At 61.3% G+C, this 56,658-nt stretch carries 46 protein-coding genes, 1 tRNA gene and 4 pseudogenes (2 of these 51 running past the window's edge); 31 read left to right on the top strand and 20 right to left on the bottom strand.

What is annotated here, in order from left to right:
• Positions 1 to 460, bottom strand: the 5' portion of a protein-coding gene (locus OSC50_RS07470; protein ID WP_266246228.1) for a Tc toxin subunit A-related protein. It extends 4,370 nt beyond the left edge of the window; only the first 460 of its 4,830 coding nucleotides appear in the window; it begins with the start codon at positions 458 to 460; its stop codon lies beyond the left edge, outside the window.
• A gap of 27 nt (positions 461 to 487) precedes the next feature.
• Positions 488 to 3,226 (bottom strand): Tc toxin subunit A, encoded by a 2,739-nt coding sequence (locus OSC50_RS07475; protein WP_266246227.1) that lies wholly within the window; start codon positions 3,224 to 3,226, stop codon positions 488 to 490.
• A 235-nt stretch (positions 3,227 to 3,461) separates the two neighbouring features.
• Here OSC50_RS07475 and trhO point away from each other — a divergent pair, with 235 nt between their 5' ends.
• The 5 genes from trhO (at position 3,462) to OSC50_RS07500 (ending at position 10,243) form a co-directional block, all read left to right on the top strand.
• Entirely contained in the window at positions 3,462 to 4,403 is a 942-nt protein-coding gene (trhO, locus tag OSC50_RS07480; protein ID WP_181075653.1) for an oxygen-dependent tRNA uridine(34) hydroxylase TrhO, read from the top strand.
• Between the two features lie 3 nt (positions 4,404 to 4,406).
• Positions 4,407 to 5,042, top strand: coding sequence for a DsbA family protein (locus OSC50_RS07485; RefSeq protein ID WP_181075651.1), 636 nt, complete (start codon positions 4,407 to 4,409; stop codon positions 5,040 to 5,042).
• A complete protein-coding gene (locus tag OSC50_RS07490; protein ID WP_253508658.1) occupies positions 5,035 to 6,852 on the top strand; it encodes an ABC transporter ATP-binding protein in 1,818 nt (605 codons plus the stop codon). The genes OSC50_RS07485 and OSC50_RS07490 overlap by 8 nt, the downstream gene beginning before the upstream one ends.
• Before the next feature lie 71 nt (positions 6,853 to 6,923).
• The gene (locus OSC50_RS07495; protein ID WP_266246226.1) at positions 6,924 to 9,386 is read left to right on the top strand and encodes an EAL domain-containing protein; all 2,463 of its coding nucleotides are present in this window, start codon (positions 6,924 to 6,926) and stop codon (positions 9,384 to 9,386) included.
• A gap of 77 nt (positions 9,387 to 9,463) precedes the next feature.
• Positions 9,464 to 10,243, top strand: a complete 780-nt coding sequence (locus OSC50_RS07500) for an iron-containing redox enzyme family protein (protein WP_286670958.1) — start codon at positions 9,464 to 9,466, stop codon at positions 10,241 to 10,243.
• Between the two features lie 21 nt (positions 10,244 to 10,264).
• Here the strand turns inward: OSC50_RS07500 and OSC50_RS07505 are convergent, their stop codons facing one another.
• Together OSC50_RS07505 and lldD are read right to left on the bottom strand one after the other, a co-directional pair.
• Positions 10,265 to 11,191 (bottom strand): GGDEF domain-containing protein, encoded by a 927-nt coding sequence (locus OSC50_RS07505; RefSeq protein ID WP_181075644.1) that lies wholly within the window; start codon positions 11,189 to 11,191, stop codon positions 10,265 to 10,267.
• Positions 11,192 to 11,464: 273 nt separating this feature from the next.
• Positions 11,465 to 12,607, bottom strand: coding sequence for an FMN-dependent L-lactate dehydrogenase LldD (lldD, locus tag OSC50_RS07510; RefSeq protein WP_266246224.1), 1,143 nt, complete (start codon positions 12,605 to 12,607; stop codon positions 11,465 to 11,467).
• 101 nt (positions 12,608 to 12,708) lie between these two features.
• On the opposite strand from lldD, the gene OSC50_RS07515 reads away from it, so the two are divergent.
• Entirely contained in the window at positions 12,709 to 13,605 is an 897-nt protein-coding gene (locus tag OSC50_RS07515) for a LysR family transcriptional regulator (protein WP_181075640.1), read from the top strand.
• A gap of 60 nt (positions 13,606 to 13,665) precedes the next feature.
• Positions 13,666 to 13,741, top strand: a tRNA-Asn gene (locus tag OSC50_RS07520).
• A gap of 112 nt (positions 13,742 to 13,853) precedes the next feature.
• Here OSC50_RS07520 and OSC50_RS07525 read toward each other — a convergent pair.
• Positions 13,854 to 14,666, bottom strand: coding sequence for a DUF1206 domain-containing protein (locus OSC50_RS07525; RefSeq protein ID WP_181075638.1), 813 nt, complete (start codon positions 14,664 to 14,666; stop codon positions 13,854 to 13,856).
• A 126-nt stretch (positions 14,667 to 14,792) separates the two neighbouring features.
• Between OSC50_RS07525 and OSC50_RS07530 the strand changes: the two genes are divergently transcribed.
• A complete protein-coding gene (locus tag OSC50_RS07530) occupies positions 14,793 to 16,646 on the top strand; it encodes an ABC transporter ATP-binding protein (RefSeq protein WP_253508653.1) in 1,854 nt (617 codons plus the stop codon).
• Between the two features lie 169 nt (positions 16,647 to 16,815).
• Positions 16,816 to 17,274, top strand: a complete 459-nt coding sequence (locus OSC50_RS07535) for an Hsp20 family protein (RefSeq protein ID WP_181075634.1) — start codon at positions 16,816 to 16,818, stop codon at positions 17,272 to 17,274.
• A gap of 35 nt (positions 17,275 to 17,309) precedes the next feature.
• Here OSC50_RS07535 and OSC50_RS07540 read toward each other — a convergent pair whose 3' ends face one another.
• Positions 17,310 to 17,960 carry a TetR/AcrR family transcriptional regulator gene (locus tag OSC50_RS07540; RefSeq protein ID WP_266246223.1) on the bottom strand — a complete coding sequence of 217 codons (651 nt, stop codon included), beginning with the start codon at positions 17,958 to 17,960 and terminating at the stop codon, positions 17,310 to 17,312.
• Between the two features lie 123 nt (positions 17,961 to 18,083).
• Between OSC50_RS07540 and OSC50_RS07545 the strand changes: the two genes are divergently transcribed.
• Both OSC50_RS07545 and OSC50_RS07550 read left to right on the top strand, forming a co-directional pair.
• Positions 18,084 to 19,301: an MFS transporter gene (locus OSC50_RS07545; RefSeq protein WP_266246222.1), complete on the top strand. Its 1,218-nt coding sequence runs from the start codon at positions 18,084 to 18,086 to the stop codon at positions 19,299 to 19,301.
• A 93-nt stretch (positions 19,302 to 19,394) separates the two neighbouring features.
• The gene (locus tag OSC50_RS07550) at positions 19,395 to 20,192 is read left to right on the top strand and encodes a DNA/RNA non-specific endonuclease (protein WP_266246221.1); all 798 of its coding nucleotides are present in this window, start codon (positions 19,395 to 19,397) and stop codon (positions 20,190 to 20,192) included.
• Between the two features lie 9 nt (positions 20,193 to 20,201).
• Here the strand turns inward: OSC50_RS07550 and OSC50_RS07555 are convergent, their stop codons facing one another.
• Positions 20,202 to 20,381 (bottom strand): DUF1289 domain-containing protein, encoded by a 180-nt coding sequence (locus tag OSC50_RS07555; protein ID WP_027604002.1) that lies wholly within the window; start codon positions 20,379 to 20,381, stop codon positions 20,202 to 20,204.
• 130 nt (positions 20,382 to 20,511) lie between these two features.
• Between OSC50_RS07555 and OSC50_RS07560 the strand changes: the two genes are divergently transcribed.
• Positions 20,512 to 21,723: a YeeE/YedE family protein gene (locus OSC50_RS07560; RefSeq protein ID WP_181075627.1), complete on the top strand. Its 1,212-nt coding sequence runs from the start codon at positions 20,512 to 20,514 to the stop codon at positions 21,721 to 21,723.
• 1 nt (position 21,724) lies between these two features.
• Here the strand turns inward: OSC50_RS07560 and OSC50_RS07565 are convergent, their stop codons facing one another.
• Entirely contained in the window at positions 21,725 to 21,886 is a 162-nt protein-coding gene (locus OSC50_RS07565) for a DUF2986 domain-containing protein (protein ID WP_181075625.1), read from the bottom strand.
• A gap of 164 nt (positions 21,887 to 22,050) precedes the next feature.
• On the opposite strand from OSC50_RS07565, the gene panB reads away from it, so the two are divergent.
• Complete coding sequence (gene panB, locus OSC50_RS07570) at positions 22,051 to 22,866, top strand: 3-methyl-2-oxobutanoate hydroxymethyltransferase (RefSeq protein ID WP_181075623.1); 816 nt, start codon at positions 22,051 to 22,053, stop codon at positions 22,864 to 22,866.
• Here panB and OSC50_RS07575 read toward each other — a convergent pair.
• The 3 genes and pseudogenes from OSC50_RS07575 to OSC50_RS07585 form a co-directional block, all read right to left on the bottom strand.
• Positions 22,854 to 24,242 carry an aminotransferase-like domain-containing protein gene (locus OSC50_RS07575; RefSeq protein WP_266246217.1) on the bottom strand — a complete coding sequence of 463 codons (1,389 nt, stop codon included), beginning with the start codon at positions 24,240 to 24,242 and terminating at the stop codon, positions 22,854 to 22,856. The genes panB and OSC50_RS07575 overlap by 13 nt on opposite strands.
• 11 nt (positions 24,243 to 24,253) lie before the next feature.
• Positions 24,254 to 25,480: an MFS transporter gene (locus OSC50_RS07580; RefSeq protein WP_253508639.1), complete on the bottom strand. Its 1,227-nt coding sequence runs from the start codon at positions 25,478 to 25,480 to the stop codon at positions 24,254 to 24,256.
• A 290-nt stretch (positions 25,481 to 25,770) separates the two neighbouring features.
• A pseudogene (locus OSC50_RS07585) lies at positions 25,771 to 26,193 on the bottom strand (alpha/beta hydrolase family protein); the annotation flags it as partial.
• Between the two features lie 245 nt (positions 26,194 to 26,438).
• Between OSC50_RS07585 and OSC50_RS07590 the strand changes: the two are divergent.
• Positions 26,439 to 26,936 carry a hypothetical protein gene (locus tag OSC50_RS07590; RefSeq protein WP_266246215.1) on the top strand — a complete coding sequence of 166 codons (498 nt, stop codon included), beginning with the start codon at positions 26,439 to 26,441 and terminating at the stop codon, positions 26,934 to 26,936.
• Between the two features lie 102 nt (positions 26,937 to 27,038).
• Positions 27,039 to 28,394: a hypothetical protein gene (locus OSC50_RS07595; RefSeq protein WP_266246213.1), complete on the top strand. Its 1,356-nt coding sequence runs from the start codon at positions 27,039 to 27,041 to the stop codon at positions 28,392 to 28,394.
• Between the two features lie 73 nt (positions 28,395 to 28,467).
• Here the strand turns inward: OSC50_RS07595 and OSC50_RS07600 are convergent, their stop codons facing one another.
• Entirely contained in the window at positions 28,468 to 30,489 is a 2,022-nt protein-coding gene (locus tag OSC50_RS07600; RefSeq protein WP_266246212.1) for an FIST N-terminal domain-containing protein, read from the bottom strand.
• 477 nt (positions 30,490 to 30,966) lie between these two features.
• Between OSC50_RS07600 and OSC50_RS07605 the strand changes: the two genes are divergently transcribed.
• Positions 30,967 to 31,332, top strand: coding sequence for a hypothetical protein (locus OSC50_RS07605; protein WP_266246210.1), 366 nt, complete (start codon positions 30,967 to 30,969; stop codon positions 31,330 to 31,332).
• A gap of 586 nt (positions 31,333 to 31,918) precedes the next feature.
• Here the strand turns inward: OSC50_RS07605 and OSC50_RS07610 are convergent.
• Together OSC50_RS07610 and OSC50_RS07615 are read right to left on the bottom strand one after the other, a co-directional pair.
• On the bottom strand, positions 31,919 to 32,263 hold the full coding sequence (locus tag OSC50_RS07610) for a DUF6124 family protein (protein ID WP_266246209.1): 345 nt from the start codon (positions 32,261 to 32,263) through the stop codon (positions 31,919 to 31,921).
• Between the two features lie 433 nt (positions 32,264 to 32,696).
• A pseudogene (locus tag OSC50_RS07615) lies at positions 32,697 to 32,945 on the bottom strand (helix-turn-helix domain-containing protein); the annotation flags it as partial.
• On the opposite strand from OSC50_RS07615, the pseudogene OSC50_RS07620 reads away from it, so the two are divergent.
• The 4 genes and pseudogenes from OSC50_RS07620 to msrA form a co-directional block, all read left to right on the top strand.
• A pseudogene (locus OSC50_RS07620) lies at positions 32,937 to 33,014 on the top strand (oxidoreductase); the annotation flags it as partial. The pseudogenes OSC50_RS07615 and OSC50_RS07620 overlap by 9 nt on opposite strands.
• Before the next feature lie 192 nt (positions 33,015 to 33,206).
• Positions 33,207 to 33,821: a LysE family translocator gene (locus OSC50_RS07625; RefSeq protein ID WP_181081920.1), complete on the top strand. Its 615-nt coding sequence runs from the start codon at positions 33,207 to 33,209 to the stop codon at positions 33,819 to 33,821.
• 873 nt (positions 33,822 to 34,694) lie between these two features.
• Positions 34,695 to 36,038 (top strand): hypothetical protein, encoded by a 1,344-nt coding sequence (locus OSC50_RS07630; RefSeq protein WP_181081921.1) that lies wholly within the window; start codon positions 34,695 to 34,697, stop codon positions 36,036 to 36,038.
• 355 nt (positions 36,039 to 36,393) lie between these two features.
• Positions 36,394 to 36,900 (top strand): peptide-methionine (S)-S-oxide reductase MsrA, encoded by a 507-nt coding sequence (msrA, locus tag OSC50_RS07635; protein ID WP_253508621.1) that lies wholly within the window; start codon positions 36,394 to 36,396, stop codon positions 36,898 to 36,900.
• Positions 36,901 to 37,207: 307 nt separating this feature from the next.
• On the opposite strand, the gene gudD is transcribed toward msrA, so the two are convergent.
• The gene (gene gudD / locus OSC50_RS07640) at positions 37,208 to 38,533 is read right to left on the bottom strand and encodes a glucarate dehydratase (RefSeq protein WP_266246206.1); all 1,326 of its coding nucleotides are present in this window, start codon (positions 38,531 to 38,533) and stop codon (positions 37,208 to 37,210) included.
• 19 nt (positions 38,534 to 38,552) lie between these two features.
• Positions 38,553 to 39,914, bottom strand: a complete 1,362-nt coding sequence (locus OSC50_RS07645; protein ID WP_266246204.1) for an MFS transporter — start codon at positions 39,912 to 39,914, stop codon at positions 38,553 to 38,555.
• Positions 39,915 to 40,231: 317 nt separating this feature from the next.
• Here OSC50_RS07645 and OSC50_RS07650 point away from each other — a divergent pair, with 317 nt between their 5' ends.
• The 3 genes from OSC50_RS07650 (at position 40,232) to OSC50_RS07660 (ending at position 44,058) form a co-directional block, all read left to right on the top strand.
• The gene (locus OSC50_RS07650) at positions 40,232 to 40,942 is read left to right on the top strand and encodes a FadR/GntR family transcriptional regulator (RefSeq protein ID WP_181081474.1); all 711 of its coding nucleotides are present in this window, start codon (positions 40,232 to 40,234) and stop codon (positions 40,940 to 40,942) included.
• A gap of 31 nt (positions 40,943 to 40,973) precedes the next feature.
• Complete coding sequence (locus OSC50_RS07655; protein WP_266246202.1) at positions 40,974 to 41,669, top strand: tRNA (adenine(22)-N(1))-methyltransferase; 696 nt, start codon at positions 40,974 to 40,976, stop codon at positions 41,667 to 41,669.
• A 331-nt stretch (positions 41,670 to 42,000) separates the two neighbouring features.
• Complete coding sequence (locus OSC50_RS07660; protein WP_253508614.1) at positions 42,001 to 44,058, top strand: methyl-accepting chemotaxis protein; 2,058 nt, start codon at positions 42,001 to 42,003, stop codon at positions 44,056 to 44,058.
• A 55-nt stretch (positions 44,059 to 44,113) separates the two neighbouring features.
• Here OSC50_RS07660 and OSC50_RS07665 read toward each other — a convergent pair whose 3' ends face one another.
• The gene (locus OSC50_RS07665; RefSeq protein ID WP_409567595.1) at positions 44,114 to 45,235 is read right to left on the bottom strand and encodes a lactonase family protein; all 1,122 of its coding nucleotides are present in this window, start codon (positions 45,233 to 45,235) and stop codon (positions 44,114 to 44,116) included.
• Positions 45,236 to 45,362: 127 nt separating this feature from the next.
• Here OSC50_RS07665 and OSC50_RS07670 point away from each other — a divergent pair, with 127 nt between their 5' ends.
• The 4 genes from OSC50_RS07670 to OSC50_RS07685 all read left to right on the top strand — a co-directional run bounded on the left by OSC50_RS07670 (position 45,363) and on the right by OSC50_RS07685 (position 49,983).
• Entirely contained in the window at positions 45,363 to 46,253 is an 891-nt protein-coding gene (locus OSC50_RS07670; protein WP_266246200.1) for a hypothetical protein, read from the top strand.
• Positions 46,254 to 46,646: 393 nt separating this feature from the next.
• Entirely contained in the window at positions 46,647 to 47,105 is a 459-nt protein-coding gene (locus tag OSC50_RS07675) for an REP-associated tyrosine transposase (protein ID WP_181081478.1), read from the top strand.
• Positions 47,106 to 47,507: 402 nt separating this feature from the next.
• On the top strand, positions 47,508 to 49,247 hold the full coding sequence (locus OSC50_RS07680) for an OPT family oligopeptide transporter (RefSeq protein WP_266246199.1): 1,740 nt from the start codon (positions 47,508 to 47,510) through the stop codon (positions 49,245 to 49,247).
• Positions 49,248 to 49,356: 109 nt separating this feature from the next.
• Positions 49,357 to 49,983: a glutathione S-transferase family protein gene (locus tag OSC50_RS07685; RefSeq protein ID WP_266246198.1), complete on the top strand. Its 627-nt coding sequence runs from the start codon at positions 49,357 to 49,359 to the stop codon at positions 49,981 to 49,983.
• A gap of 76 nt (positions 49,984 to 50,059) precedes the next feature.
• On the opposite strand, the gene OSC50_RS07690 is transcribed toward OSC50_RS07685, so the two are convergent.
• Complete coding sequence (locus OSC50_RS07690) at positions 50,060 to 51,823, bottom strand: S8/S53 family peptidase (protein WP_266246196.1); 1,764 nt, start codon at positions 51,821 to 51,823, stop codon at positions 50,060 to 50,062.
• A 124-nt stretch (positions 51,824 to 51,947) separates the two neighbouring features.
• Here OSC50_RS07690 and OSC50_RS07695 point away from each other — a divergent pair, with 124 nt between their 5' ends.
• On the top strand, positions 51,948 to 53,408 hold the full coding sequence (locus OSC50_RS07695; RefSeq protein WP_266246195.1) for an MFS transporter: 1,461 nt from the start codon (positions 51,948 to 51,950) through the stop codon (positions 53,406 to 53,408).
• Between the two features lie 36 nt (positions 53,409 to 53,444).
• Here the strand turns inward: OSC50_RS07695 and OSC50_RS07700 are convergent, their stop codons facing one another.
• Positions 53,445 to 53,888: a hypothetical protein gene (locus OSC50_RS07700; RefSeq protein WP_266246193.1), complete on the bottom strand. Its 444-nt coding sequence runs from the start codon at positions 53,886 to 53,888 to the stop codon at positions 53,445 to 53,447.
• A gap of 217 nt (positions 53,889 to 54,105) precedes the next feature.
• Here OSC50_RS07700 and OSC50_RS07705 point away from each other — a divergent pair, with 217 nt between their 5' ends.
• Together OSC50_RS07705 and OSC50_RS07710 are read left to right on the top strand one after the other, a co-directional pair.
• Positions 54,106 to 54,471 (top strand): hypothetical protein, encoded by a 366-nt coding sequence (locus OSC50_RS07705; protein ID WP_253508599.1) that lies wholly within the window; start codon positions 54,106 to 54,108, stop codon positions 54,469 to 54,471.
• Positions 54,472 to 54,580: 109 nt separating this feature from the next.
• Positions 54,581 to 55,319 (top strand): annotated as a pseudogene (locus tag OSC50_RS07710) (BPL-N domain-containing protein).
• A gap of 12 nt (positions 55,320 to 55,331) precedes the next feature.
• Here OSC50_RS07710 and OSC50_RS07715 read toward each other — a convergent pair.
• Entirely contained in the window at positions 55,332 to 56,279 is a 948-nt protein-coding gene (locus tag OSC50_RS07715; RefSeq protein ID WP_266246191.1) for a helix-turn-helix transcriptional regulator, read from the bottom strand.
• A 173-nt stretch (positions 56,280 to 56,452) separates the two neighbouring features.
• On the opposite strand from OSC50_RS07715, the gene OSC50_RS07720 reads away from it, so the two are divergent.
• Positions 56,453 to 56,658, top strand: partial view of a hypothetical protein gene (locus OSC50_RS07720; RefSeq protein ID WP_181081486.1) — the 5' portion only. It continues 223 nt past the right edge of the window; the window shows 206 of its 429 coding nt (coding positions 1-206); the start codon lies at positions 56,453 to 56,455; the stop codon falls past the right edge of the window.

Raw genomic sequence — 56,658 nt, forward strand, 5'->3', positions numbered from 1 at the left:
GCACGGCGTTGTGCACCGTGGCCGGCTGCAGGCGGTGCTGGTTGAGGTCGGCTTCCAGTTGTTCGAAGCTGGCGCTCTTGTCTTCGCGCAGCGCCGGGTCGAGGAAGTTGTGCGGTTGATAGCGCAACTGCTGGGTGGCGCGCCACAACGGGTAAGTGCGCAGGCTGTCGTGCCAGGCCTGGCTTTCATCCGCTGACGGGCCCTGGGTTTCGTAGCCGGGTTCCAGGCCGCCGTGGATACGGTTGATGTAATGCTGCAGGCTGGTTATCGCACTGGCCACCGGGCTGCTGGGCACGGCCTGGCTGACTTGTACGTCCAGCAGCCAGTAGTCGTACAGGTCGTTGGGGGTGCGCAGCGCGGCTTTCAATGGCGCGCTGACGCAGTGCGCCAGGTAGAAGCCCAGCATGGCATCGCGGTGGGCTTGGTTGAGGGTGCTGTCGAGGGTCTCTGACATCGTCATTCCTTGAGTCCTGGGTGGGTGCGGCCGTCAGTGACGCGCGGCGATAACCGCTTCGCCCACCGCTTTCCATTGGTTGAAATCGCTGGCACTGGTCAGCTCGCTCGCGTCCAGCAGGGTCTGGCTGGACAGGCGGGTAACCGCGCACGCCTGTCGGCAGCGCATCACCCAGTCCAATTGGTCCATGGTCGTCACGCGGCCGGCGGGCAGGGTGTCGGTGAGCACCCGCAGCTCCGTTTCGCTCCAGCCCAGCCAGTGACTGAGCCGCTCGTCGGCGGCTTGAGCGTCGTGGTGGTTGGCGGCCTGGAAGAACGCCAGCAGGCGCTCCTGGGTCAGGCCGCAGGTATCGCAGCAGTCTTTGAAGCGCTGCAGCAGATAGAGCGTGCCCAGGTTCAGTTCCAGCGGCGTTGAGGGCGTCAGGTGGCTGTCCAGCCAATGCGGGTTAAGCAACCACTGCCGCAGGCTCGCGCCGTTCACTGGCAGCGCCAGCAGCGTGGTGATATCCGGGGCCAGCAGGATCAGGTGCTTGAGCACAACCGGCTGTTTCAGCGTGTTGAGGTGTTGGTTGTAGTACAGCGTCAGCTCGCGGCTATAAGGGGCCGGCACCGGGTTGTCCAACAGCCGTTGAATGCACAGGCGCAGGCTTTGGTCAGCGAGGCGCTGCAGCCACGGCACCAGGATTTCACTGGCTTGGCGTTTCAATGCGGCGTCCTCGGTCGGCGTGCGGCTCAGGGTCAGGGCGTCGATCGCGTGGGCCAGCGCAAGCGTCGGCTGCCAGGGTAGGGAAAGGTCCGGCGCCGGGCCGAGCGCCTGGGCCAGCACCCCGGCCCATTCGATGGCGGCCAGGTTGTCCGCGGCGCCAGGTTGCGGCAGCGACAGCGCCGCCAGTTGGCGGGTGGACGGCAGCTCGTAAGGCGGGCGCTGCAGCAACTCGACCCAACGTGCCAGGGCCGGGTTATCGGTGTCCGCCTCCAGCAGCAGGCGTTGGCGCAGTTGGGGCACGCTGGTGTGACTGTCGTTGAGCCAGGTGACGGCCCAGTCCAGTTGCATCAGCACATCGAGGAAATCCGCCGAGCCGTGGCCTTCGACGTGCAGGGTGGGGCGCGTGAGGGTGGTCCAGGTTGAGGGGCCCAGCAGGTCGGCCAATTGTTTGCAGTGCCACACCGACAGGCCGAAGGTGCGCGCGATATGCGCCTGCCGGTACAGCGCGGTATAGGTCGCCAGGTTGCGCAGCACTGGAGTCGGACTGGCGTCGATCAGCAGTTGCAGCGTCTGGGGCGTATCGTTCAGTTGCAGCGCGGCGCACAGCTGTTGTCGGGTGGCTGCGTCGAAGGGTTGCTCGTCCAATGCCAGGGCGTGCGCGCCCACCGTGGTGCGGTTGAACACCTGGTCGAACAACGGCTGGGCCGGGGCGCTGGCCTGCAGCGGCAGGCGGTCCAGCCACGCACCGAATTCCAGCGGCGTCAGCGTGTAGCGTCGCGCCAGGTAGCGATACACCCCGAGGGCGCGCAGGGTGGCGTGGCGGATGCGCAGTTGGGTGTTGGCCGGCTGTTCACACGCCATGGCACTGACGAGCAAGGTGTCGAGTTCGGCAAATGGCAGGTCGAACCCTTGTTGCAGGCGGATCATGCGCTGCAGGCGGTCGAAGTGTTCGTCTGAAGCGTTGAGCAACTGCGCGGCGTTGCCCGTCAACGTCAGCGGCCGTTGGCCGCCACCGTTGATATAGCGCGCGCCGTAAGTGGGCAGCGACCCGTGCCGGGCCGAGGGCGAGGCATATGGAGCGAAGCGTTCCTGTGCCAGCAGTGCCTGCAGCCGGGCGGTGTCCATTGCGGTGGCGTCGAGCAGCGCCTGCAGAGTCGGCGGCGGGCCTGCCTGTCGGGTGACCGGGTCCACCGCCTGGCCGAAACAGGTTTCAAACAACGTGCTGCCGCCCATCGGTGGCTGCAGCAGGAGCGTGTGTTGACCGGGATTCAGTTCGTTCATCAGGCAGTGCACATCGGCGTTGCGCGCGCGCACCGTGGCGTAACCTGCAATGCCGGCGGCGTCGAAGGGCAGGCGCCGGCTGATCCGGTAGTTCAATTCGCCAAGGCTGTACCCGGTGCCCGCCAGCCCCAGGCGAACCTGGGCGTGGTGATGGTGATACGGCAGCGCCAGCGGATAGTGCCGGGTGCTGAGCAGGCGATTGAGGTGCTGGCCGGGATGATGAAGCGTGATCTGCCGGCGCAGCAGCTCATCGACCAACGTGAGCAAGGGCCGTTCGGTGAAGGTGCTGTCGTGGTCGATCAGCAGGGTTTCCAGGTCCGGGCGCCGCTGGCCCAGGGGGATTTTGTCCTGGGTGCCCGTGCCGTTTTTCTCAAGTTGCAGGGCGAATAGAAACAGCGTGCGCAGGTAGGCCACCGGCGAGTCGAGCGCGGCCAGGGCGTCGGGGGCGCAGGCGTTGGCCCAGTCTGTCTCAGGCTGGCCGGTAATGCCGGACGCCAGCGCGCGTTTGTCGCGTGCCGGGGCTGACACTGAATGGTCCGGCTGCAGGTCGTGCAGCCATTGCAGCTGAGTGGCGTAGGCCAGCGCGGTGTCGTAGGCCTGGGCGCCATCGTCATCGTTGCAGCGGCCCAGTCGGCCGATGAAGTCGGCGCGGGGCAGACGCACAATGTCAAAGACGCTGGTGATGCCGAGTTGATGCAGGGCCGTGCAGAAGTCGACCTTTCCCTCGCCGGGAGGGACGGGCCGTTCTACCAGTCTGGCCAGTAGCGGACTGCTTGAAGTGAGCATGAAGACGGTCTTCCAGTGCGCCCACAGGTGGATCCAATGGGCAACGCCAGACGCTATCACGCAGGTTTCGGTGCTGAGGTCGGCCAATGCCGCGCGGGTGTCGAGGAAATATCGGCGACTGAGTGTCGATGCGGCGTCGCCAGGGTTTTGCTAGAATGCGCGCCGCGCGCCCCGGCCCGCTTTTTTATGTATCCGGTTCACCCTTTACGAGGGTAGCCACCTGGAGAAAACACCCATGACTCAACCGATTGTCGTGGCGGCACTGTATAAGTTCGTCACCCTCGAAGATTACGTCGCCCTGCGCGAGCCCCTGCTGCAGGCAATGGTCGACAACGGCATCAAAGGCACCCTGCTGATCGCCGAAGAAGGCATCAACGGCACCGTGTCCGGCAGTCGCGAAGGCATCGACGGCCTGATCGCCTGGCTGAAGACCGACCCGCGCATGGTCGACCTCGACCACAAAGAGTCGTACTGCGACGAGCAGCCGTTCTACCGCACCAAGGTCAAGCTCAAGAAAGAAATCGTGACCCTGGGCGTCGAAGGCGTCGACCCTAACAAGCAGGTCGGCACCTATGTCGATCCCAAGGACTGGAACGCGTTGATCAGCGATCCGGACGTGCTGTTGATCGACACCCGCAACGACTATGAAGTGTCCATCGGCACCTTCGAAGGCGCGATCGACCCGAAGACCACCAGCTTTCGCGAGTTTCCCGACTACATCAAAGCCCACTTCGACCCGGCCAAGCATAAGAAGGTCGCGATGTTCTGCACAGGCGGCATTCGCTGCGAGAAGGCTTCAAGCTTCATGCTCAGCGAAGGCTTCGATGAGGTGTATCACCTCAAGGGCGGCATCCTCAAATACCTCGAAGAGGTGCCCCAGGCAGAAACCAAATGGCAGGGCGACTGCTTTGTGTTCGACAACCGCGTGACCGTGCGCCACGACTTGAGCGAAGGCGACTACGATCAATGTCATGCCTGCCGCACACCGGTGAGCGTGGAAGACCGTGCATCCGAACACTATGTGGCCGGCATCAGTTGCCCGCATTGCTGGGATAAGCTGCCGGAGAAAACCCGTCGCAGCGCCATCGACCGGCAAAAGCAGATTGAATTGGCCAAGGCCCGCAATATGCCGCACCCGATTGGCTACAACTACAAGCAAACCCCTTCCGAGGCCTGAGCCATGTCCGCGCGCCTGCTCTATGTAATGGACCCGATGTGTTCCTGGTGCTGGGGCTTTGCCCCGGTGGCGCAGGCACTGGTAGAGCAGGCCCAGGCGGCCGGCGTCGACGTGCACCTGGTGGTGGGCGGCCTGCGGACCGGCAGTGGCGCGGCGCTGGAGCCGACCACGCGGCGCTATATCCTTGAACATTGGCAGGCGGTCACCGAGGCCACCGGGCAGCCGTTCAAGCGCGAAGGGGCGTTGCCCGACGGTTTTGTGTATGACACCGAGCCTGCGTGCCGCGCCATCGTTACCGCCCGCAGCCTGGCGCCGGATTGCGCGTGGACATTGCTGGGGCTGATCCAGCGGGCCTTTTATGTCCAGGGGCGCGACGTGACCCTGGCCAAGGTGCTGGTGGAACTGGCCGAACAAGCCGGCATCCCGCGAATCGAGTTTGCCGGCGAGTTCGACCGTGCCGAGCAGCATGCCGCCACGGCCGCCGATTTCACCTGGGTGCAGGATCTGGGCATCGCCGGGTTCCCGACGCTGCTGGCCGAGCGCGACGGCCAGCTGGCGCTGTTGACCAATGGCTACCAGCCGCTGTCCGAGTTGTCGCCGTTACTGGGTCGATGGCTGGAGCGAGCAGCCTGTGCATGATCAACCCGATAAAGAACCCGGCAAGCGCACCGATCGACTGACCTGGGCGGAAATTCGCCGCCTGGCCCTGCGTCACAGGAAATCCCTGTGGATCGCCAATGGCGTCGCCGTGCTGGCGACCCTGTGCAGCGTGCCCATTCCTTTGCTGTTGCCGTTGCTGGTGGACGAAGTGCTGCTGGGCCGTGGCGACGCCGCGCTCAAGGTGATGAACCACGCGCTGCCTCTGGGTTGGCAGAAAGCCGCCGGCTATATCGGCCTGATGCTGCTGGTGACCCTGTTGCTGCGCTGCGGCGCGCTGCTGTTCAACGTGGTGCAGGCGCGGCTGTTCGCCCGGTTGGCCAAGGACATCGTGTACCGCATCCGCGTGCGTCTGATCGAGCGGCTCAAGCGCATCTCCCTGGGCGAATACGAAAGCCTGGGCAGCGGCACGGTGACCACGCACCTGGTCACCGACCTGGATACGCTGGACAAATTCGTCGGTGAAACCCTCAGCCGCTTTCTGGTGGCGATGCTGACGCTGTTCGGCACCTCGGCGATCCTGGTGTGGATGCATTGGCAACTGGCGCTGCTGATCCTGTTGTTCAACCCGCTGGTGATCTACGCCACGGTGCAATTGGGCAAGCGCGTCAAACACCTCAAGAAGCTGGAAAACGACAGCACCTCGCGCTTTACCCAGGCGCTGACCGAAACCCTGGACGCCATCCAGGAAGTGCGCGCCGGCAACCGCCAAGGCTTCTTTCTCGGCCGGCTCGGCCAGCGCGCCCAGGAAGTGCGTGACTACGCGATCCATTCGCAGTGGAAAACCGACGCGTCCAGCCGTGCCAGCGGGCTGCTGTTCCAGTTCGGTATCGACATCTTCCGCGCGGCGGCGATGCTCACCGTGCTGTTTTCCGACCTTTCCATCGGCCAGATGCTCGCGGTGTTCAGCTACCTGTGGTTCATGATCGGCCCGGTGGAACAGTTGCTGAACCTGCAATACGCCTATTACGCGGCGGGCGGTGCGCTGACGCGAATCAACGAACTGCTGGCGCGCGCCGATGAGCCGCAATACCCCGGCGGTGAAGATCCGTTCAGCGGGCACGATACCGTCGGCATCGACGTGCGCGGGCTGGATTTCGGCTACGGCGAAGACCTGGTGCTCGACCAGTTGAACCTGAGCATCGCTCCCGGTGAGAAAGTCGCGATTGTCGGCGCCAGCGGTGGCGGCAAAAGTACCCTGGTGCAACTGCTCCTGGGGCTTTATACGCCCCAGGCCGGCAGCATCCGTTTTGGTGGCGCCACCCAGCAGGCGATTGGCCTGGAGATGATTCGCGAGCATGTCGCGGTGGTGCTGCAGCACCCGGCGCTGTTCAACGACACGGTACGCGCCAACCTGACCATGGGCCGTGATCGCAGCGACCAGGCCTGCTGGCAGGCGCTGGAAATCGCCCAATTGGACGCGACCGTCAAGGCTTTGCCTCTGGGCCTGGACAGCGTGGTGGGGCGTTCCGGTGTACGGTTTTCCGGCGGCCAGCGCCAGCGCCTGGCGATTGCGCGGATGGTGCTGGCCGAGCCGAAAGTGGTGATCCTCGATGAGGCCACCTCGGCCCTGGACGCCGCCACCGAGTACAACCTGCACCAGGCGCTGGCGCGGTTTCTCAGTGGTCGTACTACACTGATCATCGCTCACCGTCTGTCGGCGGTAAAACAGGCGGACCGCGTATTAGTGTTTGATGGCGGGCATATTGCCGAAGATGGCGACCACCAGCAGCTGATCGCCGATGGCGGCCTATACGCCAAGCTTTATGGACACTTGCAACAAGTGCGTTGATTCAGCTTAGGCTGTGCGACATGAAAGTGGTTTTAGCGTGCGTAGTCAGTGGTGCATATGCAAGGGACTTCATGAAGCGAAAGCGGACTCTCGGAACGCCTCGGCTGTTGGGCATTGTGTGGCCCTTTATCGCGGTTGTGCTGTTCCAGGCACTGCTGGGCTGCGTCAGCCTGTACATGCTTTCGGCGGTGCGCGGTTATGTGGGCGGCGAAAGCCTGTGGTCCAAAGGCCAGAAGGATGCCATCTATTATCTGACGCTGTACGCCGATAACCGCGACGAAAGCACCTACCTCAAATACCAGCAGGCCATTGCGGTGCCCCAGGGCGGCCACGAGCTGCGCATCGCCCTGGATCGTCCCACGCCCGACCTGAACGCCGCGCGCCTGGGCATCCTCAAGGGCGGCAATCACCCGGACGACGTCTCCAGCCTGATCTGGCTGTACCTGAACTTTCGCCTTTTCAGCTACCTGGAAAAGGCCATCGAGCTATGGACAGTGGGCGATGGCTACCTGGTCCAGCTGGACAACCTGGCCCGCGAGATGCACGCCGCGATCAGTGCCGACCGGGTCAACGCCAACGATGTGCGTCAATGGAAGGCGCATATCATCGCGATCAACGACGGTGTGACGCCGGCCGCCAAAGCCTTCAGCGACGCCTTGGGCGAAGGTTCGCGGGTGATCCTGCGGCTGTTACTGATCACCAACCTGGCCACCGCCCTGGGGTTGATCGTGCTGGCGCTGTTGCGCACCCATAAGTTGCTGGCCCAGCGTCATGCCTTTGCCAATGCTTTGCAGGTAGAGAAGGAGCGGGCGCAGATCACCCTGGAGTCGATTGGCGACGGTGTGATTACGACCAATGTCGATGGCGCCATTACTTACATGAACCCGGCGGCCGAGGCGCTCACCCATTGGAAGTCGAGCCAGGCCCAGGGCCTGCCCCTGGCGGCGCTGTTCAACCTGCTGGATGACAATGCCCAGCCCGATGCCTTTACCCTGATCGAGCACATCGTCAAGGGCCAGCTCAGGGGCGGCAGCGAGCATGCCAAGACCATCCAGCGCCTGGATGGCAGCACGGTGTCGGTCACCCTGGTGGGCGCGCCCATCCGCAGCGGCGGCCAGGTCAGCGGCGCGGTGCTGGTGTTGCATGATATGACCCAGGAGCGTCAATACATTGCCAACCTGTCATGGCAGGCAACCCACGACGCCCTGACCGGCCTGGCCAACCGCCGCGAATTCGAATTCCGCCTGGAGCAGGTGCTGCATCCTGCGGCCAGTCAGCCAGGCGCGCGGCACGCGTTGATGTTTCTGGACCTGGACCAGTTCAAGCTGGTCAACGATACCTGTGGCCATGCGGCGGGCGATGAACTGTTGCGGCATATCTGCGCGTTGTTGCAGTCGGACCTGCGTGAAGGCGATACCCTGGCCCGCCTGGGCGGCGATGAGTTCGGCATTTTGTTGGAAAACTGCCCGGCGCACGCGGCGGAAAAAATCGCCGAGAGCCTGCGCCATACCGTGCAGAGCCTGCATTTTGTGTGGAAGGGCCGGCCGTTCGTGACCACCGTGAGCATCGGCCTGGTGCATATCGCCCATACCCCGACCAGCCTGGAAGCGTCGCTGCGCGCCGCGGACATGGCGTGCTACATGGCCAAGGAAAAGGGCCGCAACCGCGTGCAGGTGTATCACCCCGACGATTCCGAGCTGTCCATGCGTTTTGGCGAGATGGCCTGGGTGCAGCGCCTGCACATGGCGCTGGAAGAAAACCGCTTCTGCCTGTATGCCCAGGAAATCGCGGCCCTCGGCCCCACCGAGGGTGGCAGCGGGCACATCGAAATCCTGTTGCGCCTGCACGACGAAGCCGGCCGCATCATCCTGCCCGACAGTTTTATCCCGGCGGCCGAGCGTTATGGCCTGATGACATCCCTGGATCGTTGGGTGGTCGAGAACGTGTTCAAGATCATAGCCCGTTGCCAGCAGGAGCGTCCGGGCCGTTCTATGGCCATGTGTGCGATTAATCTGTCAGGCATCACCATCGGAGATGACGACTTTTTAGGATTTTTACGTGAGAAATTCGAGACTTATCGCATTGCGCCGGAAATGATTTGTTTTGAAATAACCGAGACCAGCGCTATTGCCAATTTGGGCAGCGCCATTCGTTTTATTAATGAACTCAAAGCGTTAGGTTGCCACTTTTCGCTGGACGATTTTTGCGCCGGAATGTCCTCGTTCGCGTATCTGAAACATTTACCTGTAGACTTCCTGAAGATCGATGGAAGTTTCGTAAAGGATATGCTGGACGACCCGATTAACCGCGCCATGGTCGAAGTGATCAACCACATCGGCCACGTCATGGGTAAGCGCACAATTGCCGAGTTTGTTGAAACACCGCAGATCGAACAGGCACTGCTCGACATAGGTGTGGATTACGCTCAGGGCTACCTGATCGAACAGCCGCAATTGTTTACCTTTGACAGCCTGCAGTGTCGACCCGAGCGGCCGCAGCCTTTGTTGCTCAAGGCGCCCGGCACATTCCGCTGAAACAACCGCCGGTCTGTAAATCACACTTAAAAAGGAGCCTTATAGTGATCGACACATTCAACAGAACCGGCCCGCTGATGGAAGCCTCAAGTTACCCCGCCTGGGCACAGCAACTGATCCAGGACTGTAGCGAGAGCAAGCGCCGGGTGGTCGAACACGAACTGTACCAGCGCATGCGCGATAACACGTTGAGCGCACGTACCCTGCGCCACTACCTCATCGGTGGCTGGCCTGTGGTGGAACAGTTTGCCTTATACATGGCACAGAACCTCACCAAGACCAAGTTTGCCCGCCATCCTGGGGAGGATATGGCGCGCCGGTGGCTGATGCGCAATATTCGCGTGGAACTCAACCACGCCGATTATTGGGTGAATTGGGCCGCGGCCCATGGCGTCAGCCTGGAAGAGCTGCAGGCCCAGAACGTACCGCCTGAGTTGCACGCGTTGAGTCATTGGTGCTGGCACACCAGTTCGGCCGACTCGCTGATCGTGGCCATTGCCGCCACCAACTACGCGATCGAGGGCGCGACCGGGGAGTGGTCGGCCGTGGTGTGCTCCACCGGCGTGTACGCGGCGGCCTTCCCCGAGGAGGAGCGCAAGCGGGCGATGAAGTGGTTGAAGATGCACGCCCAGTACGACGATGCGCACCCATGGGAAGCCCTGGAAATCATCTGCACCCTGGCCGGGATGAACCCCAGCAAGGCCCTGCAGGTGGAGCTGCGCCAGGCCGTGTGCAAAAGCTACGACTATATGTACCTGTTCCTGGAAAGCTGCATGCGTCTGGAAAAAGACAAGCCTGCCGGCATCGCGAGCGCCACCGTGCGCGAGCGCCCGGCACGCATCGCCAGCGAGGCCTGACAGGATGCGATGGCGGGGTGCCTACCCCGCCATTGCCAGGCGGTTGCGGCCTTCGCGCTTGGCCACATACAGGGCGTTGTCGGCCCGGCGCAGCACGCTTTCGACCGACTCGGCGGCCAGCAGAGTCGAACAACCCAGGCTTACCGTCAATTCGATCCGTTTGCCGTCCGCCCAATAGTCCTGGGCCTGCACTGCCTTGCGCAGGCGTTCACCGACCATTGCCGCCGCTTCCCGGCTGGTGTTGGACAGCAGGATCAGAAACTCTTCCCCGCCGAAGCGAAATACCATGTCCACATTGCGCAATTGCGCTTTGATGGTCGCCGCGACGCTGCGCAGCACGTCATCGCCGGCGGCGTGGCCGTGGGTGTCGTTGATCGTCTTGAAATGATCGATATCCAGCATCAGCAAGGACAGCGGGCTCATATGCCGACGGGCCATGTCGATTTCTCGTTGCAGCGTCTGGTCCATGGCGATGCGGTTGCCGGTCTCGGTCAGCGGATCACGCAGGGCACTGCGGGTCGCCGCACGGTAGAGCAGGGCGTTGCGCATCGGGTAGAGCAGGGTGGCCAGCAGCGATTCGAGCTGGCCCAGCTCTTCCTCTGTCAGGCGCTGGTTGCGCCGAAAGATCAATTCGCCGAGGTGTTCACCTTCGTGGCTCAGGCTGTAGCTCACGGAGTGGTGGCCGCGCTGGCCGAATTCCAGGCGCAGGTCGCTGGTTTCGTGACGGTAATGCAGGGCGTCCAGCGGAACCAGGCGTTGCACCTCACGAAAGAACACGCCGAGGATGCGCTCGGGTTCCAGGCTGGTCTGCAGTTGCAGGGTCAGTTGCTGGCGCAGTTGAGTAATGGTCGTAGGGCGTCGAGGAGGCAGAGACGGCTGGCCGAAACCCAGACGTTGCAATTTGGCGCGGTCGAAATCAATTGCGTTGGTCTGGGTAGGAGCTTTCATAAGCGTAGGGCCTCTAAGTGTCTTACAGGCCCGATGAGTGTGGCGAGTGCGAGGGGTCTTGCTGTTCCGTCAGTTACGTAAAACAGGGGAACAGTCTAAACCGCTTTGCAGAGGGTTTTAACCCCTGGGCACCGCCGCACGTCGTGTCATCGCTCGACCTGCTTGGAAGAGGTTAGAGCGAGATTCATGCCACTTTGTTTAAATAAATAAATATCCTTTTAAATCAATGACGCTTCCCTACCGCCCGAGCTGGCGCGCAGCGGGCCACGTCAGTTATTTGGCTGCCTGCACGAGCGTATCGTGGTTGATCTGCGCGACGGACGTCACGCCAGTCAAGGTCATGGCTACGCGCATTTCCTTAGCGAAGATATCCAGCAGGTTCTCTACTCCATGCTGCCCGTCGGCGGCCAACGCATAGGAGGGCGCGCGGCCCAGCAGGCACGCCTTGGCGCCGAGGGCGAGCATGCGTACCACGTCGAGGCCGGAGCGGATGCCGGAGTCCACCAGTACCGTCAGGTCATCGCCCACGGCATCGGCAATGGTCGGCAACGCTTTGGCGGTGGACAGCACGCCGTCGAGTTGGCGGCCGCCGTGGTTGGATACCACGATGCCATCGGCACCGAAGCTCACCGCGTCCCGGGCATCCTGGGGGTCGAGGATGCCCTTGATGATCATCGGGCCTTTCCAGAACTCGCGGATCCATTCCAGGTCGCTCCAGCTGATCGATGGGTCGAAATTGCTGGCCAGCCAGCCGATGTAGTCTTCCAGGTGGGTGGGTTTGCCCAGGTACTTGGAGATATTGCCCAGGTCATGGGGGCGGCCCATCAGCCCCACATCGAAGGCCCATTGTGGCTTGGTGACGGCCTGCAGCATGCGCCGCGATGCCGCGAACGGCCCGGACATGCCCGAGTGGGCATCGCGATAACGCGCGCCCGGCGTGGGCATATCCACAGTAAATACCAGCGTGGTGACCCCGGCTGCCTGTGCGCGTTCCAGCGCATTGCGCATAAAACCGCGATCCTTGAGCACATACAGCTGAAACCAGATCGCCTGCGGACTTTGCGAGGCGACTTCTTCAATCGAACACACCGACACCGTCGACAGGCAGAACGGGATGCCCTTGTTGGCCGCTGCCTTGGCCGCCTGCACCTCGCCTCGACGGGCGTACATGCCGGTCAGGCCCACCGGGCTCAGGATCACCGGCATCGCCAGGGTCTGGCCGAGTACGGTGGTGCTGAGGCTGAGGTTGTCCACATTGCGCAGGATGCGCTGGCGCAGGCTGATGTCGGCCAGGTCCGCGCTGTTGGCTCGCAGCGTGTGTTCGGCATAGGCACCGCCGTCTATATAGTCGAATAGAAAACGCGGCAATTTGCGCTGCGCGGCGGCGCGGTAGTCGGAGGCGGACGAAATGATCATCAACAGTCAATCCACAGGGCAAGGTGGCTCCACCATAAGCCAACTTCTGGCATGATAAAAACAACTTTTATTACTGGCTGCCAGTCGCCAAGGGAATACCGATGAACCTCAGAACGTTGCGCGCCTTTGTCGAAGTGGTGCGCCAGGGCGGCTTCTCCCAGGCCGCCGAGGTGGTGTCCCTGACCCAATCCACCGTAAGCAAGGCGGTCAGGACCCTGGAGGAGGAGCTGGGCATGCCGCTGCTCAATCGCCTCGGCCATCGTAACCAACTGACAGCTGCCGGCGAAATTGCCTACCGCCGCGCCCAGGTACTGCTGGCCGAACACAGCGACCTGGTCAGCGAGATCAACGACCTGCGCGGCCTCAAGCGTGGCAGGTTGCGCATCGGCCTTCCCCCGGTGGGCTGCGGCGTGCTGTTTGCAACCATGTTCGCCACCTACCGCAGCCGCTACCCGGACATCGACATCGAACTGACCGAATACGGCAGCAAAAAACTGCGCGAATGCCTGGAAGCGGGGGAGGTGGACCTGGCCGCCTTGCTGCTGCCGGTCGATGACGTGTTCGACTACCAACCAGTGCGTAATGAACCGCTGATCGCGGTGCTGCCGCTCAATCACCCCTTGGCCGGGCGCGAACGCATTGACTTCACCGACCTGGCCGACTCGCCCTTCATTTTGTTCGAAGCTGGCTTCGCCCTGAACGCCAAGATCCTCGCCGCCTGTGAACGCAAAGGCGTTAACCCTCGAGTGACCGCACGCAGCGGGCAGATCGACTTCATCGTCGACCTGGTCGCCGCCGGCCTGGGCGTGGCCTTTCTGCCGCGCATGCTGGCGCACAAGCATCAACACGCCGGCATCGCCTTGATCGCACTGGACGAACCGCACACCGACTGGCACATCGCCCTGGCCTGGCGCGCCAATGCCCACTTGCCACCCGCCGCCCGCGCTTGGCTGGACCTGGCCGCCGAACAGCCACTGGGCAGTGCGCAAAGAATTTAAACGCTCCGTTTACCAGGCAACGCTTGACTTCTCCTTTTCAATCAGTAACATACGGCGCATTCCGCGATAGCTCAGTTGGTAGAGCAAATGACTGTTAATCATTGGGTCCCTGGTTCGAGTCCAGGTCGTGGAGCCAGATAGGGAAAAGCCTGCAGCGATGCAGGCTTTTTTTTGCCTTGGATTTTTCCGGCGGAGTCAAAGCTCACAGCATGAACGCGTCTCTAATCCCGCTATGAATGAGCACGGTCTTACGTCCTCGCCACCCCCGGCACATCCATGTTGATCTTGCGCCAGCACGCTTCAGAGAAACTGTAAGCCGAAAAAGCAATCAGCCCCAGGGCCATCACCATCAAGATCAACCACCCAGCGGGTAGATTCTGGAGCGCATCCAGTGCCTCTTTCATACCGGGTGGGTCCATGGCTTGATAAGTGGAACCGCTGATGGCCAATAACACGGCAATTTCTAAAAACACCACGCCACGGGCGATCAGTCCGAATCGTGAGACGGGGCGCACGTAGCGCATGACATCTTCGTCGGCCTCAAAATATTTTTCGAACGATGCCTTCCAGCCCTTGATGATGTGAGCAATGCCCACTCCGAGCGGAATGAGGGCGATCAGGTACACCAGCATGTTCGAGTGTTCCCATGACAACAGATGGGACAGCCAGTCTTTGGCCTGCCCTGTGGAATTGCCCGAGCTTTTAATGCCGCTTATCAGTAGACCCAGCGCAAAAAACGCCAGAGCGCCATTGACCATCCCCCCGGCAAATAAACCGGTTCGAATCACCAGGCCTTTGAATTCCTTGCCGTGATGATCGACGTCACGGGTAGCCTGCAGCACGCGCCAACACGCGAATGAGAGCAGGCCTGCTACCACAATCCCAATTAAAAAATAGCCGAACGGTTGGCTGAGCACGGCTTCCAGGCTCTTGTGGCTATCCTTGGGTTTGGTCGAATCCTGGGCTGCCAGCAGTGCGAAGATACCGATGATCAGATACAGCACGCCCCGGGCGGCATAGCCTCCTCGAGCAAGTATCACAAGACTGTTTTGCGCTGACATTCGATGGATTCCTGAGATCTGATTCAAGAGCAGACCCTTCTTGCCGGGAGGGGTTCTATCCCGATACGCCCTCAAGCCATCCTTTAAATGCCAGAATCCCCTCACTAGACCGTTCTGGAGAACCCCATGCTTCGCGTATTCGAACAACGGCTCGACCCTTTCCCGCCCGACGAGACTCCCCCGCCTCCGGAAGGCCTGGCGCGATTTTTATGGGCCTGCACCCGTGGTGCCCGTGGTTATATCGTCGTGCTCGCGCTGCTCAGCGCCGGTGTGTCGATTTACGAGGCCTGGCTGTTTTCTTTTCTCGGACAGGTCGTGGACCTGCTGTCGACCTGGCAAGCCGGCGGCGATGCAGCCGGGCAGGAAAGCCGGGTGCTGTGGGGGATCGGTATCGTGCTGGTGACCAGTATCGGCCTGGTTGCGCTGCGCACGATGGTGCAGCACCAGATATTGGCGATCAATCTGCCGTTGCGGCTGCGTTGGGATTTCCATCGACTGATGCTGCGACAGAGCCTTTCCTTTTTCTCCGATGAGTTCTCCGGCCGCGTCACCACTAAGGTAATGCAGACGGCGCTGTCGGTACGCGAGGTGCTGTTCACCCTGATCGAGATGGCGCCTGGAATCGGCGTGTACTTCATCGCGCTTATCACGCTGGCCGGCGGCTTTGATCCCAAATTGATGCTGCCTTTCATTGGCTGGTTGGCGTTATTCGGCCTGGCCATGTGGTACTTCGTGCCGCGCCTGGGCAAAGTCGGGCAGGAACAGGCCAATGCGCGGTCATCAATGACCGGGCGCATTTCTGACGCCTACACCAACATCACCACCGTGAAGTTGTTCTCCCACTCAAAGCGTGAGGCGCATTTCGCGCGCGCGGCGATGGAGGATTTCAAGCAGACCGGCTTTCGCCAGATGCGCCTGGTCAGTCAGTTCGAGATCGTCAATCAGGCATTGGTGGTCGCGCTGATCATGGGCGCGGGCGGTTATGCCCTATGGCTGTGGCACCAAGGCGAAGTCGGCACCGGCGCGGTAGCGGCAATTACCGCCATGGCGCTGCGCGTCAACGGCATGTCGCACTGGATCATGTGGCAGATGACCTCGCTGTTCGAAAATATCGGCACCGTGCAGGATGGCATGCAAACCTTGACCCGCGGGCCCAAGGTGCAGGACGCGCCGGACGCCGCCACGCTGGTCACCAGCGGCGGCGCGGTGACCTTCGACAATGTGAGCTTCAATTACAACGGCGAACGCCAGGTCCTCGACGGCCTGAGCCTGAACATCCGCCCAGGCGAAAAGATCGGCCTGGTAGGGCGTTCCGGCGCCGGTAAATCCACGCTCATCAACCTGTTGTTGCGCTTCTATGACGTGGACAAGGGGCAGATCTGCATCGATGGGCAAAATATCGCGCAGGTCACCCAGGACAGCCTGCGCAGCGCTATCGGCATGGTCACCCAGGACACGTCCCTGCTGCACCGCTCGATTCGCGACAACATCGCCTATGGGCGCCCCGACGCGACCGATGAGCAAATCCGCAGTGCTGCGGCCAGTGCCCAGGCCGACGGTTTCATCAGCCAACTGAGCGATAAGCAAGGTCACTCTGGCTACGACACGCTGGTTGGCGAGCGTGGCATCAAGCTGTCCGGCGGCCAGCGTCAACGGGTCGCCATTGCCCGAGTGATGCTCAAGAACGCTCCGATCCTGCTGCTTGACGAGGCCACCAGCGCGCTGGATTCAGAAGTGGAAGTCGCCATCCAGGAAAGCCTCGATGAAATGATGAAGGGCAAGACCGTCATTGCCATCGCCCATCGGCTGTCGACGATTGCGGCCATGGACAGGCTTATCGTCATGGATAACGGCCGTATCATCGAGCAAGGCACCCACGCTGAACTGCTCAGGAAGAACGGCACGTATGCGCGCTTATGGCACCACCAGAGCGGCGGGTTTCTGGGGGAGGATCAGGGGGTGGCCGAGACCACTGAATAGGCCTGTCCACCACGCCCCTTCCGAGGGGCCGAACAGCCAGCCATCTGCCGCGAAAAATTTTTTTTGGTCGGCGCTTGAAATTTTTCCCCCTGAACCTACTTAGGTTTTACGCGATGCCGAATACGGGTCGCGTATCAAATCACTTGGAGAAAACTCAGGAGATTTTGCAATGGCTACTACTCTCTCGTTGGCCCCACTGTTCCGCCACTCCGTTGGCTTTGACCGTTTCAACGACCTTTTTGAATCGGCGCTTCGCAGCGAGGCCGGTACCACGTACCCACCCCATAACGTCGAAAAGCACGGTGATGACCACTATCGGATCGTTATCGCAGCTGCCGGCCTGGTGGAGGACGACCTGGAGATCCAGGTAGAAAAAGGTGTGTTGACCGTCGCCGGCGGCAAGCGCGAACACGATGAAAACGTCACCTACTTGCACCAAGGTATCGCCCAGCGCGCGTTCCGCTTGTCGTTCCGCCTGGTCGACCACATCGAAGTGCAGGGCGCGCAGCTCTCCAATGGCTTGTTGAGCATTGATCTGCTCAGAGTCGTGCCGGAGGAAGCCAAGCCTAAGCGTATTGCGATTGGCGGTGCGAGCAAGGCTGACGTGAAGTCGATCAGCGAGCAGTAATACAGCAATGAATAAAGGCGCTCTTCGGAGCGCCTTTATTTTTCGCAACCCACTTCACGCTCAGCGGGCGCCACGGTAGAGGCCGCGACGTCCCACGTCACCAGCAGTTGGCTGATTGCTGCATCGAGTCTTGCATGGGGCACGTTATCCCGCGCCAGGATCGACACCCCCTGCAAAAAACTGTCAAACACGCTCGCCATCACCGCAGCCTCGGTCGTCTGAGGCAACTCGCCATCACGCACAGCCCGTTCCACACACGCCACAATCCCGGCCCGCGTGCGCAACCTCGACTGGCTAAGCGCATTCGCCACCCGCGCGTTCTCCGGGCTTGGCGCGCTCATCACGCCGAGCGCCACCATGCAGCCCTTGGGGTGGCCGTCTTCGCATTGCATGCGTACCGATTGGCGCAGTGCGGTTTCGATGGCTTGGCGCGGCGACAGGGATTCGTCCCACAGGCATTCGGTAACTTGGGCGTAGGTGGCCAGGTAGCGCTGCACGCACTCCTCGAACAATGCTTCTTTAGAGCCGAAGGCGGCGTAAAAACTGGGCGCGGAAATACCGCCGCCCAGTCCGGCCTTGAGCTGGGCCAGGGAAGTGGCGTCATAGCCGTGCTGCCAGAACAGATGCAGGGCCTGTTCCACGGCCTGTTCACGGTCAAAACTACGCGGGCGGCCCATTTGTGCCATGTGGCGTCTCCTTTGCAAAACGAGATAAATACTAGTCGATACATAAGTCGTTGACAACGCGTTGCGGTCCCCTGCAACATTTGTATCGATCAGTATCTAAATCCGTTCCACAAGGAGTTTCCCGTGACCCCCTCACTGACGTTATCGGCTTCGTCCGACCGCTTGCCCATCGGCGCCCTGCTCGCGCTGGCGATGACCGGTTTCATCTGCATCGTCACCGAAACCCTGCCCGCCGGCCTGTTGCCGTTGATCAGTGACGGCCTGGAGATTTCGCCGTCGATGGCCGGGCAGATGGTCACCGCGTATGCGCTGGGGTCGGTGCTGGCGGTGATCCCCATGACCATTGCCACTCGCGGCTGGCGCCGGCGCAACGTGTTGCTGCTGACCATCGTCGGCTTCCTGCTGTTCAATTCCATCACCGCGTTGTCGTCCCACTATGGCGTAACGCTGGTGGCGCGCTTTTTCGCCGGGGTGGCGGCGGGGCTGGCCTGGAGCCTGCTGGCTGGTTACGCACGGCGCATGGTCGCGCCGCATCAACAGGGCAGGGCGCTGGCGTTGGCGATGGTGGGTACGCCGATTGCGCTGTCGCTGGGTGTGCCGCTGGGCACCTGGCTCGGTGGCCTGGTGGGCTGGCGCACCACCTTCGGGCTGATGTCGGGCGTGAGCCTGGTGCTGATCGGCTGGGTGTTGGTGAAAGTCCCGGACTTTGCGCCGCAGCCCGCGCATCAACGCCGCTCATTGCGCAAGGTATTGACCACGCCGGGCGTACGCCCGGTGCTGGCGGTGGTGATCAGTTGGATGTTGGCCCACAACATTCTGTACACCTACATTGCTCCATTCGTGACGCCGGCGGGCCTGGCCGAGCGCGTGGACCTGGTGCTGCTGGTCTTCGGCATCGCCGCGTTAGCGGGCATTTGGGGCACGGCCAGACTGGTCGAGCCGTTATTACGCAACACTGTGCTGGTGAGCCTGGCGACGTTCGCGGCGGTAAGCGTGCTATTCGGTTTGCTGGGGCAGGTGCCGCAGGTGATCTACCTCGGCGTGGCGGTATGGGGCCTGAGCTTCGGCGGTGCCGCGACCTTGCTGCAAACCGCCCTGGCGGATGCGGCGGGGGATGGCGCGGATGTGGCGTTGTCGCTGAACGTGGTGGCGTGGAACAGCGCGATCGCGGGCAGCGGCGTGGCAGGTGGGGTGCTGCTGGACACGTGGGGTGTGGCCGCATTTGCGTGGGCGATGCTGCTATTGGTGGGCGTGGCGTTTGCCATTGCCTGGGCGGCCAGCGCCCATGGCTTCAAGCCGGGCGCGCGGGGTGCGGGAAAACCTACATCGCTCGGGCACTAATCTGACATTCGTTAGTCCATAATCCTCGAAATATCATTCACTTGGCCCCGTACGCGGGGCCTGCCGCGTCACTCTCTTTCGAAGATTCAATCCATGCACCTACGCAAAATTGCAGTTGGGCTATCGGCCTTTGTTTTGTTTTCAGCCGGGGCACAGGCTCGTGGCGCGATAGACCTTTACTCCCCTCAGGAACGGCAATTGTCGTTCGACCACTGCGCCGATGTCTTTCCAGGCGCGACGCCGATCAAAACCGCGAGCATCCCCGCCGGCATGAAACCCCTGGCGTTGTGCTCCGACCATTTCGCGGTGCTGTATTCGCAGACCAGCAAGACGCCGCTGGTGGTGGTGGAGCGTCTCAACGCGCGCCAGCTCAAGGACGCGAAAGGCGAAGAACGTACCAACCATTTCTATGCGGACCCGCGCATTCCCAAGGGCGCGCGCGCGGAGCTGAGCGACTACCGTGGCCTGCAACCGGCCATGGATCGTGGCCATCAATCCCCCGCTGCCGATGCACCCGACGCCAAGGCCATGGCCCAGTCGTTTGCGCTGTCGAACATGGTGCCCCAGGACCCCACCAACAACCGCAAGATCTGGAGCAAGGTCGAGGCCGATGTGCGCAAGTTCGCCTTGCGCGCCGGCGGCGACGTGTACGTGTTCACCGGGCCGTTGTTCGACGAGGGCTACGGCACCATCGGTGCCAACCAGGTCTGGGTGCCGACGCGGCTGTTCAAGCTGGTGTACGACGCATCGTCCCAGCGCGCCTGGGCCTACGTGTTGCCCAACGCCGAGACCCGCATTCAAAAGCCCATGGACTACGACGCCTTCGTGAAAAGCACCGGGCTTAAACTGCTGGGTAATCTGCCGGTGTCGGGGTCGGTCGGGCGCACCTGATCAAGCGGCTTACCTGGCTTTTTTCAACGCTTTCAAGCGTTGGGTTGCGCGTTGCACCGCGGCCATTTTTTCGGGGCGTTTCATGCGTTTCCACTTGCGGATCTCGTCCTTGCTGCGCCCGCAGCTGACGCACAGGTCGCCGCTGAGCTGGCAAGTGGAGACGCAGGGGTTTTCGATGTCTTTAGCCAAGATTTCACCTCGCAAAACCGTAAAGGGACGCATCCTGTCAGCGCGATCGCCGCCTCGCTGAAGCTCGACAGCGCCCACAGGTTATACTCACCCGTTCGCAATCACCTCTTCAAACCAACCGAGATACCTCATGAGCACCTCGCTTCCTCTCGCTCCCGCGCGCCGGCCTGTCGCACCGTTGGTGGCCTTTATGATCCTGGTGCTGGGCGCCTTGTTCCTGCAAAGCAGCGTCGACTCGCGCCAGGTGCTGTTGCTGGTGGTCGGCGCCGCACTGGGCCTGACCCTCTACCACGCTGCCTTCGGTTTCACCTCCGCCTGGCGCGTGTTTATCAATGATCGCCGTGGCGCCGGCCTGCGGGCGCAAATGGTGATGCTGGCGCTGGCGGTGCTGCTGTTTTTCCCGGCGCTGGGGGCGGGCACCTTGTTCGGGCAACCGGTGGTCGGGTTGGTGGCGCCGGCCGGGGTGTCGGTGGTGGTTGGCGCGTTTATTTTCGGCATCGGCATGCAGTTGGGCGGCGGGTGCGCCTCGGGCACGTTGTTCACGGTGGGCGGCGGTAATGCACGCATGCTGGTGACCCTGTTGTTCTTTATCTGCGGCTCGCTGATCGCCACGCACCATGTGGATTGGTGGTTTGCGCTGCCGGCGTTCCCGGCGGTGTCCATCGTCAAAAGCTTCGGCGTAATGCCCGCGCTGCTCGCCAGCCTGGCCATGTTTGCGATCATTACGGCCGTCACCGTGCGCTTGGAAAAACGCCGTCACGGCCAGCTGGAAGCGGGCGTCACGAGCGAACATCACGGCTTGCGTCGCTTCCTGCGCGGGCCTTGGCCATTGGTGTGGGGCGCGATTGGCCTGGCGCTGCTCAACTACGCCACCTTGGCGCTGGCCGGGCGGCCGTGGGGGATTACGTCGGCATTCGCGCTGTGGGGCGCCAAGGTGGCGAGCGGCTTGGGTGTGGACGTGGCCAGCTGGGCGTTCTGGCAAATGCCGGGCAATGCCAAGGCCCTGGCCGCGCCGGTATGGGAAGACATCACCAGCGTCATGGACATCGGCATCGTCCTCGGTGCGCTGCTGGCTGCCGGCCTGGCCGGGCGTTTTGCCCCCAGCCTGAAGATCCCGGCGCGTTCGCTGCTGGCGGCGGTGATCGGCGGGCTGCTGCTCGGCTACGGGTCGCGCCTGGCGTACGGCTGCAACATCGGCGCCTACTTCAGCGGCATCGCGTCGGGCAGCCTGCATGGCTGGGTGTGGCTGGTGGCGGCGTTTATCGGTAACAGCGTGGGTGTGCGCTTGCGGCCGTTTTTCTTTGCGGGCGAGCGGCCCCAGGTGGCGCTGAGCGGTTGCTGAATCAGTCCTCCGGGCAAACGCTTGGCGCCTGTGCGGCCTCGGCCGCCAGCTTTTCCCGCTCGGCCTTGCTGATGTAGCGGTCCTTGCTTTTGGGTGCCAATTTGGCGCTGGCCTTTTTGGCCTTGGCCTTGAACAGCTGTTGCAGTTTTTTCTGGCGATTCATAGGTAGTTACCTGGAGTGTGCAGGCGCGGATGATACCAGCTTCAAAACCCGGCCCCGCTGCCTGGGTCGTTTTTCAGTGCCGATCTGTGCATTGAATCGCCATGCCTTTGGCTAATACTCGGGCCCCGCAACTCCCGAGTATTGAACGCTATAAGGAACACACCATGAGCCTGCACATCCGAACCCAACGCATGACCGTGCCTGAGCTGGTCGCCATGAAAGGCCAGCAGAAAATCGTCTCCCTCACGGCGTACACCAGCGCTATCGCCAAGCTGATCGACCCACTGGTGGACTTCATTCTGGTCGGTGACTCCACGGCCATGGTCGGCTATGGCCGGGCGTCCACCTTGAGCATGCAGCTCGAAGAAATCATCGGCCACACCCGCGCGGTGGTCGACAGCACCCGCCTGGCCTGTGTGATTGCCGACATGCCGTTTGGCAGCTATCAGGAATCCCATGAACAGGCTTTTCGCAATTGTGCCCAGGTGTTGGCGCGCACGGGCTGCGACGCGGTCAAATTGGAGGCCAACCAAGCGTTGGCGGGCACTGTGGCGTTTCTGGTGGCGCGCGGTATTCCGGTGATGGCGCACGTGGGGTTGATGCCTCAGTTCGTCAATGTGATGGGTGGGTTCAAAGCGCAGGGGCTCACGGCGCAAACCGGCGCCGTGATTGCCGAAGACGCCCGCGTCAATTTGGAGGCGGGCGCCTTCAGCCTGCTGCTCGAAGGGGTGGCCGAAGGCGTGGCGCGGCAGATTACCCACGATTCGGACAAGCCCACCATCGGCATCGGCGCTTCACCGGCCTGCGACGGGCAGGTGCTGGTCACCGAGGACCTGTTGGGCCTGGGCGGCGAGCGTCTGCCGCGCTTCGTCAAGCAGTACGCCGATGTCGGCGCGGTGATCCGCGAGGCGTGCGGGCAGTTCGCCGACGACGTGCGCCACGGCCGCTTCCCCGAAGCGCGGCACTGCTACGGGCTGTGACGGATCGCCCGGGCCAGCAATTGCACGGCCTGGGCGATGTCCTTGCTCCAGTCGAGGGTGTAGCTCAGGCGCACGTGCTGCGCCCAGCTGCCGTGCAGGCTGAACAACTGGCCTGGGGCGATCACGATGCGTTGAGCCAGCAGGCGCTCGAACACCTGCCGCATGTCCACCGGGCGCCTGGCCTCCAGCCAGAAACTCGCGCCGCCCTGGGGTTCGACCACGTGCCATTCGTCGTGCGTTCCGAGCAGGGCTTTCAGGCGCGTCATCCGTTCCTGCAATGCGGCGCGCAGCGTCACCAGGTGCTGGTCGATGCGCCTGGAGGTGAACAGCTTGGCGATTGCTTTCTGTCGGATGGGCGACAGGCGAAACCCGCGCGCCAGGAACAACCGCTGCAACTGAGACCCTTGCCCGCGACACAGCACATAGCCGTAGGGCGCCTCCGCGCCGATCACCTTGTCGAAGGTCGAGAACACCAGCAGCTTCTGCGGGTCGGCAAAGTCGCGGTAGCGGGCGGGGCGCGCCTCGAAATACAGCTCGGCGTAGGTGTCGTTTTCGAACAGCCAGATATCCTGCTGCGCCAACCAGGCGCAGATCTGCTGTTTATCCTGCGCCGGCATCACGCCGCCCTGGGGCGCGTTCACGCTGGATGACAGCACCGCCAGGCGGATCGGCTCTCGCTCCAGCAGCGCCTGGAAGGCGGCCAGGTCGAAGCGCCCGTCCGCGCCGAGGGGCATTTCAATCACGCGGATATCCGCCGCCTGCAATTGGCGCAGCACCGCCCAGGAACACGGCGATTCCACCACCGCCAGCGTGCCGCGCAACCCCAAAGCGCTGAGCGACAGGTCCAGCACGCTGTGCAAGTCCGAGCCGATATACACCTGTTCGGCTTGCCAATAGTTGTGAGTGGATTGGGTGTAGCGCGCGGCCAGCGCCGCACGCAACTCGGGCTCGCCGAATGGCAGGTACAGAGGGGTGAGGGAGCGTGGGTACTGGCGGGCCAGTTCGCGCTCCATCATCAACAAGGGGTTTTCCAACGACAGCAGCATCGCCGGGGCGTCGCTGCTCAGGGCCAGCATGCCCGGCTGGCGGGCATGGGCGAATACCCGGTCGAGCAGATCAGGCGAACCTTCGCGCGCGAACAGCGCCGGCACGGCCCGAGTGAAATAGCCAAGCTTGGGCCTGGCCTGGACACGTCCCTCGTCCTCCAGCAGCGCGTAGGCGTACTTGGTGGTCGACACCGACACCCCCAGGCGCTGTGCCAACTGGCGCAGGGACGGCAGCTTGCGTTCAGCTGTCGAAGGGCTCGCCTCGATCAACTCGACGAGGTAACGGTACACCGCCTGATAGGCGAAAGAAGCGTCGTCGGCGGTATCCATGAGCCCTCGGGTTAGCCAGGCTGGGCCGCCAAGCTATTACTGATGTTGCGCCCCAGCACCAGCACTGTAACAAAACCGCAGCCCACCAGGGCCGTGGCCAGGCTCAACAGCACCGAGCTGCCCAACTGGTCGACGATGCGCCCGCCGAAGAACGAACCCAAGGCAATGATCACCTGGAACAACGCGACAAACAGCGGCATGCCGCGCTCCACATCCTTGGGTGCGACCACAAACATCCAGATACTGGCACAGGCCGGGAAGGCACCGAAGGCGAAGCCCCACAGCCCGATCAGCATGGCGGCGCCGGTCATACCGGTGGCGAAGTGAGGGAACAGCGCGGTGCTGGTGCCGATCATCAGGGCCACCAGCAACAGGGTGTGACGCACACTGCGGTTGGCGGCGAAACCGGCGAAGATATTGCCGAACACCCCGGCCACGCCGAACAGCAACAGCAGCGAACCAATCGTCGGCCCATCGAAGCCGGAACTGTATTTGAAGAACGGCGCGACATAGGTATAGGCCGCAAAATGCGCCAGGCCGATCAACAGCACCGCGATCAACCCGATCCGCGCCTGTGGGTTGATAAACAACGCCGGCAGGTCACTGATGCGAATGGCCTTTTCCGGGGTGAGGCGGGGCAGCAGGAACACCTGCGCCAGCAGCACCGGAACGCCCAGCAGCGCGGTCACCAGAAAGGTCATGCGCCACCCCATCAGGCCGCTGAGCCAGGTGCCCACGGGCACGCCGAGCACGGTGGCCAGGGTCACGCCCATCATAATGATCGAGGTGGCCTTCGCCACGTCCACGCCCCTGGGCGCCAGGCGCCCACTGAGGGCGATGGCCGTGGCCCAGAAACCGCCGATGCTGATCCCCAGCAAGACACGGCCGAATAACAGCAGGCTGAAATCACTGGCAAAGGCCACGACCGAGTTGGCGATGATCATGATCAACGTCAGGCCGATCAGCAGGTAGCGTCGGTCCATCGCGCCGATGCTCACCGACAGGAACGGGGCGGCGAGTGCGGCCATGATGCCCGGCAGCGTGACCATCAGCCCGGCGTGGCCGGCGCTGATACCGAGGTCGCCGGCCACGTCGTTGAGCACACCCACCGGCAGAAACTCACTGGTCACCAGGGCGAATGCCCCCACCGCGACCGAGAGAATCGCCAGCCACTGCTGTTTGACGCTTTGTTGATTATGTTCGGGACGGCCGCTGGGGGCCTGAGGGGCGCTTGGCATGGTACTGGGTTCCAAGGGAATGTCGCCTGAGGCCAGGCGAAGGGGAAGAATGGGAGGCGATTATAGGAATCGGGCCTGGCCACCCTATAGGCGAGCGGTTCGATAGTAATCATCAGTGCTATCGATGTGAGGGGGTTGAGCTAGGCGTATGTGATGATCGGTCCCGCGCTGCGCGTTGCAACGATCATTTGATGCACGGTGAGTGAGCAACCTGCGTTGCTTAATTGCGAAACGCGCGCCGCAAAAACTCACTGATCAGCCCCACCACCTGCTGCTGAATTACCGCCCGTGGCCTGGCTCACGTCCCTGGGCCTTTGCCACAACTGCGCGGCGGCGGCGGCGGGGCTGCGGTCTTTGCTGGTGGTCCCAGGATGATTGACCGCCGCCACGATATAGCCCAGCCGCGCCAATGCGCTGGCCAACCACGCCTGATTGCGCCAATTGCCGCCGTAACCGTGGAACAGCACCACCAGCGGATGCTCCCCGGCCACCACCGGCGCGTTCTGCACGGCCGGGGCGCCGACGAACACCACATTGTCGGCGATCAGCTCGGGCACCGCGCCGGTAGCGGCGGGGTATCAGACAGTCAGTTCCAACGGGCGGTTGTTTTGCACATTGGGCAGGGTTGCGGTCTTGAAGTCGACAGGGCTTTGGGCAGCGAAGGCGGGAGTGGCCAGGGATAGCAGGAGCAGGGTGCGCAGTGCGGTTTTCATTGGTGTTATCGTCCTTGAATTAAGCGGCGCAGCATGACCTAAAACAGGCAGTTTTGATAGAGAAGAAGCGGGACTAGGAAGTTACTTACACCCTCCTACTTTTAAGTATTACAGAGACGTCCTTCGTGATTTTAGGAAGTGTTTGGCTTTCCTCGGGTAATTATTCATGCAATGTTAGGTGAGCAAATCTCACAGCTTGTTTGGCTGGGTCTTAGGTGTTAATTAATTGCTTTCTGGAGGTGATTATGAAAAGCCTGTTTATGAGCGATTGGATAATAAAGTTTCTGTTTGTCTTATTTGCTGTGTCTGTGGTGCCGTTTGTTGGGGCGGCCTCTGCGCAGGAAAATGCTATATCTAAGTCTGCGGCACCTGGTGCTGTGCTTGTTTTGTCTAATTCTGATAGGAGTCCGGGGGTAGGGTTTGCAACGTTCTACGTTAGAAGTTCGGACTTTTCCCCAGGAACGCTTATCGACCCAAAACAGTTGGTGGAAATTCAATGGAGTACAACATACTATCCTGACAGTATCAGGGAGAACGTAAAGCTTTGCTATTCACGACCTTTCAGTTCGGAAGAAACGTGCAGGAATATCTATCCAAACTCCTTCGGGACGCTGCATGATTTCAATATACAGGCGTTTGGTAATGGCTCGCGTGTCATTATTTATCACGAGGTTTACGGTGGTACGCCGCGCTATACTCGCCCGAGTGGCGTTGATTCAGTAACTTTCAAGTACAGGTCATAAAGCGTAAAAGTGTTCGTTGCTTTTCGCCGATAAGTTATTTATGCAGAAATTATTTTTATGATACGGCAGAGTTGCTGGCCTCCTACTCGGGGAGAAATACTCATGATTACTGTTAATTCTCATGCATCTTCATTTAATAGTCATGCGCCGATAAATAGTACTGTCGCTGCCACATCCGTGTTGTCGGTTTCGTCTGATAAGGATGAAACCCTCGCAACGGCATCAACGACGCGTGAAGTGACGAACAGTACCGTCTCACTACTGGCTCGCCAATTGAGCGAAGCGGCAATACGCGCTGGAAGCCGCCTGCGTTCGAAGAACGAAGACTCGTTCCACGCGATTACCGGCGACAACTACATCGTCAACAAAGCGCACTACGGTGCAGTGCCTCCCAACACCGATAACCCGGAACTCCTGGCTCGCGCACGGCAGGCTAATGGTTTCGTCGACGGTACTGACAGCAACCCTTTCAAAGGGCTTGCGCGCGATCAGCTGAGCCTGATTGCTGGGGACGATAGCGGTTCTTTCACCCTCAATGAACGGCGTTCAGCGTGGGAAGAGTTGCAAGCAACGGCCCCCAAGTTAGACAACCACTCTGAACCGACACCTGCTCATGGGCGTGACCTCTTGATTGCGCGCTTGTACAGAGGGGTTGAACCGCCGGTCGCCTTGCCTCCTGCCACCCGGGAAAACGGCACTCAGAACCATGCCGATTTCCTGAACCGTGAGGATCGAGCCTTGATTTCGGACATGTACGCTTACGCGGCAGCGCAGGGTGCTGACTTGCGTTTCGTCGATCACTTGGCATTTGAAATAGGCACCTATCGTCACTACAGCGATGGCCGTCAACTTGCAGGGAGTAACGTTCGCTATGACGGGGAAGGGTATCAGGTGACGTTCGATTTCAAGCCGGAAGACGCCGCCATTGCTTCAAGCGTCCTGAACGGCACGGCAATCAAAAGCACGCGTTTCGATCAAGGCTTTTTGCAGTACATCCTGCATCCCGCCCAAGGTGCGTTCAGCAACATCGGCGGCGTACCGTTCCTGGAAAAAATGGTGAAAAAATTCTCCAGTGAAGGCGCTGATCAGCCCCCTCTCGGCAGCGAGTTTTCCACCTTAAAGAAAATCAGGATTGAGGACCATATTGTCCAAACCACCAACAAGAACATACGACTGCCGCCCTTCAAACCTGTAGTGGAGAAACTCAATGGCGTCTGGACAGTCACCGAACACGGCAAAGCAGAAGGCTATACGATGGACAAAATCACTGGCCGGCTAATTAAGCCAGTCGAGCCTTCTGATCTTGCTGGTCCGCAGCGCTCAGAGCCTGGCCTTGCCACAGGCGCAGCGCGTGACCGCACCCTGCTTGAGGCCCTTTCAGGCAACCGCGAAACGCCGACCAAGCGTTGGTTCTGGGCCGGCAATGTGTTCAACCTGATCAAAAGTTTAAAACCGTGAAACGGTGCATCAGCCGAGCGCTGCGGTGGCTAGCAGCGAACGAGCGTTACAGCCCCGGCGGCGCGGTTTGCCCCTACGCATGCGTCAGCCCCGTCAACGTATCCGCAATCGTCTTGGTCCGCTGCGCCGTGCCCTCAGTGGCGCGGCTCGACGCTTCAAGCGCATCGAGCATCTCGCGCAGCGCGCCGACCCCGGTGGATTGGTCTTCGATCTGTTGGGCAACGCGCTGGATCTCACTGGACAGCAGGTCAATATCCACGCCGATTTCCGCCGCATTCTTACGGGTGATTTCCGCCAGTTTGCGCACTTCGTCCGCCACCACCGCAAACCCCCTGCCCAGGTCACCGGCGCGTGCCGCTTCAATGGCCGCGTTGAGCGCCAGCAGGTTGGTTTGCCCGGCGATCTGTTGAATCACCTGCACGATCGACTGAATACGCAAACTCGACCCCGCCAGCGTACGCGCCCCTTCCACCGCCACATCCGCCTGGCTGGACAAGCCTTCCACCGTGGACCCGGCCTGGGCCGACACCGCGTTCTGCTGGTCGATGGTCCCCACCAATTCATCCATCGACGCGTGCAACTCGCCCGAGTAATGCTTGAGTTGCGCTGCGATGTCTTCCTGCTGGCGCTCTGCCTGGGCCAGCACCATACCCAAGTCCGCTAGTCCCTCGAACACCGGCAGGATATTGCGATCCAGCCCGCGGGTATTAAGGGTGTTAGCAAAGTCGTTGTTTTTGAACGCGGCAATCTGCTTGACCACTACATGGTTCAATCCCGCCAGCTTCTTCACCTGCCGACGTAAGAAAAATGCCTTGAACTCGCCGTAATGGGCGATGAAATTGTCCACGTACTCGTCCCTGAAACTTGCGCCTTTGCCCACCCGGAAAAAGAAAATCGCCGTCAGTGTCTGGTTAAGGTTCAAACCCAGGATTTCGCCAAAGGTGGAGAACCCCGCCAGCGGCACATCGCCGAACGTGCCGGCCATGCTGCCCAGTTCGGCGCCATTGTTCAGCCGCCGCAAGATGCAGTCATTCAAGATGCCCGCCACCGGTTGGCCGCCCTTGCCGCGTAGGAATTGTTCATAGTCCCGGCGCGTCGCCTCGCGCAATGGTGTACGCCGCACCATCACCAACTCTTCGCCCGGCGCCACGTCGCAGAACAGCTGCACGATCTGCTGCTCATAGTCGATGCGCGCGATGGAGCGCACAAACAACTCACTGCCCACGCGGATGGCAAACGAATAATCCGCCAGCTTCGGCTCCAGCGCCTGGGGCGTGCAATTGAAGGCATCACACAGCGCCTGCACCATGCTTTTGATGTTGCCCGCGCTGTCGATGACCTGGTCAATGGTGCGGTCCTCCACCGAAGCAGTCAGCACGCTGAAGGTCAAATCCGCCGGTTTAAAGTTCTGGCTCTTGAACACCCCAAATCGCACATGCGCCGCCGTCTTCAGGAACACAATCTGTGCATGGTTCTGATAGCTGCGCTGGCCGTCATGAATCAGCGTCTTCTGGAAATCCGACTTACCCCCGGCCGATCCCCCTACAAACAAACACGGGAACCGCCCCGACTCATACAACGCCTCCATAAAAAACGACTCCGACGCCGACAGCCCATCGAACACCACATACGCCAGCGTATCGCGATGATCGATCGAGGTGCGCACCTGCACACGCTTGATATTGGCCACCAACTTGGCAATTCGCTCCTGCATGCCCAGGCGCTTGCCACCGCTGCGAATGTCCTCGCACTCCAACGGCACCATCACCACCTCGGCCGAGGCGATCACACTGTCGTCGAACAACTGCAACACAATCCGATCCCAGCGCTCGCCGGTGGCGCAATACAGCGAATTGGGCGCATTGCAGAGCTCGCCGGAGGTGGTGCAAAGGCTGATGGTAGCGTGCGGGAACCGGCGTTTGAGCTTGGCGGCGATGGCGTCGATGTCCAGGTGCGGCGAGATGAAACCGGTGATCAGCGTGGGCGTGATGCGCTGGGCGGCTAAAGCGGCGTCCAGGTCGCTGGCGGTACAGGTGAGGGTGGTGGTGCCTTGGCGAGCGGGCCGGGATTTTTTCAGAAGGGCGAGTGGATTCATGGGGTGGGGCTCGGTCGAATGGGGATGCGGGGGGCATGCGGTTAGTAGGGTTATCGGCGGGTTGGGTGGGGGCTGGAGGGTGAGGCGGTGGGGTGCGACGGAAGGACGCGGTGAGGGGGCTTTCGGCCAAAAGCGGACCGCCGGCGCGGTTCTGGTTCAGCCCGATAGTCAAGGCTCACAGCATGCGACTGTATATCTAAAGTCATTCTGGCTTATTGCTTACACCTATATCCCTATAGGCCCCTTCTCGCGGTCCAGTTCACTGGGGGGTATTGAAGACCCTCTAAGCCCAGCGGGAGCATGCTCCCTCGCCACAGGGGAACATTAAAGTCATAAGACTTGTATTGGCCGCTGGGTAATTGGCATAGTGCTGCCACTCCCCAACTGACCCGGCGCCAAGGACTAAGTCAGCCAGAAGCTGACGGAAGTTCAGGGCCTTGCCAGGTTGCTTGTTCCAAGGATCTGGACATTTAACCCATGAAAACATACGCAGCGCTGGCCCTTGCGCTCACCACCCTGTGCAGCCCCGTCCACGCGGCGAGCTGGCAGATTTGCCGGCTGGACGTGCAGATCGTCAACGTCTTGAAACAACCGTACCCACAGCTGCAGGGGCGGATCCTCAAGGTCGCCCCGACCACCCCCACCACGCAATGTCCCCAGCAAGGCTCGACGCTCACCTTCACCCCGGAAACCACCGATTACCAGAACACCCTCCCGCGTCGGCAATGGCCTCGAAAAGGCCAGTCGGTGCGGATTGACTACCGGTATCTGGATGGAATTTGCAAGGGCGACGGCCACCCGCATCCGTGTCGCATCGAGCACTACCCACTCATGGGGCGCTAATCGGGCGTCACTCGCTCACGTAGCCTTCGCAGCAAGCCATCGCATGGATATGCCCAGCGCTCCTTCGCGCCTAGCATCATGAATTCTGGCAGCGATCCAGCTCTAAGGACGATTGATGGCTATTAACTTTGAACCCAATATAGAGCAGATCTTGGAGTGTAATTACGGCGACTATCAGTACGATGAAAACGCCATGGCTATCACTAGAGGGACTCAAGCGTACTGGCTGCCTATCAGCCATTCCAGCTCGGCCTTTCCAATCAGAATGTCAGTTATCGGCCAATTATGTTGAAAAAGTCGCCTTGCCCAAAACGTTCGAATACTGATGGGTGAAAAGATCTCTTTTGCACGCTGCTACGTGAAATCTGAGTCCTGAACCTACTGCCAAAAATTCAGATTTCACTCTCAGGCGCGTACTTTTCCGCTGTGGAATTATCATTCGACTTTTTCAACAGAATCGGCCGGAAGCAGCCAATCACACCTCGGATTAAGTCAGGTTAGAAGCAAATCTATTTATTCCCAAAAGAAAACCGCCGAGTCTTCATAAAATAAGTCACGAAGACTCAGGGTTCTATCGAGCCGATGGTTAGCTGCCTGCTCCAGCCCCCTCCCGCGCCATCAATTTATCGACCAACAACACCCCCAGTTCACTCAGCTGATGAATCGCCAACGCCACATCCCGCTGCTTTCCTGTCAATTCATCCGACAGGTCAAGCAGCAACGCGGTGACCGACGAAAAGGTTTCATAGCTATTGACGAGCAGCACTTCGCTGCTGGCATCGTCAGCAACGTTGAATAGCGTGGTCGAAGGTGGAGGAGGCGGTTGTGGCGGTTCGGCGCCCGCGTTGAGGTAGTGATCAATCGCACGATGCGCCGCCTGATTCAGTTTCAGGTCAGGACTGTTCGGAGGGTTAGGCGTGACTTTGTACATAACGGAATTTCCCTGTCAGGGCCGACACCGTTTCGCTACTAAACGAAAGGGTGGCAGCTGTACGCAGGTTAGTAGACCGGGGAATTCCGCAAAGCCGGCGCACCCGAAGGTGCCCTGCGCACAGCCACCATCAAGCACAGACCGGAAGTCTGGTGGATGAAGCTTGTGCACTAAGCGAAATTCGACCACGGGCTACTAAACCCGATCACTGAGTTGTCAGCGACCGGGCCACCTTAGAGACGCTCACTCAAGCGCACAAGCCGGCGGATTCTGACGCAACTGTAGGCAACGGAGCAAGGCGCACAGGCTGCTTGTAGGACTTGTACCGGTGATGCAGCACGCCAGGGGCCGTCATGTATCTCGCGTCGCAAGCTTCACGCCCTGATGGGGTCAAACATGAATTCATGCAACGCCCAGGCAAGCGCTTGGACTCTCACACAGGGTGCCGAACTCGGTTGGTATCTCTTGATGGCGGACACCCAAACTGACGGCTGTATTCCCGGCTGAATTGCGAAGGGCTTTCGTAGCCTACTCGATAGCAGGCACTCGCCACATCCAGCCCTTCGCCGGGCAACAGGCGGCGGGCTTCCTGCAGGCGCAGTTGTTTTTGATACTGCAGCGGACTCATGGCCGTCACTGCCTTGAAACGATGATGCAATGTAGAACTGCCCAGATTGGCTATGCCATTGAACAGCCCGACGATGTGGATGTAAGTGAGATTGTGGTGCGTCCCACCGCCAGCCCACACTGATCAGCGTTGGTAGCAAGGTATACCTGGGTTCGGAGGCAGTTGCCCATGAGCGGCTGCCCTCGGCTCAGCGCGTGTAAAAAAACCGGAACTTCTGAACGCTGTGTAAAACTATTATCTCAATGGAGGTGGACCCCATAAGCGTCCTGACTCGTTTCCCTGATGACACCGCCCACACCACTCGCGAGCAAGCACATGATCGATGGTTCCGCTGTCTTGACAGTCTTTTTGGTTTACCTGGCCGGTGTCGTTACCCCCGGCCCAAATTTCGTCGCAGTGGTCCATAAAGCGGTGGCTACTACACGGTCAGAAGCGCTGGCCCTGGTAGCGGGTATCGTAGTGGTCAACTTGTTCTGGTCTACCTGTGCAATCGCGGGTCTGGGGATTGTATTTGCTGCGTTCCCTTGGGCTGCCTTTGTTGTAAAGGTTCTAGGGGCCGCCTACCTCATGTGGTTTGGGCTTCGACTGCTGATCAACGCGGGGAAGAATGCACTTGGCGCGCTAAATGATGCCGTTGCCGGTAGTCACCGGCAGTCTTTTATTCAGGGGGTGATTACTAACATTGGCAACCCCAAGTCCATGGCCTTCTACGCCGCTGTCTTTTCTGCCGCCGCCCCCGCCCATGTTTCGCCAGCCACGTTTTTTTCGATGTTGGCAGTTGTGGTAGTGGTTTCAATGACCTGGTATGGAATGGTCGCAATCGCGCTTTCGCACCCTAAGATTGCTTCGGGGTATCAACGGCGGAAAAAAATAATTGATCGACTATGCGGTGGTTTGATTTTGTCTCTGGGGGTCCGCCAGTTGGTTTAGCTTCGAACCAATTGGCTTGCACTGCCCAAATTTATTAGCTATGCGCCTTCGCTGTGGATTTAAGCTGAACGCATGAAGGGCGTTCGAGCGGGAGCAGGTGCGGGACTAGGAAGTTACTTACAAGTTCCTACTTTTGCGAATGACAGACCTGTCCTTCCGGATTTTAGGAAGTGCATGGCTGTTCTTCGTTAATAAATCGTGCAAGGGTGGTGGCGTGATTCTAATGGTGGATTTATCTGAAAATATTTAATTATTATTAAGTCTGAGGTGGCGGTCATGATGAGCTTGAATGCATTGCCAGGAATTATAAGGGGCAGGAGCTGTTACTTGTTTTTTTGGGTGTTTTTTGCCAGTGGCTCTATTGCGCAAGAAAGGTCCATCACAAAGATTAAGGCCCCCAATCCCATACTGGTATTATCCAATTCCGATACTGTAGCAGGCGTTGGATTCGCGAGATTGCATGTGTTTACTGCAGATATACCTGCCGCCGTCTTCGCTGATCAAAAGTAACTAATGGAAATCCAGTGGAGCACAACCTACTATCCTCAAGGGTTCGGGGAGGAAGTTAAATTGTGCTACACGCGGCCTTACAGCGCTGAGGAGAGCTGTAGAGCAATTTATCCTAATTCATCCGGAACGCTTTTTGACTTTAATGCTCAAGCTTTCGATCATGGTGCCTATGTCACTATCTATCACAGGGTGTATGGCGGTACACCGCGTTATATACAGCCTGCTGGTGTCGACTCAGTGACATTTCGGTACAGGTAGTGATCAAGCGATGATGGATTCGCCGCTTTTCACTTAAGAGAGTTCCTCCCTTAAAAAACAAAGTGGATGTAGCCGTTACTGTCTTCTTACACGGAGTACGTGCTCATGGTCATTCTCAATGCTTCTTCCTCGTCGTCTTACAGTCCTTTGGTACATAGTTCTACCAGCGCTACGACGTTGGCGGCAGCGTCACCAAATGATGAGAAGCAAACCATGGTCACCTCTCACGGCAGCGTTACTTCCAGTTCCGTCTCGATCCTGGCTCGTCAGTTAAGTGAGGCGGCAACGCGTGCACACACTCGTGGTGATCAGAATAACGACGTTTTGCTCGGCCCGATCGTCAGCGAGCAGTATCTCGTCAAAAAAGCACAGCACGATGCGGAGGTTCCCGATACCGATAACCCGGAACTTCTGGCACGCGCTCGCCAAGCGACAGGCTTCGCCAACGGATCTGATACCAACCCATTCAAAGGCATCGCACGCGATCAACTGATCCTGATTGCCCACGATGACGGCGGCCCCTTCACCGTTAACGAGCGACGCGCTGCTTGGGATGAGCTGCAATCAATCGCGCCATCGGCCGCTGTCGTTAAGAAGTCAACGCCCGCCAGCGAGCGCGAGCTCATGATTAAGCGTTTGTTTGGTACCCCATACGAGCCGCCTGTGGCTAAGCCCCCCCATACCAGTGAAAACGGTGCTCAAAACGCCAACCTTTTTCTTAATCATAACGATCGAGCCCTGTTTGCGGATATGTATGCCTATGCACAGGCGGAGGGGGTGGACCTGAGCTACGTTGATCGATTGGCCGGGATTCTCGGTACTTATCGTCACTTCAGCGACGGTCGTCAATTAATGGATGGCCCCAGCTACGATGCGCAGGGCTATCGGGTGATCTTCGACTTCAAAGAGGAAGATAAAGCCATTGCCGCACGCATCCTGAATGGTTCAGCGATCAACAGTACCCGCATCGATCCAGGCTTTTTGCGCCATATCCTGCGACCCGAACAAGGTGCGTTTTCCAATATAGGCGGCATACCGTTCTTGGAGAAAATGGTGAACAAATTCTCCAGTGAGGGTGACCTGCAACCGCCGTTGGGCAACGAGTTCGCCACCTTCGACAGAAACATCAGAATCGAGGACTACATCGTCCGAACTACGGACAAATCTGACAGGCTGCCACCTTCCCAAGCCCTCAGCGGCTGCGTCAATGGTGTATGGACCCTTACAGACAAAGGTAAGGCCGAAGGCTATACGATAGACCCGGTTACTGGCCACATGAGCCAGCCAGGGCCGCCGTCTGACGATCAGTCAGTGCAGTTGGATGCCTCCGTCGGTGAAGCGACCCGGCATAGCGTCCTTGAAGCTCTCGCAGATACGCGCGGCAACACTGCGACACGATGGACTTGGGCAGGACATCTTTTCAAGTTAATGAGACATCTCAAACCCTGAGTACATGTCCACCCTGACCAGAACAGCCCATCGCTCCGCACATTGGCCTGCTGAGCCTCAAGGCCTGCGGCGTACCGTCGTGGGCTTCAACGGATTGGGTTAAAAATGAGCCCATACAACGCAGGCTACAAAAAACTGCCCACCTGAGATATCCAACGTCGTCCGATCAGCCCAGGCCATGTCATCGGACAGGGTCGCGGCAACCGCAGCGCCTATATCATCCTGCAGGCCAACGCGGCCCAGAGCGATACGGCAGGCGAGTAGTGGCCCGGCGGTCGTTTTTCCGCGATCCAGCTTGGTATTGCGCAACATCACCCCATAACTACCCCATATCCACCAAGCGCAAGGACACACCATGACCAATCCAACCGAAACCGCCATCCTCGCCGGCGGCTGCTTCTGGGGCATGCAGGACCTGCTGCGACGCTACCCCGGCGTGCTGCACACGCGCGTCGGCTACACCGGCGGCGATGTGCCGAATGCCACCTACCGCAACCATGGCAACCATGCCGAAGCGATTGAAATCGTGTTTGACCCGGCGGTGATCACCTACCGGCAGATTCTTGAGTTCTTTTTCCAGATCCATGACCCCAGCACGCCGAACCGGCAGGGCAATGATCTGGGGCCAAGCTATCGTTCGGCGATTTACTACCTGAGCGAGCAGCAACGGGAGATTGCCGAAGACACCGCGGCTGACGTGGATGCCTCCAAGCTGTGGCCGGGGCCTGTGGTCACGCAGATAGAGCCCGCTCGCGAGTTCTGGGAGGCGGAACCGGAGCATCAGGATTACCTGGAGCGCCTACCCAATGGGTATACGTGCCACTTCATCCGGCCAAATTGGACGTTGCCCAAGCGGGGCTAAGCGTGAGTAGCGCTGGGGAGAGGCCGCGAACTCTGTGGTGAGCAGGCTTGTCCTGCGCTGGGCTGCGAAGCGGCCCCACACCCAGGCACCTCGGAGTGTCAGCTGAAATCACATCGCCTGGAATGGGGCTGCTTCGCAGCCCAGCGCGGGGCAAGCCCGCTCACCACAGCAAGCCCGCTCACCACAGCGAGCCCGCTCACAGGTTTATGTGTCAGCCTTTAAGACTTGTGTGGATACCTGTGTCTATCGGAGGCAAGTCGAATCGTCGCACCGCCCCTTCCACATTTATCCGCTTTACCTGAAGGCTTCAGCGCACCAGGCAAGGCTGCTTATTATCAAACCGCCACCCCGGAATCAGGAACTGCATCGCCACGCTATCATCCCGCGCGCCGAGGCCCATGCCTTTGTACAGTTCGTGGGCGTGGGCCACGGCGTCCATGTCGATGTCCACCCCCAGGCCGGGCTTGGCCGGCACCTTCACGTAACCCCCTTCGATTTTCAGCGGTTCGCGGGTCAGGCGCTGGCCGTCCTGCCAGATCCAGTGGGTGTCGATGGCGGTGATGTCGCCCGGTGCGGCGGCAGCCACTTGGGTGAACATCGCCAGGGAAATATCGAAGTGGTTGTTGGAGTGCGAACCCCAGGTCAGGCCCCACTCGTGGCACATCTGCGCCACACGCACCGAGCCTTGCATCGTCCAGAAGTGCGGGTCGGCCAGGGGGATGTCCACCGATTGCAGCTGGATCGCGTGGCCCATCTCGCGCCAGTCGGTGGCGATCATGTTGGTGGCGGTCTTGAGCCCGGTGGCACGGCGGAATTCGGCCATGACTTCGCGGCCTGAGTAGCCATGCTCCGCGCCGCACGGGTCCTCGGCGTAGGCCAGTACGTGGTGCTGGTCGCGGCATAGGCGAATGGCTTCTTTCAGCGACCAGGCGCCGTTGGGGTCGAGGGTGATGCGCGCCTCGGGGAAGCGTTCGGCCAGTGCGGTGACCGCTTCGATTTCCGCATCGCCGCTCAGCACGCCGCCCTTGAGCTTGAAGTCATTGAAGCCATATTTGGCCTGGGCCGCTTCGGCCAGGCGCACCACGGCTTCGGCGGTCAGGGCTGTTTCATGGCGCAGGCGGAACCAGTCATCGTCGCTGTCGGCCTCATTGCGGTAGGCCAGGTCGGTGGCTGTGCGGTCGCCGACATAGAACAGGTAACCGAGCATTTTCACCGCGTCGCGCTGCTGCCCTTCGCCGAGCAACGCGGCCACCGGCACTTCGAGAAACTGCCCCAGCAGGTCGAGCAGAGCGGCTTCCATGGCGGTAACCGCGTGGATGGTGATGCGCAGGTCAAAGGTCTGCAGGCCACGCCCGGCCGCATCCCGCGAGGCGAAGGTGCTGCGCATCTGGTTGAGGACGCGCTGGTACTGGCCGATGGGTTGGCCGATCACCAGGCTGCGCGCGTCTTCCAGGGTTTCGCGGATGCGTTCGCCGCCGGGCACTTCGCCCACGCCGGTGCGGCCGCTGCTGTCCTTGAGGATCACGATATTGCGCGTAAAGAACGGCCCGTGGGCGCCGCTCAGGTTGAGCAGCATGCTGTCGTGGCCGGCCACGGGGATGACTTGGAAGTGAGTGACGATTGGCGTAGTCATGGCAGATTCCTGAGTGAGCTTAAAGAGGTTTGCCGAGCGCGGCGCTGGGCACGGCGCCAGGTGCGCTCAAGGTGGAGGAGGGCGCGGTCTTGGCGAAGAACACCAGGAGGGCAGCCAGCACCGAAGTGCCCGCCAGGCCGTAGAGGCCGCCCTGGATCGAACCGGTGGTTTGCTCCAGAAACCCGAAGGTGGTCGGCGCAACGAAACCGCCCAGGTTGCCGATGGAGTTGATCAGCGCGATCACCGCGGCGGCGATGCGCACATCCAGATAGCCCTGGGGGATCGGCCAGAACAGCGAGGACGCCGACTTGAAACCAATCGCCGCGAAGCAGATCGCCACAAAGGCGAAGATCGGCCCGCCGGTGGTGGACATGAACATGCCTGCCGCCGCAATCAACAACGCCGCTGCCACCCAGGCCTGCTGGAACTTGAACCTGCCCGACAGCGAGGCGAAGGCATACATGGCGATGATCGAGATCAGCCACGGGATCGAATTAAAGAAACCCACCTGCACATCGCTGAGGTCGCCCATCTTCTTGATGATGCTCGGCAGCCAGAAGGTCGCGGCGTAAATGGTCAACTGGATACAGAAGTACAACGCACAGAACAGCAGGATCTGGCGGTCCTTGAGCAGCTTGCCGAGGGTCGGCTTGACGCTGGTGAGCGCCTCGCGCTCGCGTTGTTCCTGGTCGATGGCGTCCACCAGCGCGTCCTGTTCTTCGCGGGTCATCCATTTGGCGTCGTGAGGCTTGGAGTCGAGCCAGAACCACACGAAGAACCCGATGGCGACCGAGGCCAGGCCTTCGATGGCGAACATCCACTGCCAGCCGTGCAGGCCAAACCCTTCGATCTGCAGCAGCGCGCCCGACAGCGGGCCGGAGATCAGTGAAGCCACGGCCGAACCGCTGAGGAAAATCGCGATGGCCTTACCGCGCTCCACACCCGGCAACCACCGCGTGAAGTAGTAGATCACCCCCGGGAAGAAACCGGCTTCGGCCACCCCCAGCAGAAAGCGCAGGATATAAAAGTGGGTTTCGTTCTGGATAAACGCCATCAGCGTGGCGACAAGGCCCCAGGTGAACATGATGCGGGTCAGCCAGATACGCGCGCCGACCTTTTGCAGCAGCATATTGGAGGGCACTTCGAACAGGGCATAACCGATGAAAAACAACCCGGCGCCAAAGCCATAGGCCGCCGCGCCGATACCCAGGTCATGCTCCATGTGCGTGCGCACGAAGCCGATATTGACCCGGTCGATGTAGTTGAGGATGAACATGACCACGAACAGTGGGAGCACATGGCTCTTCACTTTGCTCACGGCGCGCGCGAGGACCGGACTGCGTTCTGAGGCAACGGCTGCATGGCTTGAATTGTTAACCATTCAAGACTCCCCCTGTTTATTTTTATGTGGGTTTTAGTTGATAGACATCATACAAGTCGATTTCTGGAATTCGCAATGTGGTTACGCATTTTTTATTTCATAAGGCCTGCCGTATAGCCTGTAAATTGGTTGTATAGCGACGTTTATTAAGCTTTTTTAGCGGGGGTTGAGAGAGACGCTGATCAAAAAAGGTACGGCAGGAAAAAGCCCCAATCTGGTTGGTTGTCATACAAGCTAAGCTTTTCCGGATTCGTATGCCAACCCGCCCGGACGGAATGTTAAGCTCCTTCCCAGCCCAACCCCGTGGACCCGTCGCAATGCCCATCCAACCACCAGCCGCCGTTCACAAGCGCTCCACCAACCTGGCCCAAGGCGTGGTCGACGACTTGACCCAACGCATTCTGCTGGGGCAGTTAAAGCCGGGTGAAAAGCTGCCGTCCGAATCCACCATCGTGCTTGAGCACGGCGTGAGCCGCACGGTGGTGCGCGAAGCCATTTCCAAATTGCAGGCCTCGGGGCTGGTGCAGACGCGTCACGGCATCGGCACGTTTGTGCTGGAGGCACGCCCCCAGCCTGGCTTGCGTCTGCACGTGGACACAGTGGCCAGCGTGCGCAACATGCTGGAATTGCGCCTGGGCCTGGAGGTGCAGGCGGTAGCGTTGGCTGCCGTGCGTCGCTGCGATGCGCAACTGGCTCCCATGCGCCAGGCCCTGGATGACTACCAGGCGTCCCTGGCCAACAACGACAGTTGTGTGGAAGAAGACAAACGCTTCCACCTGTTGATTGCCGAAGCCACCGGCAATACTTTTTTCACCGAGATCATGCAGCACCTGGGCAACGCCATGATTCCGCGCAGCCTGGTCAAGGGCGCCGAGCGCGGCGGCGCGGACTTCGCCAGACTGGGGCAGTTGGCACACCTGGAGCATGAGGCGATTTTTAACGCGATCAAACGCCAGGACGCCGACGCCGCCCGCGCCGCCATGGTGCTGCACTTGACCAACAGCCGGGACCGGTTTTCCGGCGAGTAAGGCGCTCGAACGCGCGCATAGGACTCTTCAGTTGAACGAACACACTTTATCCAGGCGCCTGGAGCGCGTGGCGGCGCACGTGCCCTTGGCCGCGCGCCTGGCCGACATCGGCTCAGACCACGCGTACCTGCCGGTCGCTTTGCTACGCCGTGGCGCAATCAGCGCGGCCGTCGCGGGGGAGGTGGCAAGTACACCGTTCCAGGCAGCCCAACGCACCGTGCGCGATAACCGCCTGCAAGGGCGCGTCACGGTGCGCCAGGCCGACGGCCTGGCCGCCATCGAACCGGCCGACGGCATCACCGCGATCAGCCTGTGCGGCATGGGTGGCGAGACGATTCGCGACATTCTGGAAAGCGGCAAGGCCCGCTTGAGCGGCCGCGAACGCCTGATCCTGCAACCCAATGGCGGCGAACCGCCGCTGCGGCGTTGGTTGATGGATAACGGTTACACGATCCTTTGCGAAGAGCTGTTGCACGAGAACCGCTTCTACTACGAAATCATCGTCGCCGAACGCGCCGAGCCGGTGGCCTACAGCGCCGAACAACTGTACTTCGGCCCGCTGCAGATGCAGGCGCGCAGCCCGGTGTTTTTGGCCAAGTGGCAACGGGCGTTGCGTCTGAAGCAAAAGGTTCTGGCCGGCCTTGAACAGTCGGAGCAGGGCGCACTGCACGGCAAGCACGCGCAAATCGCCCTGCAGGTGCGATGGATCCGTGAACTGCTGGGTTAAATACGCTTTACCACGCCTTCAAGTTTGGGCGGTACGCAGCCGATAGCCTGCGTGTAACGGCGGATGTTTGCAGCGCGTGCTCGTTCAAACATCCTTGTGCCGGCCGTCCCCGGCGGTTACACCGTCACTGCCAGGATTGAGTGCTTTTGCCCCATTTTCGAGCACGCTACGGCGCATTTTTGTACATCACCCGCCCTGTTTCGGGGCTGTGGGTCGACGGCCCGTATCTTGCTAGTCCCAGAATAATCAATGACATGGCATTTTGCCGTTAGTCATTTTAAGGCTTCGCCCAGCGTTGCATCGCGTGGGTGGTTTGAGGGAGTAGTCGGACATGCACAGCTTGTTATCACCCGGTATCCGCCTGCTCGGACGTTTCGGTTTCGCGCGTAAATTCCAGATTCTGTTTTTGCTGTTCATGCTGCCCCTGGCGGGTAGCCTGTGGATGATCGGTCAGGATTACCGGGACAAATTAAACGTGATATCCAGCGAGCGCTCCGGCGTCAGCCAGTTGCTGGCGCTCGACAGCCTGGACGCGCAATTGACCGCCCAGCGCAACCTGGCCGCGCGCTGGAAGGCCGTCGATTTGCTGCGCGAGCCCACGCCCGCCGCGAAAGCCGCCATGGCCGCCGTGGATGCCAACTACTCACCGATCCAGCAAAGCCTGCAAACACTGGGCGAAACACTCAAGGCGCAGAACGCCAGCGCGGACATCCAGGCGCGCTTCGACACCTTGCAGGGCGCGGTCAAGGGCCTGGACAGCCAATCCCTGCGCACCGTGGGCTGGTGGCCGGACGGCTACGAACGCTTCACATCGGCGCTCGGCGCCATGCAGGCGTTGCGCGAGCAGATCGCACTGGATGCCGGCCTGATCCTCGACCCGTGGATGGAAACCTACCTGACGATGCAGATCGCCACGCAGCAGACGCCCGACCTGATCGAGCGCATCGGCCGCATGGCGGGTATCGGCCAGTCGTCCATCGCGTCGGGGCAGTTCACCTTGCAGAGCCGCCTGCAGATGCGTGACCTGCGCAGCCGCATCGGCGATGCGCGGGACCAGTTGATCAAGGCCGCGGTATCGCTCAAGGCCAAGCCCTACGCGGGCATGGAACCGTGGACCGCGCAGTACGACAACAGCCTGCAGGTGCTCGATAGCGAACTCAAAGTGCTGGACGACGGTGTATTTGGCGGCACCATCAAGCTCGACACCGCCGCCTTCGACCGCAGTGTCGACGCCATGCTCGGCAGCCTGGGTGCACTGCGCAACCAGTCGCTCAATTCCCTGGATGCCCGCCTGGCGTATTACCACGACCGCTCACTCCAGCAATTTATCCCGGTGGCGGCGACGTTCGGCCTGCTGGCCCTGGCGGCGCTGTACCTGTTTATGAGCCTGCAAGCGTCTATCCGACGCAGCGCCAGCGGTATCACCACCCTGGCCGAATCGCTGCGCGACGGCAACTTGTGCGTGGAAGTGGCCGTGCAGGGGCGCGACGAACTGGCGGCTATCAGCACGGCATTGAACGTGGCGGTGATGCAGCTGCGTACCAGCCTGTTGGGGGTCAATCACGAAACCCAGCAGTTGGGTTCGGCCGTGATCACCCTCAACGCTCAATCGGGCAGCACCCTCAACGAAGTCGAAGACCAGCAACACCAGATCAGCCAGATCGCTGCCGCTGCCACGCAGTTGGCCGCCACTTCCATGGGCGTCGCCAGAAGTTGCGAACAGGCCTCGGACAGCGCCCAGCAAACCCGACGCATCGCCGAGGACAGCAGCCGCGACAGCGAACGCACCACGGCCAGCATCCAGCAACTCAACCAGCGCCTGACCGACACGGCCGCAGCCTTGCAGCAAGTGAGCGACCAAGGCCAGCAGATTCAATCGGTGGTCGACACCATCCGCGGTATCGCCGAGCAGACCAACCTGCTGGCGCTCAACGCCGCCATCGAAGCCGCGCGTGCGGGCGAGCAAGGGCGCGGCTTTGCGGTGGTGGCCGATGAAGTGCGCAGCCTGTCGCAACGCACCCAGGCCTCGACGGCGCAGATCGCCGGCACGGTGGACAGCCTGCGCGCTACCGTGACCCAGGCGGTCACCCTGATGGGCGCCGCGTGCGAACAAGCGTTGACCGACGCCGAGTCGGTCACCGGGCTTGGCGTGCGGCTGGGCGAGATCGCCGGCGCGGTACAGAACGTCACCGACACCCTGGCGCAAATCGCCACGGCGGTAGAGGAACAAGCGACTACGGCGGATGAAGTGAGCGGCAATATCCAGCAGGTCGACCAGGCCGCCGGGCGCTTGCTCGATGGCGCCCGTGCGGTGAACCGCGCGGCGGACACCCTGAGCAGAGGCAGCCAGGCCCTGAGCGATAACACGGCGCGGTTCCGCCTGAGCTGAACCAAGGGGGAGGGGGCTTGCTCCTTCCCCCTTGAAGTGTGCTCAGACCTGGAAGTCAGTGCGCCGAAGGGCTCAACACCTCGATCCACAATGCCCCTTTGCCCGATGGGGCTTCGCCCACGCGTTTCAGCGCACCGCCTGGGCTTACCGCATAGGTGCCGACCTTCTGGCTTTTTTCACCCGTGACCAGCAGCCATTTCCCGTTCGGCGAGAACGCGATGTTGCGCGGCTGTTTTTCTTCGACCGGGTAGTTGTCCAGGAAACGCAGCTCGCCGGTGCCTGTGTCCACCGCAAATGCCGACACCGAACTGCTGGTGCGCTCGCTCATCAACAGCAGCTTGCCATCGGGCGACAAACGCAGGTCGGCCGCCCAGATTCGCGGTGTAGGGTCGTCTTTCAAGTCGTTGTTGCGGGCGTCCCGCACCTGGCCGGGCGCCAGTTTCAAGCGTGCGGGGATGCCATTGGCTACGCCGATCCGGGTCAGCCCGCCGCTGCTGTGGTCGATGGCGAACGCGGTGACGGTGCCGCTCATTTCGCCCACCACGTACAAAAATTTGCCATCGGTAGAAAACGCCAGGTGCCGAGGCCCGGTATTGGCCGGCACGCTCACGTAGCCGCTGCCGATGGGGCTGAGGGCGCCGGTGTCGGCATCGAAACGGTATTGCAGCACCTGGTCCGTGCCCAGGTTGCCCGCGTAGGCAAAGCGATTGCTCGGGTCGGTGCGCAGGGAGTGCGCGTGCAGGCCCGTCTTGTAGGTGAGGATCGGCTCGGCCTTATCGACGGGCTGCACGCTGAGGGTGTCGGCGCCATACGAGGCGGCGAGCAGGTAACGCCCGGTGCGGTCGGTGGCCAGGTACGCCATGCTTTCGGCCAGCGGCGCTTGGGCTTTTGCGCTCAAGCGCCCGGTGGTGGGGTCAACGTTGAACGCCTGCACCTGGAATGGCTTGACCCGCAACGCGGCATACAAGGTTTTGCCGTTGGGGCTCAGGGCCATTGGGTTGACCTGATCGCCGGCGGCCACCTGACTCACCAGGCTCAATGCGCCGTTGCTTTCGTTCAGGCTGTATTGGGAGATCAGCCCGTCACCGGGGCTGGAAATATAGGCGAAGGTAGCCGCGTTGGCGTGGGCGCTGAGGCCGCAGATAACTGCAGTAGCCAGGAGGAGGGGCGTGTTCACAGGTGATCCTTTATTTTTATGGTTGTGATCAGTCATCGTATGACTGTATCGCGGTCGGAGCAATGCCTGTGTTGATCGACGTAATCAGCGGTGTCGCTGGCCCTGCGGGGAAGGCATGATGAGCGCCATGAACGAAGACCCCTACACGCGCTACTGGCGCTTTCATACTCCCGATCCCGACATCGCCCCACGCGAAGAGGCACCGATGCTCGCTGAGGAGCAGGCGTGGGCCTACGAGCGCGCGCGCGGGCAACGCTTTGACTGGCTCACGGTGCTGATGGCGCCGCTGTGTTTGGGCGCGATCCTGCCGTTCCTGGTATTCCTGACGGGTTTGTGGCTATTGAGCGCCACGTTCATGCCGACACTGGCGGTTGATCGCATCGTCGGCAATACCTTTGGCTGGCAAGTGCTGGTGACGCTCACAGTCATCGTGGCCTGGGGGCTGCGTAACTACCTGCGCGACCGCCGCGACCCGGTCATACGCTACTGGGCGGCGATGCCGGGCCAGGGCCTGGTGGAACTGGAACGCCACAGGCTGGTGGCGGGTACGTGTCTGTGGGTGTCGGACTTCGACCCGGACTGCAACACGCTGACGCAGTGGAAGGATGGCGAGTGGAGCAGTACCCAGAGCAGCGGAGTTTCCCAGTGGATCGTGGCCACAACGGCGGCGGGCCACTGGCTGGTGCTCAAGGAAGAATACGCCGGCAACTTCACCTACAACCGTGTCGGATGTATGCCAGCCCTCGACAAACAATTGCACCCCGCCCAGAACCTGGCCGTGGCCTTCGCCCCCCGCACCAACGTGATGCTCGGGCGCCGCTTCGATGGCGAACCGATACCGTTGACCCGCACCACGTACTGGTTGTCGGCCGACGAACACAAGCGCCTCACGGAGCTTGCGCACCACTGGCACTTTTTCCCGCCGGACCGTTACGGCGTAATCAACCCCCAGGATGCAGCCTGGGTACAGCGACTGGTAGACAAGGCGCAGGCCAGCGCAGAGCCGGCCGGCTGTTAGGGTGTAGTGAGCGGGCTTTAGGCTTGCTGTGGTGAGCAGACTCGTTGTGGTGAACGGGACTTTTGTGGTGAGCGGGCTTGCTGTGGTGAGCAGGCTTGCCCTGCGTTGGGCTGCGAAGCAGCCCCACTCCAGACAATGTGGTTTCATCTGACACTCCGAGGTGCCTGGGTTTGGGGCTGCTTCGCAGCCCAGCGCGGGGCAAGCCCGCTCACCACAGCAAGCCCCGTTCACCACAACGAGTCTGCTCACCAGAAAGGGCATCGCTGCTTACGGCCAGCTTGCCGGGCTGTAGGCGAGCAAGTCTGGATACATCCGGTCATCAACTGACATGGGCTCGTCACTCATCTCGGGCTAGCGTTAAAGCTCTTCAGAACAGTCACATAGAGCCACACAATGCGCTCCACACCTCAATCCCATCGCCTGCGTCACGGTCGCTATTCGGAACATGGACGTAGCTACCTGGTGACCTTCGTCGTGAATCACCGTCGCCCCTTATTTACTGACCTCTATCTGGGTCGCCTGCTGGTTATCGAGCTGCGGCAGGCGCATGAACTGGGCCTGGTCGATTCCATGGCCTGGGTGATCATGCCAGACCATGTGCATTGGCTATTTGAGTTGAAGCAACGGAATTTGCCCGATGTGATAAGGCGCGTGAAGTCGCGCAGTACGCTGACCATCAACCGACGCCGCCAAAGCAAGGAGCGGGTCTGGCAGCCCGGTTATCACGACAGGGCGGTACGTGCGCAGGACGATGTGTGCAAGATGGCTCGCTACATCATTGCCAATCCCCTGCGGGCCGGCCTGGTGGAACGGGTCGGAGATTTTTCGTTATGGGACGCCGCCTGGCTCTGATATCTCAGCGGGCTTTGGAACATCTGGGAGGGTGTGCGTCCATACGTTTTATTTGTGGCGAGAGCGTCTTCCGTGGTGAGCGGGGCTTGCTGTGGTGAGCGGGCTTGCCCCGCGCTGGGCTGCGAAGCGGCCCCTCATAAGACCACCGCGTTCACCCAGACAAACCGCGTCGCTGGTTTTGGGGCTGCTTCGCAGCCCAGCGCAGGGCAAGCCTGCTCACCACAGCAAGCCCGCTCACCACATCAAGCCTGCTCACCACATCAAGCTCTCTCAATCCAACAAGGCTGTTCATAGCAGCAAGTCCGCTCAGCACAAAGAGAGGTTCGGGTGTCGTTTCAGGAACCTTCGAGGCTGAGGGTGCTCACTTGTTGGGTCGCTCTTTTTTTGCTGAAAGGACTCCGCATGCCTTCCACCCCGCCAGCGCTCCCTGAGCACGGCCCTATCCAACGCGAGCTGAGCCTGCGTGCCGTCGTCACCGGCACGCTGCTCGGTATCCTGCTTACGCCTTCCAATGTCTACGCCGGGCTGAAGATCGGCTGGTCGTTCAATATGTCGATCATCGCCCTGTTGGTGGGCTACGCGATCTGGCAAGGCCTGGCGCGGCGTTCGTCGCAGGGGCTGCCGTGGACGTTGCATGAAAGCAATATCAACCAGACCGTCGCCTCGGCCGCCGCGTCGATCATCTCCGGCGGGCTGGTGGCGCCGATCCCGGCTTATACCTTGCTGACCGGTAACCAGTTGGACGCGTTGCCGATGATCGCCTGGGTGTTCTCGGTGAGTTTCCTGGGGATCTGGATCGCCTGGTACCTGCGGCCCTCGTTGCTCAATGACGACGGGCTGAAATTCCCCGAAGGCATGGCCACTCTGGAAACCCTGTTGCACATCTACAACCACGGCCGCGAGGCCGCGACGCGCTTGAAAGTACTGCTGGGCGCGGCGGTGTTGTCGGGGCTGGTCAAGTGGGTCGACACGTTCCTGTGGGCGCTGCCGCGCTGGTCGCCGAGCGCTCACTTGGAGCGCCTGACGTTCACTGCCGACCCTTCGCTGTTGCTGGTGGGATTTGGCGGCATCATCGGCATTCGCGTCGGTCTGACGCTATTGCTCGGCGCCTTGCTCGCCTGGGGTGGGCTTGCGCCATGGCTGCTGGGCGAAGGCTTGGTGACGCTGCCCGCCGGCAGCACCGGCCCGCAGTTTGCCGCGCTGGTGGAATGGCTGTTGTGGCCGGGCGTGAGCCTGATGGTGTGTTCGACCTTGGCGTCCCTGGCCATTCGGTTGTGGGCGCTATATGCGTCCAGCCGCTCTACCGGGGCGCAGGCTTGGCGTGTGCCCAAGCCCGGTCCGGCCGCTGGATTCGTGCTGGCGATTGCCTTGGTGGTCAGCCTGCAGGCGCTGTTGTTCGGCATCAACCTGTGGATGGCGTTGCTGACCATTCCGTTGGCCATCTGCCTGGCCGCCGTGGCCGCGCGGGTTGTGGGCGCCACGGGTATTCCGCCGATTGGCGCCATCGGGCAATTGTCCCAGCTGAGTTTTGGCATCGTCGCGCCGGGCCAGGTGCCGATCAACCTGATGAGTGCCAACACCGCCGGTGGTTCAGCCGGGCAGTGCACTGACCTGATGAATGATTTCAAGGTGGGCAAGGCGATTGGCGCCACGCCGCACAAGCAGGTGATCGCGCAGATCCTGGGGATTTTTATCGGCAGTATCGTCGGCGTATTTGCCTACCTGGCGCTGATCCCCGACCCGCAGACCATGCTGTTGACCGAGCAGTGGCCGGCGCCGGCCGTCGCTACCTGGAAGGCCGTGGCGCAAACCCTCACCCATGGGCTGGACTCGCTGTCGGCCAGCATCCGTTGGGCCATAGCGTTGGGCGGCGTGATCGGCGTGCTGCTCGGCCTCCTGGACAGCACGTTGCCGGCACACCGTACGCGTTACCTGCCCAGCGCCGCCGCGTTGGGCCTGGCGTTCGTGCTGCCCGCGTCAGTGTCGCTGATGATGGCCCTCGGCGCCGTGCTCACCTGGCTGATGAGTTGCCGTTGGCCGAGCCTCACCGAACGCTTCGCGATCACCGCCGCAGCCGGCTTGATCGCCGGGGAAAGCATCACCGGCGTCGGCGCTTCGCTGTGGGCGATGGTCAACGGTTGAGGGCGAAACGGCTCGGCTGCACTCGCCTCATTCAGGTGCTTAATAGACGGCACTCGGGCGCGTTGGCGTAGTCTGTTGCTACACACCTACTGTCGTTCGCGGAGTTTGCATGATCACTGTCCACCACCTGAACAACTCGCGCTCCCAGCGCATCCTGTGGCTGCTTGAAGAATTGGGCGTGCCTTACGAGATCAAGCGCTATCAGCGCGACCCCAAGACCAACCTCGCGCCGCCTGAACTCAAGGCGGTCCACCCGCTGGGCAAGTCCCCAGTCATCGAGGACGGCCCGCATGTGGTGATCGAATCCGGCGCCATCGTTGATTACCTGATCCGCCGTCACGGCCAGGGCCGCCTGCAACCCGATCCGGCCAGCGCCACCTATGACGAATACGTGCAGTGGCTGCACTTCGCCGAAGGCTCGGCGATGCTGCCATTGATGCTCAACCTGTATGTGGGGCGCCTGGGCGATGCCGGCGCGCCGTTGCACCCGCGAATCGAATCGGAACTGGCCAACTACCTCGGCTACCTGAACGACGTGCTGGAGCGCACCCGTTACCTGGTGGGTGAAGACTTCAGCGGCGCGGATATCCAGATGAGTTTCATCGGTGAAATCGCTCAGGCACAGGGCAAGTTGCAAGCCTACCCGCACCTGGCGGCGTGGCTGCAGCGCCTGCAGGCGCGCCCGCCCTATCGCAACGCGGTGGAGCAGGGCGGCGAGTACGCGTTCGCCAAATGACCGCATGATGCCGGAGGCAGTGGCGTCGACCGTGCCGCTGCCATGGCCTGTTCGCCGGGCTTGAAGGCCCGGCGCTTCAGCGCACGCGCGTTCGGCTTTGCACCGCCAGGTCCAGGGCCTTTTGCATGTCCAGGCGGGCCGAGCGTCCTACATCTTTGTCGTTAAGCTGATAGTTGCGCTCCGAGGGCAGGATCGGCGCGGTGAGGTCCTGGGCGTCGTTGCGTTCGAAGTCATGGTTGTCACCGATGGTCATGGCGCTGCGGCGCAGCAGCATGCGCAGTTGCTCGGGCTGCAACTGCGGGTTGATCGACAGCATCGCCGCCACGAGGCCGGCGACCATCGGCGTCGCGTACGAGGTGCCGCAATGCACGGCGCCTTGCTCATCAGCGCCCGGGGTCGAGGCGTGGGTGCAAGCGGCGGCGGTGATGTCGACGCGCATGTCGACGTTCGAAGAGGTGCGCGTGACCGCATAGCCGGGGTCATCCACCGCCACGTCGGCGCGTTCGCTGCGCTGATGCCCGCCCACCACCAGCAATTGTTCGGTGATGAACGAGGAGGGCAGGCGGTAGTCATCGGTGCCGGAGAATGACGAGCCGTTGCCGGCCGAGTTCACCACGATCACGTCGGGATGCTCCTTGCGCAGCCACAGGAAAAACTCCTCCAGCAGTTCCTCATAGCCGCCCATGGCGATTCCCGAGCGCACCAGGGAATCGACCTCCTTGCCATTGACGTCTTGGGTGCCGACGCGATGGATACCCCAACTCCAGTTCAGCACCCGCACGCCGTCCTCCACCAGGTTGACTGAAGCTGCGATGTTGGCAGTGATGCCGGCGTCGGAATTGCGGTCGACGATGACCTCGAAGCCGCCGCTGGCCTTATCCAGGCCGCGCAGGAACCCGCGGTTGCCGCCCTTGTCCCAGCGCGCTGCGAGGATGCCGGCCACGGTGGTGCCATGGCTGTCGGGCTTGGTGCTGTCGCGGGCGTAGACGCAGGTGCGCTTGGGCGAACAGGCGCCGAGGTCGTCGGCGAAGTCCGCAGTGTCGAAATCCACACCGCGCTCGATCACGCCGATGCGGATCGGTTGTGGCGTAATCGGTGTGTGGTGACCGGGAATGCGTCGCTGATAGTAGGCAACCGCATCGAGAAAACGGTTGGCGGCCCACTCGTCGGAGTCCGCCGCGGGTTTGTTCGGTTTCGCCTGGGGCGCGGCCTGTTCCTGCTCTTCGGCGCCGGACTCTTCGATCACCACCGCATCCACCCCGGTCTCGCTGCCCAGGCGCAGCACCAGTGCGTCACGCTGCGTCAGGTCTTTGGCCGGCACTCGCAGCTGGTAGACATTCAGCGGCGCGATGGCTCCGACCACCGTCGCTCCATACTTGCGCGCCAGACGCTCGGCTTCCTGGCGCCCGTTCTGGTCTTCTTCGATCAGCACGCTGACCAGGTCGACATAGGTGGTCAGGCCGTCCATGTTCTTCGCCACTTCATCGGGTCGTGCGGCCACCACGTGGCTGTGACGCAGGGTCAGCCAGGCTGCGTTGCTGGTGCGCGGGCCGTCCTCCAGCCATAACGGGCCGCTCTGGTAGTGGCTGCTGTCGAGGTGCAGGCGCAGGGTGTCGCCATCACGCTCAACGGCTGGCGCGGGCAGCGCCTTGCCCGCCAGTTTCAGCTGCGGCGTGGCGGCGCCCAGCCCACGTATGCTGAGGCACCAGTCCTGTTGGCGGTTCTCCAGCAGGTTGCCGCAGCGCTTGAGGTTTTCCAGGCGCAGCGGCTCCTGGGCGCACGCGGCGGCGCTGGCAGTTACCGTGAGGAGGGTCGCGAGGGCGGTGGATTTGAAGGGCATGGGGCTGGTTCTTTGCCGGGAGGTGTTGTTCCGACTGTGGCGCAGGGCGCTGCGTTCCAAGACTTTGAACTCCTGCGGCGCCGCTTGGCTCCTACTTCATAGGTTCTGCACCAGGGATGTCGCGATGACCGATCAACACCTGCCTGCCGGCACACCCGGCGCCGTCTTTGAAACCGACTTGCCGGCGCGGCTCGACCGCTTGCCCTGGGGCCGCTTCCACACCTTGCTGGTGTTTGCGCTGGGTATCACCTGGCTGCTTGACGGCCTGGAGGTGACCCTGGCCGGCTCGGTGTCCGGTGCCTTGAAAAACAGCCCTGACCTGCGCATGAGCAATTTCGACATCGGCCTGGCCGGCGGCGTGTACATCGCCGGCGCCGTGCTCGGGGCGCTGCTGTTCGGCTGGCTCACCGACCGCCTGGGGCGACGCAAACTGTTTTTCATCACCTTGTGGCTGTACATCGGTGCCACCGCAGCGACGGCGTTTTCCTTTAGCCTGGAAAGCTTTTTGCTGTTTCGCTTCCTTACCGGCATGGGCATCGGCGGCGAGTACACGGCGATCAATTCGACCATCCAGGAATTCACTCCGGCGCGTTATCGCGGCTGGGTGGACCTCACCATCAACGGTACTTTCTGGCTGGGTGCCGCGCTGGGCGCCGGCGGGGCTATCGTGTTGCTTGACCCGAACGTGGTCGGCGGCGACCTCGGCTGGCGCCTGTGTTTCGGCATCGGCGCTGCGCTGGGCCTGATTATTCTGGTCATGCGCCTGTGGCTGCCGGAAAGCCCGCGTTGGCTGTTGATTCACGGCCAGCACGACGAAGCCCGGCGCATCGTCGAAGGCATCGAAACCCGGCTGCGCCACCAGGGCCATGCTTTGCCTGCCGTGAGCGGCCCCGGCCTGCGCCTGCACCCACGCGACCACACACCGCTGGGCGAAATCTTCCACACCCTGTTCGTCAGTTTTCGCCGCCGCGCGCTGGTGGGCATGACCCTGCTGACCGCCCAGGCGTTTTTCTACAACGCGATCTTCTTCACTTATGCCCTGGTGCTCACCGACTTCTACCAGGTGCCCGCCGAACAGGTCGGCTGGTACGTGCTGCCGCTGGCCCTGGGAAACTTCTGCGGGCCGCTGCTGCTGGGTCGGCTGTTCGATGTGATCGGCCGGCGCGTGATGATCAGCTTGACCTATGCGGTGTCCGGTGTGCTGCTGGCGCTGAGCGGGTACGCGTTTGCGCAAGGCTGGTTCGACGTGACCCAGCAAGCCATCGCGTGGATGGTGATTTTCTTCTTCGCCTCGGCTGCCGCCAGCTCGGCGTACCTGACCGTCGCCGAGACCTTCCCCCTGGAAATCCGCGCACTGGCCATCGCCGTGTTCTACGCATTCGGCACCGGGCTGGGCGGGATCATCGGGCCGACCTTGTTCGGGCAACTTATCCAGACGCAACAGCGCGGCAGTTTGTTGATCGGCTATCTGATCGGCGCCGTGCTCATGTGTGGCGCGGCGGTGGTGCAGGCGGTCTGGGGCGTGGCGGCGGAGCGGCAGGCACTGGAGACGGTGGCCAGGCCGCTGTCGCAGGCACGGGACTGAGGCGAGAGCGGTTCTGCTTCAGGTTAACTCCGGCATTCAGTGCATGCTGATGTACTGGAAATGCGCACGAGCTGTCTCGATAGCGTGACGCACTTCATCTTTCTGAGGTTCGTTGCCGGCGTAATAGATACGCATGCCGCTCAAGTCGAGCGAATCAAACGCGGTCTTGATAATCGCCACGTCGAGCGAGGTGCCCGAGCCGATAATTAAGAATCCGTTCTCCCCCGCGCTTTTTGCTCCCACCAGTGCCTGCCGAAGTTGGGTCGCGTTGGCACCCCCTCCCGCCGCAATCGAGATGCTGTCGCCGATCAGACCATGACTTGGGATTTTTACCGTGGGCAAGCTGACCGTGTTTTGGCCGGCTGCGAGCGTCATGACGTGGATGTCGGAAGCTTCCAGAACAATCTGCTGATCACTTTTACCCTGTGACGCGCAACCCGCAAGGATTGCCAATAAGGCCGCAGCTATTAATGACTTCATCTCATTTTCCTTGATGGGAGGGCTTCCGTGCGTGGGCATGATAGAGGTCGAATCAAGCAATAGCCATAGCACCTTGAGGGGCCGCTGGGATCAATCGAAACTGCGGTTGGCGGCGAAGCCGGCGCCATGACACCCGGAGATAACGCTGGTGTCGCCTTGGTTTATCCACTAATTTCTGCCATCACACGTCCACGCTACATCCCACGGAATTCGCCCCATGCCTCTGCGTTCGAGCCTGTTGTGCCTGTGTCTGTTCAGCGGCCTGAGCCAGGCCGCCGTCGACTGTTCCGCCCTGGCGGAAAAAATCTCCGGCACGGCGCCTGAGTTTCATCCTTCGGTGCAGGGCAAGGTGATCGGCACCGGGCGTGCGCATTTTCATACCGCGCCGGATGAGGCCTGTGCCAACAAGACGCTGTTCGTGATCCCCGGTGACGGCCTGACGGTCTACGCCATGCTGGAGGACCAGTCGTGGGTGCAAGTGAACTTCGTCGCCAAGGATGGCGAGGACTACACCGGTTGGGTCAAGGCCGACCGGGTGGAGATCGGCGAGGCTTACGGCGCGCCCTCGGAGGAGGGGCAGTGACCGGCGCCAATCAGGATCTCAGGCCGATTTACAACTGTTTACGTATTGCTTGATGGCTTCGCGTTAGGCTTCTTACCGACCCGACCCCACGTTGAATGAGCCTGCAAGCATGAAGCTCCCCGCCATCGCCGCCGTGTTTATCGCATTCGTTACGCTGCACTCGCCTTGGACGCAAGCCGCCACACCCCTCACACATGTCGCCATCTACCGTGGCCCGGCGGGCTGTGAGGACTGTTCCGAAAACGTCAAACAGGCGTTGCTGCGGCTCAGCCCCGATTACCAGATCGATTTTGTGGGCGCTGACGAAGCGGTCGACATCACCCCCCAAACCCTCGCGCGTTATGACCTGTATGTTCAGCCCGGCGGAGGCCAGGACATTCCTGCGGCGCTGGACAGTTTAGGTGCGGCGCGCGTGCAAGCCATCCGCGAATACGTGGCCAGGGGCGGGCGCTACCTGGGGTTGTGCATGGGGGCTTATCTGGCCGATAAGGGCAACTTCGGTTTGATCCGCTACGACCTTGATTCCGAAGCCGGGCGGCCGGGTTTTGAAGTGAAGGGCATTGAGGACGCGGCGGTGAGGGTGGTCTGGGATGGCAAGGCCGACAGCGTGTTTTATCAGGATGGACCTTATTTTCCCAAGGCCGATGCGCGCACCGTATACGGTGATTGCCACCTATGCCAATGGCGATGTCGCGGCGGCGCGGTACACCTATGCGAAAGGTGTGGTGGTGCTGAGCGGCCCGCATCCGGAGGCGGGGCAGGAGTGGTTCGAGGACGCCGACATTGCGCTGAGCAGGATGCCCAGAGGCGAGCTCTTTGGCGTATTGGTGCGCAAGGCGGCTGAATAGGCGCACCGAATATCAGCACTCAGCCCCCGGCGGATGGCCGAAATGCGCCTTATAGGCATGGTTGAAGTTGGCCGGGTTGGCGTACCCCAAGCGGTGGGCAATCTGCGCCACGTGCCATTTGCGCTGGCGCAGCAGGGTGCGCGCCAGTTCCAGGCGCTGCTGGCGCACGTAATCGAGCATCGACTGGCCGTACACGCGGCTGAAGGCGCGTCTCAGGGTGGTTTCCCCCACGCCCAGCTCCCGGGCCAGCGCCAGCGTGCCGGGCGGGTTCATCAGGTTGGCGTCGAGCTGAAAGCGTGCTTCGTGCGCCAGGTCCGAATGGCTGCGCAACGCGGCCACGGGTTTGGCCGGCTGCGGCGCCAGATGCGTGGCCAGTTCGACCAGCACGGCCAGGCTCAGGCTTTCCTGATTCAGCCGCTCCAGCGCGCCCTGGTAGGGCGAATGATAAAGCCGCTCGAGCAAACGTCCGAGTGCGCGGCAGCCGTTCAGCGCTGAAAAGTGCATGCCATCATCGAGCAGAGACGCCAACGGCTGCAGTGACGCGTCTTCTTCGGCCATTTCGCGCAGGTAGTCGCCGCCGATGCGCAGCCCGGCCATGCGCGCACCACTGCCCGCGGGCATCTGGTCCATGGCTTCCATGCTTTCGCTCAAGCCCAGCACATGGGGCGCGCCGGGGGTGTATTCATTCAGCACGCCGTCCACCCGATGTTGCCACTGCCCACCCAATACCTGAACGATGCACAGGCTGTCGGGCAGCACCTTGTGGATGCTCAACGGTTCGGGGAACTGCAGGTCACAGTCGAAATACTGCAAGTGCGACCGCACCGTCTGCGCGCGGTAATGCCCGATCGCGCTGCCCATGACTTGCCGCGCGCTGTCGTCGAATACGCCGGCCTGGTCCAGGGCCTCCGGGTGATCGAAGCAGAATTGGGTATCCAGATACGGGTTGCGGCGGTCCATTGAAAAAGCCTCCGTCAAGGCTGGTTGGCAACGTATGCATCATACCGACATCACGCAAAGGGATCAGTTGTTGTGAGCCACGGCCTTATTCTTGTGCGCAGCGGCCGCACCGCTTGGCAGAGCCTTGTGCGTTGATTTCAATGGTCGGCTTTGAACTGTCGAGGAAGCCGATGATGTTGATTTATCGCAAATGGGCGGCCCTGTTGGGCTTGGTGCTGGCCGTGTTCGCGGGGATAGCCCACGCTGACAATCGTCCGGAAGTCGCGGAAAAAGTGCTGGCCTACGCTGGGGAGGGCGGTGTGAAGGTCTGGACCCTGCGCATCGGTGCACGCAGCGACAATCAGGCGCTGGTGCAAGTGGAGGGCGTAGACCACGACTG

The sequence above is a fragment of the Pseudomonas quebecensis genome (assembly GCF_026410085.1).
GTDB lineage: Bacteria > Pseudomonadota > Gammaproteobacteria > Pseudomonadales > Pseudomonadaceae > Aquipseudomonas > Aquipseudomonas quebecensis.

What these genes read in the sequence shown, in the direction of transcription:
- OSC50_RS07705 (WP_253508599.1), top strand. Translation starts at nt 54,106, where the DNA reads ATGCCTCTGCGTTCGAGCCTGTTGTGCCTGTGTCTGTTCAGCGGCCTG.
- OSC50_RS07540 (WP_266246223.1), bottom strand. Translation starts at nt 17,960, where the DNA reads ATGGCACAAATGGGCCGCCCGCGTAGTTTTGACCGTGAACAGGCCGTG.
- OSC50_RS07690 (WP_266246196.1), bottom strand. Translation starts at nt 51,823, where the DNA reads ATGCCCTTCAAATCCACCGCCCTCGCGACCCTCCTCACGGTAACTGCC.
- msrA (WP_253508621.1), top strand. Translation starts at nt 36,394, where the DNA reads ATGACCAATCCAACCGAAACCGCCATCCTCGCCGGCGGCTGCTTCTGG.
- lldD (WP_266246224.1), bottom strand. Translation starts at nt 12,607, where the DNA reads ATGATCATTTCGTCCGCCTCCGACTACCGCGCCGCCGCGCAGCGCAAA.
- OSC50_RS07645 (WP_266246204.1), bottom strand. Translation starts at nt 39,914, where the DNA reads ATGGTTAACAATTCAAGCCATGCAGCCGTTGCCTCAGAACGCAGTCCG.
- OSC50_RS07500 (WP_286670958.1), top strand. Translation starts at nt 9,464, where the DNA reads ATGGAAGCCTCAAGTTACCCCGCCTGGGCACAGCAACTGATCCAGGAC.
- OSC50_RS07575 (WP_266246217.1), bottom strand. Translation starts at nt 24,242, where the DNA reads ATGGATACCGCCGACGACGCTTCTTTCGCCTATCAGGCGGTGTACCGT.
- OSC50_RS07525 (WP_181075638.1), bottom strand. Translation starts at nt 14,666, where the DNA reads ATGTCAGCGCAAAACAGTCTTGTGATACTTGCTCGAGGAGGCTATGCC.
- OSC50_RS07485 (WP_181075651.1), top strand. Translation starts at nt 4,407, where the DNA reads ATGTCCGCGCGCCTGCTCTATGTAATGGACCCGATGTGTTCCTGGTGC.
- OSC50_RS07600 (WP_266246212.1), bottom strand. Translation starts at nt 30,489, where the DNA reads ATGAATCCACTCGCCCTTCTGAAAAAATCCCGGCCCGCTCGCCAAGGC.
- OSC50_RS07530 (WP_253508653.1), top strand. Translation starts at nt 14,793, where the DNA reads ATGCTTCGCGTATTCGAACAACGGCTCGACCCTTTCCCGCCCGACGAG.
- OSC50_RS07595 (WP_266246213.1), top strand. Translation starts at nt 27,039, where the DNA reads ATGATTACTGTTAATTCTCATGCATCTTCATTTAATAGTCATGCGCCG.
- OSC50_RS07505 (WP_181075644.1), bottom strand. Translation starts at nt 11,191, where the DNA reads ATGAAAGCTCCTACCCAGACCAACGCAATTGATTTCGACCGCGCCAAA.
- OSC50_RS07605 (WP_266246210.1), top strand. Translation starts at nt 30,967, where the DNA reads ATGAAAACATACGCAGCGCTGGCCCTTGCGCTCACCACCCTGTGCAGC.
- gudD (WP_266246206.1), bottom strand. Translation starts at nt 38,533, where the DNA reads ATGACTACGCCAATCGTCACTCACTTCCAAGTCATCCCCGTGGCCGGC.
- OSC50_RS07675 (WP_181081478.1), top strand. Translation starts at nt 46,647, where the DNA reads ATGCGCTCCACACCTCAATCCCATCGCCTGCGTCACGGTCGCTATTCG.
- OSC50_RS07670 (WP_266246200.1), top strand. Translation starts at nt 45,363, where the DNA reads ATGAACGAAGACCCCTACACGCGCTACTGGCGCTTTCATACTCCCGAT.
- OSC50_RS07660 (WP_253508614.1), top strand. Translation starts at nt 42,001, where the DNA reads ATGCACAGCTTGTTATCACCCGGTATCCGCCTGCTCGGACGTTTCGGT.
- OSC50_RS07715 (WP_266246191.1), bottom strand. Translation starts at nt 56,279, where the DNA reads ATGGACCGCCGCAACCCGTATCTGGATACCCAATTCTGCTTCGATCAC.
- OSC50_RS07625 (WP_181081920.1), top strand. Translation starts at nt 33,207, where the DNA reads ATGATCGATGGTTCCGCTGTCTTGACAGTCTTTTTGGTTTACCTGGCC.
- OSC50_RS07495 (WP_266246226.1), top strand. Translation starts at nt 6,924, where the DNA reads ATGAAGCGAAAGCGGACTCTCGGAACGCCTCGGCTGTTGGGCATTGTG.
- OSC50_RS07680 (WP_266246199.1), top strand. Translation starts at nt 47,508, where the DNA reads ATGCCTTCCACCCCGCCAGCGCTCCCTGAGCACGGCCCTATCCAACGC.
- OSC50_RS07610 (WP_266246209.1), bottom strand. Translation starts at nt 32,263, where the DNA reads ATGTACAAAGTCACGCCTAACCCTCCGAACAGTCCTGACCTGAAACTG.
- OSC50_RS07475 (WP_266246227.1), bottom strand. Translation starts at nt 3,226, where the DNA reads ATGCTCACTTCAAGCAGTCCGCTACTGGCCAGACTGGTAGAACGGCCC.
- trhO (WP_181075653.1), top strand. Translation starts at nt 3,462, where the DNA reads ATGACTCAACCGATTGTCGTGGCGGCACTGTATAAGTTCGTCACCCTC.
- OSC50_RS07590 (WP_266246215.1), top strand. Translation starts at nt 26,439, where the DNA reads ATGAAAAGCCTGTTTATGAGCGATTGGATAATAAAGTTTCTGTTTGTC.
- panB (WP_181075623.1), top strand. Translation starts at nt 22,051, where the DNA reads ATGAGCCTGCACATCCGAACCCAACGCATGACCGTGCCTGAGCTGGTC.
- OSC50_RS07550 (WP_266246221.1), top strand. Translation starts at nt 19,395, where the DNA reads ATGCACCTACGCAAAATTGCAGTTGGGCTATCGGCCTTTGTTTTGTTT.
- OSC50_RS07685 (WP_266246198.1), top strand. Translation starts at nt 49,357, where the DNA reads ATGATCACTGTCCACCACCTGAACAACTCGCGCTCCCAGCGCATCCTG.
- OSC50_RS07580 (WP_253508639.1), bottom strand. Translation starts at nt 25,480, where the DNA reads ATGCCAAGCGCCCCTCAGGCCCCCAGCGGCCGTCCCGAACATAATCAA.
- OSC50_RS07630 (WP_181081921.1), top strand. Translation starts at nt 34,695, where the DNA reads ATGGTCATTCTCAATGCTTCTTCCTCGTCGTCTTACAGTCCTTTGGTA.
- OSC50_RS07700 (WP_266246193.1), bottom strand. Translation starts at nt 53,888, where the DNA reads ATGAAGTCATTAATAGCTGCGGCCTTATTGGCAATCCTTGCGGGTTGC.
- OSC50_RS07515 (WP_181075640.1), top strand. Translation starts at nt 12,709, where the DNA reads ATGAACCTCAGAACGTTGCGCGCCTTTGTCGAAGTGGTGCGCCAGGGC.
- OSC50_RS07695 (WP_266246195.1), top strand. Translation starts at nt 51,948, where the DNA reads ATGACCGATCAACACCTGCCTGCCGGCACACCCGGCGCCGTCTTTGAA.
- OSC50_RS07535 (WP_181075634.1), top strand. Translation starts at nt 16,816, where the DNA reads ATGGCTACTACTCTCTCGTTGGCCCCACTGTTCCGCCACTCCGTTGGC.
- OSC50_RS07565 (WP_181075625.1), bottom strand. Translation starts at nt 21,886, where the DNA reads ATGAATCGCCAGAAAAAACTGCAACAGCTGTTCAAGGCCAAGGCCAAA.
- OSC50_RS07650 (WP_181081474.1), top strand. Translation starts at nt 40,232, where the DNA reads ATGCCCATCCAACCACCAGCCGCCGTTCACAAGCGCTCCACCAACCTG.
- OSC50_RS07560 (WP_181075627.1), top strand. Translation starts at nt 20,512, where the DNA reads ATGAGCACCTCGCTTCCTCTCGCTCCCGCGCGCCGGCCTGTCGCACCG.